The following is a 49,621-nucleotide window of genomic DNA, read 5'->3' on the forward strand; positions in this document are numbered from 1 at the left end:
TGGAAAAGCCCGGTCGCCTTCGAACGGAAAGTGGCTTAAACGAGCACCTGGGGCGGCACGAAAGCGTGACAGGTCCACTTGTCCTGAACGGCGGGGGAAGTTCAACGGGATAAAAGCCTTTATCCAATAGCCTTGTCAATCGTACACGTGCGGAAGCCATTGGTATGCTATTTCCTACAGATGCTTTCTCGTACAGCGGGTCACGTAGATGAGTACATCATCATGCGGAAACCTCAAAGAATATGACAGATTTTTTCGCGGCCCCATCTATACATAGCCAAGCGCCAACTTCCCCCATACCCCACCCGCCCGGTCAGGGACACGTCCCGGTTCACACCTCGCCCGCACCATAGGACACAGGAAGGGCCATAGGGTCAGCACCCGCACCACCTGTAGAGGGACAGAAGCGCCAAGACGTGACCCGCCGCCACTATTGGACGAAGGGACAGCCAAGGCAGCATTCGGGCCACCTATAGGACGATAGGAAGACCACCTGAGCGACATCCGGCGGTTGACAAGAACACAACCCAGACAGCATAAGTGTGACACGAAGTGCGACACACAAATCAACCTCGCATTCGATTGTTCAAGCCTTACAGTGGCTTAGAAAAATGGTAGCGGGTCCGGTACTCGCCTCCACCCCTTCCAAACCCTACGTTTCCCCGCCCGTCAGGCCGTCGCTCCTGCCGTCCCGCCCCCCGCCTGCCGCGCGGCGCGTTTTTCGCCGAGCATCAGCATCGCGGGCGTCACCACAAGCGTCAGCACCGTGGCGACCACCAGCCCGCCCGCGATGGCGCTGGACAGTTCCGTCCACCATTGGGTCGAGGGGGCACCGTAGACGATTTCGCGGGTGAAGAAGTTGATGTTGAGGCCGATCACCATCGGCATCAACCCGAGCGCGGTCGTGATCGAGGTCAGGACCACGGGCCTCAGACGTTGCGCACCCGTCCTCAGCGCGGCCTCCAGCGGCGACTGGCCGGATTTCTTGAGGTCGTTATAGGTGTCGATCAGAACGATATTGTTGTTCACCACGATCCCGGCCAGCGCGATCACGCCGATGCCGCCCATCACCACCCCGAAGGGTCGGCCCGTGATCAACAGGCCAAGCAGCACCCCCGCGATGGAGAAGACGATGGCGCTCATCACCACGAAGGCCTGGTAGAAGCTGTTGAACTGGGTCACCAGGATCACGAACATCAGGAAGATTGCCGACAGGAAGGCGGCGACCAGGAAATTCATCGCCTCGGCCTGGTCCTCGGCCTCGCCCGCGAAGGAGAACTCGACCCCCTCGGGCAGGTCGGCGGCCTCCAGCGCCTGCGTGAGCGCGATGACCTGGTCGTTGACCAGGAGGCCGGGGGCCACATTGGCCTCGATGGTGACGACGCGCCGCTCGTCGATGCGCCGGATGGTGCCGGTGCGCTCCACCGGCTCGAAGGTCACGAAATTCGAGATCGGGACCGAGCCCGCCGCCGTCGGCACCCGCATGTTGCCAAGCTCGGACAGGGACCGGTCCTCGTAGGGGAACCGCACCCGGATATCCAGCGTGCCATCGGTGTCGTCGGGGCGGTATTCGGCGACCGCGATGCCGCGTGTCAAAAGTTGCAGCGCCTGCCCCAGAAGGCTCACATCGGCGCCGTATCGTGCCGCCTCGGCCCGGTTCACGATCACCGCGACCTCGACGCCCGGCAGCGGGCGGGTATCGGTCACGTCGGTAAAGCCGCCGACGCGGTCCATGATGTCGCGGATCATCTCGACCGCCGCGCCCTGCGCCTCGCCCGTTCGCGCGGTGATCTCCAGGTTGACCGGCTTGCCCGCCGTCGGGCCACCGCTTTCGGTCTGCACCTGAACGTCGATGCCCGCAAGATCGGTCATCGCCTGGCGGATATCCTCGCCGATCTCGGCGGCCGGGCGGCGGGTGTCCCAGGGCGTCAGCTCAAGCTGGATGGTGCCGATGGTCTCCTCGTCGCCCTGCCCCGCGCTCATGGTCGAGCGGGCATAGACGCTGGCCACCTCGTCGAATTCCAAGAGGCGGCTTTCAACCCGGCGCACCAGGTCGTCGCGCTGGAAGATCGAGAAATTGTCGCGCGCGCGCACCTGCACCTGCATGAATTCCGGTTCGACCGAGGGGAAGAAGCTGAGGCCCACACCGAATTGACCATAAAGGCCGAAGCTGCCCAGAAGCATCGCAACCGTCAGCAGCACCGTCGCGGCGGGGCGCAGGATGGCCCAGTTGAGGACGCGGACATAGGCCCCCGTCACCCCGCCGATCCGGCGCGGATCGCCCGAGTCCGCCGCCGCCAGCGCCGCCTTCGAGGCCGCCGTCTGCGGCTGGCGCTTGCCGATGATGCCGCCCATGACGGGAATGAAGATCAGCGCCATGAAGAGCGAGGCAAAAAGCGTCAGGATCACCGTGATCGGCAGGAATTTCATGAATTCGCCGACCATGCCGGTCCAGAACAGGAGCGGGAAGAACACGCTGAGCGTCGTCGCGGTCGAGGCGATGACCGGCCAGGCCATGCGCTTGGCGGCATTGGCATAGGCTTTCTTCGGCTCCACCCCTTCCTGCAATTGCCGGTCGGCAAGTTCGGTCGTCACGATGGCCCCGTCGACCAGCATCCCCACCACCAGGATCAGCGAGAAGAGGACCACGATATTCATCGTGTAGCCCATCACCCACAGCGCGGTCACACCGGCCAGGAAGGCGCCCGGAATGGCCAGCCCCACCAGCACCGCCGAGCGAAAACCGAGGGCATAGACGATCACGATCATGACCAGCGCCACGGCGGTGATCACGTTGGCCTCCAGGTCGCTGAGCAGATCCTCGACCTGTTCGCTCTGGTCCTGAAGATAGGTGATCTCGACCGTTTCGGGCCAGTCGACGCGCAATCGCTCGATCCGGTCGCGAACCGCGGCGACGGTCTCGATGATATTGGCGCCCGAGCGTTTGGTGACCTCCAGCGCCAGCGCGGGCTGGCCGTCGATGCGGGCAAAGCCCGTGGGGTCGTCGAAGGCGCGCCGCACCGTTGCCACGTCACCGAAGGTCACGACCGTGTCATCGCGCACCAGCACCGGCATCGACATCACATCGGCCAGATCCTCGATCAGCCCCGGCACGGTCAGCACGATCCGGCCTGCCCCGGTCTCAATGGCGCCCGCCGCGATCAGGCGATTATTGCGGGTGATCTGGCCGATCAGCTCGTCAAAGGACAGGTCATAGGTCTGGAACACGGTCGAATCGATCAATACCTCGACGAATTCCTCGCGTTCGCCGCCGATCTCGACCTCCAGCACGCCGGACAGCGATTCGATCTCTTCCTGCAAGTCCTCGGCCAGGGTGTTCAGGGTGCGTTCCGGCACCGGGCCCGAGAGGATGGCGGTGATGATCGGGAAAAGGGCCGTGTTGATCTCGGTCACGGTGATGTCATAGGCATCTTCGGGCAGGTCGCCCGCAATCCGGTCCACCGCCTCGCGGATGTCGCTTAGCACCTCGTCATTGTCGAGGCCCGGCTGGAACTCCAGTTGCACGCTGGCCGAGCCCTCGGCGGCAAAGCTTGTCATGCTGTCCAGCCCGGTGATGCCTGCGAATTCCTGTTCCATCGGCTCGATCAGCAGGCGTTCGGCGTCGGTCGGGCTGATCCCGTCCAGCCCGGTATGGATATAGAACAGCGCCAGCGGCACTTCGGGGCTGGCCTCCTTCGGGATCGACACGTAGGCATAAGTCCCGACCGACAGCATCACGATCAGCGTCATGGCGACGACCCGCGCGCGGGAAAAGGCGGCGTCGATCAACCCGCTCACTGGTCGTCCTCCGCCAGTTGCGGGCGCACGGTCTCGCCGTCGCTGACGAAACCCTGTCCGATGGTGATCAGGCGCACGCTGTCGGGCAGGCCGGTGACCCAGATCCCCTCGATCTCGGCGCGGACCACCTCGATGGGGTGGAACCGGACGATATCCTCGTCATCGACGATCTTGACGCCCAACTGCCCGGCGGGGCTGAGCGAGACAATCGACGGCGACATGAAATGCGCCGTCACGTCCGTGGTCGGGATGGTGATCCGGGCCGAGATGCCGGCGGCAATGGCGCCGTCCTCGTTCGGCAGGGTCACCTCGGCCAGGAAGGTCCGCGTGGTCTCGGCGGCGGAGGTGCCGACAAAGCTGACCACGCCCTCGCGTTCCTCGCCGGTGATGAATTGCACGGTGGCGGGCTGGCCGCTTTGCAGGCGGGTCAGCGATTGCTGCGGCACCTGGAAGGACACCGTCAGCGGCGCGTTATCGACCAGCCGCGCGACCTGCGATCCGGCCTGCACGAATTCGCCCGTATCCAGGTCCAGCAGCTCGATCCGGCCCGCGAAAGGCGCGGTGATGATCAGATCCTCCAGCGCCTCCTGGGCGGCGGTCAGCTGCGCCTCGGCCTGCGCGAAGGCCGAGCGCGCCTGCTGCACCCTGTCCTGGGTGGCGACGCCGCGTTCCAGCAGGGTCTCGGCATTTTCCAGGTCGCGTTCGGTGCGGGTCACCTCCTGCTCTGCCCGTGCCAGTTCCGCCTCGGCGCTGGCCGAGCTGAGCCTTGCGATCTCGGCCCCCTCCTCCACGTAGCTGCCCATGGTCGCGGAGACGCTGGCAACCTCGCCCGTGGCCTCGGCCATGATCATGCGGTCGCGATCGGGCATCGCCTGCCCCTCGGCGGTGAAAAGCAGCGTCACCGGTTCCGCCTCGGACGGCTGAACCACGACCGAGACCGGCTGCGGTTCGCCCGTCTCGGGCGCGGCGTCCTCCTCCTCGCTCGGCAGGACGAACCCGCTGCCCATCCAGCCGACAACCGCCAGAAGGATGATCCCGGCGATCCAGGTCGAGCGCGACGCGCCCTTGTCGGCGGAAAACTCCAGGGTGTCGCCCCGGTCCGACCGTGTCGCGGAATCTGTCATGGCGTTGTCCCTTTTGTCTGCCGCCCAAGGCGCAGAATATTTCCGTGGCCAAAGGGCTGTGACTGTCCCTGAAACCCGGCAAGAGTCAAGAATGCCCCGGCGTCTTCGGGTGAGGTAGCGAGGAATCGGTGTGGATCAAGGCGGAAGGGGCGACCGTCCAATTTCAGTTTGGTTGAAATTCGGTTCATCTTTTTGAGTTTGACTGATGCGGCGGCCCGCAGGCATCCTGCTGCAACCTGCGCCGACCGAGAGGACTCCGCCCATGCCCGACACCAAATTCAACCTCATCGCGGGCAGTTGGACCGCCGGAGTGTCCGAGATCGAGAACCGCAATCCCTCGGACATCACCGACCTCATCGGCCTGTTCACCCAGGCCAGCGCCGATCAGCTTGAGGCGACGCTGGACCGGGCGCGCATCGCACAGGCAGACTGGGCGGGCTACGGGTTGGAGCGTAAGCAGGCCGTCCTGATGGCGATCGGGGCCGAATTGATGAGCCGCGCCGAGGAGCTTGGCACGCTCCTGTCCCGCGAAGAGGGCAAGCCGCTGGCCGAGGGCCGAGGCGAGGTCTATCGCGCCGGGCAGTTCTTCACCTATTACGCCGCTGAAACCCTGCGCCAATTGGGCGAGAACGCCGACAGCGTGCGTGCGGGTGTCGAGATCGACGTGCGGCGCGAGCCGGTCGGCACCGTCGCCGTCATTTCCCCGTGGAACTTCCCCACCGCCACCGCGTCATGGAAGATCGCGCCCGCGCTGGCCTATGGCAACGCCGTGGTGTGGAAGCCCGCCAACCTCACCCCCGCCTCTGCAGTGGCGCTGGCCGAGATCATCGACCGGCAGGACATCCCCAAGGGGCTCTTCTCGCTCGTCATGGGGTCGGGGGCGGATATCGGCCAGCGTCTGGTCGAAAGCCCCAGGATCGACGCGATTTCCTTCACCGGCTCGGTGCCCGTGGGCAAGGGGATCGCGGCGGCGGCCATCCAGAATCTGACCCGTGTGCAGATGGAGATGGGATCGAAGAACGCCCTTGCGGTGATGGACGATGCCGATCTTGACCTTGCGGTGACGCTGGCGCTCGGCGGGGCCTTCGGCGGCACCGGACAGAAATGCACGGCCTCTTCACGGCTTGTGGTGCATGACCGGGTCCATGACGCCTTTGCCGAGAAGCTGGTGGCAGGCGCGCAAGCGATGAAGGTCGGCCACGCGCTGGAGGACGGCACCCAGATCGGGCCGGTGGTGTCGGACCGGCAGCTTTCGGAGAACCTCGATTACGTGCGCCTCGGCAAAACCGAGGGCGCGGAACTGGCCTGCGGCGGCGCGCGGCTGGCGATGCCGCATGACGGCCATTACATGTCGCCCGGCGTGTTCCTGAACACGCGCAATGACATGACCATCAACCGCGAGGAGATGTTCGCGCCGCTGACATCCGTGATCAAGGTCGGCAGCTACGATGAGGCGCTGGCCACGGTCAACGACACGCGGTTCGGCCTGACCTCGGGCATCGTCACGCGCAGCCTCGCCCGCGCCACGCATTTCCGCCGCAACGCCCGCACCGGCGTCGTCACCGTCAATCTGCCCACGGCGGGCACCGATTACCATGTCCCCTTCGGCGGACGGGGCGACAGCAGCTACGGCCCCCGCGAACAGGGCCGCGCGGCGGCGGAGTTCTACACCACGGTCAAGACCGCCTATATCAGCGCCGGAAACCCGGCATGAGGATCGACGGGCTGCAATACAGCAACTGGTCGCCCAGGATCTTCCGCCAGCTGCGCGAGGGCGGCGTCGATGCGATCCATGTGACCATCAGCTATCACGAGAATTTCCGCGAGACGGTCCTCAATTTCGAGAAATGGAACCGCTGGTTCGAGCAGCATCCCGATCTGATCATGAAGGGCCTCTGGGCCAGTGACATCGACCGCGCCCGCAAGACGGGCCGCACGGCGGTGTTCTTCGGCTTCCAGAACCCCGCCCCGATCGAGGATGACATCGGGCTGGTCGAGATCGTCCACACCCTCGGCGCGCGCCTCATGCAGCTGAGCTACAACAACCAGTCGCTGCTGGCGACGGGCTGTTACGAGGCGGAAGACCCCGGCATCACCCGCATGGGGCGTCAGGTGATCCGCGAAATGAACCGCGTCGGGCTGGTCGTGGACATGAGCCATTCGGCGGACCGCTCGACCATCGAGGCCGCCGACATTTCCGAGCGCCCCGTCGTCATCAGCCATGCCAACCCGCACGCCTGGCAACCCGCCCTGCGCAACAAGCGCGACGCGGTGATCCGCGCGGTGACGGAGCGTGGTGGCATGTTGGGCTTTTCGCTCTATCCTCATCACCTCAAGGGGAAATCGGACTGCACGTTGGACAGCTTCTGCCAGATGGTCGCCGACACGGCGGCCCGCTACGGGGCCGAACATCTCGGCATCGGGTCGGACCTGTGCCAGGATCAGCCCGACAGCGTTGTCGAATGGATGCGCGTGGGCCGCTGGTCGAAGGAGATCGACTATGGCGAAGGCTCTGCCGCCGCACCGGGGTTTCCGCCCATGCCCGCCTGGTTCCGTGACAACCGCGATTTCGGGAATGTCGAGGAGGGATTGCGCGCCACCGGCCTCAGCGCCGAGGAGGTCGCGGGCATAATGGGTGGCAACTGGTACCGGTTTTTCGCCGAGAACTTCACCCCGAAAGGATGACGCCGATGCGCGACCCGGCCCGCACCCACATCCCCCGCCGCCCGCCGGCGCAGGTGATGCGGCTGAGCCGGCTCGGGGTTCTGCACCAATCGCGGCTCAGTTTCATGCGGATCCTGACGCGGCGCATGGCGGCTGAGGGCTGGACCTTCACCCGGCCCGCATTCGAGATCGACGAGGCCGGGGTCGGCCATGCCGTCTATACCGCGCATACGCCGGAGCGCCGCTATTCCCTCATCGCCTTCGCGCATGACCTGCCTGCCGATCAACGCTCGGACCGGGTCATCGCCGAGGCCTGGGATGCCACCTTCTGCCTCTACGATGGCGTGCCGACCGGCGCGGATATCGACCGGCTGCGCGCCAATGTGCCCTTGCAGGAGGCAGGCCGCATCTCGGAAACCGAGCTGTCGCTTTCCCGCGCCAACCGCTCCGTCCGGTTGTGGGCGCATGTCGTGGACCGGCTGGCCCGCGGGCAGCAGCCCGACCCGGCCCGGATCGACGCCGTCGGCTACCTGATGCGCACCACCGCCGTCTACGGCTCGGGCAAGTTCGGCGCGGCGGATCGTGAAATGATCGCGGGCCGCCCCGAAATGCAAGTGCCGTTCCAGGCCGAAATGCTCTCGGTCTACCTCACGCGGGTCTTCGTGCGCGACCTCGTGCAGCACATGGCGCACGCGACAGGCGGGGACCGGGCGGCGACGCTCGACCCCACCATCGGCCGACGCCTCGGGATCGGCAATTCGACCGGCCTCGGCATGGCCCCTTTCATCGTCAATCACCCTGTCCTCTTCAACAACTGGATCATGGCGAGGGAAGAGGCGATTGCCCGCGTCCGCTCGGTCGAAACCGCCACCCCGCAGGAGGCCGATACCTTCCGCGCGCTTCTCGACCGCAGCGCATTCTCCGTCACCCGCTGGCGCTCCGACCACCTGATCCAGACCGAGCGACTCGGTCTTCTGCGCGCCGATCTGGTCGCGCTGATGGCATATGTGGCGGAGTCCGATCTGGCCACGGATTGTCCCTGGAATCGCCTGTATCAATGGGCTGAAGCGAACCTGCATGAGGACGCGCAGGAGCTTGTCGCCTCGCTCATACTGGAGCCATACCCCGATCTGGTGGACGGTCTTGCCTCCTGCATGGCCGATGGCAACCCGGATGCGTCTCATATCGACGGCGCACAAAGCGTGGCCGAAGCGCGCGCCGCCCTTGCCGAGTGCTTCAGTTGGGCGTTCGACCTGGACTGGAGCGCGCCGTCGAATTGCGCCCGCGCCTGGTATGTGTCGGAAGAAAAGCTGGAGCCCCGCCTCGGTGAGCGGTTCGACGAACCGATTGCCGATTACGAACAACCCCTCGCGCCCGCCCGCGATGCGGCAGCAGCCTTTCATGCGTTGGACAACTACGCCGGTGACACCGCCATCGCCGAGTTCCTGCTGGCCCATCCCCAGCACCGCCAGAGCATCCGGCGCGCGCAGATCGCCCGTATCGCGCCCTATGCCGAGATCCGCGACAACATCATTTCCGCCGACCTCCTGCCCATCGACATGCTGCGCGCCAAACTCTCGTTCTTCGGGGCCACGCATTTCGACCCGCGATCCGACCGGTGGGTGCGGATTGCCATGTATACCGGCGCGCCCTACCCCGAGGATCTGACGCCCGCCAGCGCCGAGCACTGGATCTACCCCGAGGCCCCGCCATGAGCCTCTCCCTGAACGAGATCGAGGCCACGGCACGCAAGGCTGCGCGCGGGGCGGGCCTGTCCTGGGGCGAGGCAGAGGAGGCCGGGCGCGCCACGCGCTGGTTGTGCGCGCACGGGCTTGACGGCTGCGGTGACCTGGCGGTGCTGCTGCGCGGGCCGCGCCATGCGGGGCCGGACATCTCCCCCGGCCAATGGTCGGCATCGCGCCCGCTCTGCGCGCTGCGCACCGGCATCGCGCTGTCCGATTTCGCGCATCTCCTGCCCGGCGGCCCGATCCGCCTGACGCCCGTCGCCCATCCCCGCCTGCTCCTGCCCTTCGCCAGTGCCGCCGCGCGCGCCTTGCGCAAGACCATCACCCTGCACAACGCTGGTTTCATTGCCACGACAGACGGCACTCAGACTGCCCTCACCGGCCAGCCGCAGTCCAAGGCCACCGTCACGCTCACCCTCGGCGGCGCGGTCACGCGGCCCCTGCCCAGCGCCCGCCGCGCCACGCCCGTGCCCACAGATTGGGCCCGGCTTCTCTCCTTCGCCGCCCGCACCTACGCCCCCGCGACCGAGGCCTCGCGCCTTGCCGGGGCGGGGGCGGGCCTCTCCGATAATGACTGATCCGAGGCCCCCATGATCCAGACCAAGACCCTGACGCTCTCCGACATCGAGGACCTCGCCATGCGCGCGCTGGTCGCCGCTGGCACCTCCGAGGCCAATGCGCGGCCCCTGGCCGTCGCAACCGCCGCGACCGAGGCCGATGGCGTCGCCTCCCATGGCCTCGCCTATATCCCGATCTATTGCGAACATGTCGGGTGCGGCAAGGTCGATGGCCAAGCGCGGCCCGTGCTGACACATCCGCGCCCCGCCGCGCTCCATGTCGATGCGGCGACCGGCTTTGCCCATCCCGCGATTGATCTGGGGTTCGAGCAACTGATCCCGTTGGCGCGCGACCAGGGCATCGCGATCCTCAACATCCATGACAGCTATAATTGCGGCGTCCTGGGCTATCACACACACCGTCTGGCCGCCGCCGGTCTGGTAGGGTTGGGCTTCACCAACGCGCCCGCCTCGATCGCGCCCTCGGGCGGGGCCAGGCCCGTCATCGGCACCAACCCGTTCTCGCTGGCCACGCCGGGTGGCGGCGGTGAGGTCGATCTGCTCATCGACCAGAGCGCCAGCACCATCGCCAAGTCCGAGGTGATGAAACACGCGCGAGAGGATCGACCGATCCCGGTCGGGTGGGCGCTGGACCCGGACGGCAATCCCACGACCGACCCGAATGTCGGGCTGAAGGGCTCCATGGCCCCCTCGGGCGGCTACAAGGGCGTTGGTGTGGCGCTTTTGGTCGAGGTGATGGCAGCGGCGCTGTCGGGGGCAACGCTCGGCAAGGATGCGGCCCCGTTTTCGGGCACTCAGGGCGGGCCGCCCAAGACCGGGCAATGCTTCATCGCGATCCATCCCGGCGCCACCAGCGGCGGCCATTTCGGCACCCGCATGAGCGATCTCATCGCCGCGATCCGGGCGCAGGAGGGCGCACATCTGCAAGGCGACGGGCGGCGCGCGAAACGGGCCGAGGCCAAACGATCCGGCGTTGCGGTCAATACCGCCACGCTGGACAAGATCGCGGCGATCGTGAACTGACGCGCCGGTCAAGGTGGGGGCGCTGCCAAGGGGGCCTGACGCGGACCGGACCCCGCTACCCTTTCGCCGCCAACCCCGCCAGCCGCACGCAGACCTTCGTTGCCGCAGCCATATCCTGCACGCTGATCCATTCCAGCGGCCCGTGAATCTCCTGCATGCCGGTGAAGATGTTGGGGCATGGCACCCCCATCTCGGTCAGGCGCGACCCGTCGGTGCCGCCCCGGATCGGCTTGGACAACGGCTCGATCCCCTCCGCCTGCATCGCCGCACGGGCGAGGTCCACGGGGCTCATGTCCTCCTCCAGCCAATAGCGCATGTTGCGATACTGGTGGCGGATCTCGCAGGTGATCCGGGCGCGCGGCTCGCGCGCGGCGACGGTGGCGCAGACCTGTTTCAGCAGCGCGCCCTTGGCCTCCAGCCCCGCCATCTCGAAATCGCGCAGGATCAGCTTGATCGTCGCCTCCGCCGCGTTGCCCTCGATCTCGCCCACCAGGATGAACCCCTCGCGCGCCTCCGTCACCTCGGGCGTCGGGCAGGCATGGGTCAGCGTCTCGACGATCCGCGCCGACAGGATCAGCGCGTTGACCAGCTTGCCCTTGGCGTCACCCGGATGCGCCGAGACACCCGTTACCACAACCTTCGCGCCATCGGCCGAAAAGCTCTCGTAATCCAGCTCACCCAGTTTGGCCCCGTCGAACGTATAGGCGAAATCGGCGCCCAGATCGCCCGGCAGGGGCTCGGTCACGCCGCGCCCGATCTCCTCGTCGGGCGTGAAGGCGATGCGGATCCTGCCGTGCGGACTCTCGGGGGTCTTCAGCAGGTGTTCGGCGGCGGTCATGATGATCGCGACGCCCGCCTTGTCATCGGCCCCAAGCAGCGTGGTGCCGCTGGCGGTGATGATGTCATGCCCCTCCTTGCCCGCCAGATAGGGCGAGGTCCGGGGCGACAGCACCAGGTCGGGCGCGTCGGCAAAGCTGATATCGCCGCCGTTATAGCCGCGATGCACCACCGGTTTCACCCCGGTCGCGTTATAGGCGGGCGCGGTATCGACATGGGCCAGGAGGCCGATCACCGGGGCCTCGACGCCCGGGCTGGCCGGGATCGTGGCCAGCACGACGCCGTAATCGGTCAGCCGCACGTCCTCGGCCCCGATCTCCTCCAGTTCCGCCTTCAGCAGGTTGAGCATGTCATACTGGATCTCGGTGCTCGGGGAGGTGGGCGATGCCTCGTCGCTCTGGCTGTCGATGGCGGCATAGCGCACAAGCCGGGTTTCCAGCGCGGTATCGAAATCGGATCGCATCGGGGGCCTCCTTCTGGGGTTCTGCGCAGAAGAGGCCCGCAAAGCGGAGGCGGTGTCAAGATCGGGGGATGTCAGGCGAGGCCATCCACCAGCACGCCCTCCTCCAGCCGCAAGACCCGGTCCATCCGGGCGGCAAGTTCGAGGTTATGGGTGGCGATGAGCGCGCCCATGCCGGTGTCGCGCACCAGCGCGATCAGCCGGTCGAAAACCTGGTCCGAGGTGGCGGGGTCGAGGTTGCCCGTGGGCTCATCGGCCAGCAAAAGCCGGGGCGCATTGGCCAGCGCGCGGCAGAAGGCCACCCGTTGCTGTTCGCCGCCCGACAGGGCCGAGGGGCGATGGTCGGCGCGGTCCTTCAACCCCACCTGGGCCAGCAGCATCCCGGCGCGCTCCGTCGCCTCGGCCCGCGCGATGCCATTGGCCAGTTGCGGCAGCACGATGTTCTCGGCGGCGGTAAACTCCGGCAGCAGGTGGTGGAACTGGTAGACGAAGCCGATCTGCCCGCGCCGCGCCGCCGTGCGCTTGCGGTCACGCGCGCCGCTTAGCCCCGCGCCCATGATCTCGACCGTCCCCGCATCGGGCGTGTCCAGCAGCCCCGCGATATGCAGAAGCGTCGATTTCCCCGCGCCCGAGGGGGCCACCAGCGCCACGACCTCGCCCCGCTCGATCCGCGCCGAGGCCCCGCGCAGCACGCGCAACTCCCCCGGCTGGCCCAGTTTGTAGCCCTTCTCGATCCCGTCGAGGCGCAGCACAATGTCACTCATAGCGCAGCGCCTCCACCGGGTTCATCCGCGCCGCGCGCCGGGCCGGGATGAAAGTGATGGTGAAGGAAAGGCCAAGCGACAGCGCCACCGCCGACAGGACATCCCCCCATTCCAGCCTTGCGGGAAGGGTCGAGAGGAACCGCACGGACGGATCCCAGACGCCGCCGCCCGCCATCCAGTTGACGAAGCCGAAGATCGGGTCGATCCAGATCGCGAAGGCTACGCCAAGCGCGACACCGGCCAGCGTTCCCGCCACGCCGACCGCCGCGCCGCAGATGAAGAACACCCGCAGGATCGAGCCTTCGGACAGACCCACGGTGCGCAGGATGCCGATATCGCGGCTCTTGTTCTTCACCAGCATGATCAGGCCCGAGACGATGTTCATCGTGGCGATCAGCACGAGGATCGAGAGGATGATGAACATCACGTTATCCTCCATCTGCAAGGCGCGCAGGAACGATCCGGAACTGTCGCGCCAGGTCCAGATGATCGCATCGGCCCGCGCCGCGCGGGTCAGCGGCAGGACCATCGCGTCGACCTCCTCGGGGGTCTCGACGATGATCTCGACCTCGTCGGCAACGCCGTCGCGGTTGAAATAGGTCTGCGCCTCCCCGAACGGCAGATAGGCGCGGACCCGGTCGATATCGTAGCGCCCGACCTGGAAGATATAGACCACCTCATAGGCGGAGATACGCGGGCTGGTGCCGAAGGCCGTGCGCGCGCCATCGGGCGAGATCAGCCGAATCCGGTCGCCCACCCCGACATTGAGGCTGCGCGCCACGCCCGAGCCAAGTGCGATACCCTCGTTGAAGCGGCTCAGATCGCCCTGCGCGACCTCCGGATCGGCCACCAGCGGCACTTGCGCCAGATCGGCGGCACTGATGCCGATCACCTCCACCCCCGCATTGGCCCCTTCGCCCGCCGCCATCACCTGGTTCCTGATGATCGGAAAGGCATGGGTGACGCCGGGTACTTCGCGCAACCGCTCGGCCACGGCCTCGTAATCCGGCAGGACACGCTGGACCCGCCCCGACTGGTTCTCGCGCGCCATCGGGATCACGCTGGCATGGGCGTTGGCGCCCAGGATGGTGCCGACGAACTCGTGCCGGAAGCCCGAGCGCACGGCCAGCGTCGCGATCAGCGCCATCACCGCCAGCATGATCCCCAGGAAGCTGATCCAGGTCATCACGCTGACCCCACCCTCGGCCCGTTTGGCGCGCAGGTAGCGCCAGGCGATGAGGAACTCGAACCCGGCAAAGGGCCTGGTGGTGGAGGGTCTGGGGGCGGATGGCATGGCTGCTCCTGGATCGCGCGCGCCGCTTGGGGGCGCTTGGCGCGAACCCTACCCCAAGGTGGCGGCGGCGGAAAGAAGCAATGGGCTTTGCGCGGGGGGCCGTGCTAGCGTCGCCGCGACTGACAGATGAAAAGGTGCCCGATGTCCCCGAAATCCACCATGCTGCTTGGCGCGCTGACCGCCGATGCCGCCAGCCTTGGGTTGCACTGGCTCTATGATCCCGCCCGTATTGCCGAAATTGCCGAGGCGCGCGGCACTGCCGCCTTCGCGCCCGTGGAGCCTGCGTTCTTCGACGGGGCCAAGGGCTATTTCGCCCATGCCGGACGGCGCGCGGGGATGCTCAGCCAATATGGCGAGGTGCTGTGGCTGGCGATGCGCGTGACGCGGAGTGAGGGCGGGTTCGACGGGGGTGCCTACCGGCGGGCCTACGCCGCCCATTTCGGCGCGGGCGGGCCCTATCAGGGCTATATCGACCGTCCGACCCGTGCCGCGCTGGCCAATATCGCGGATGAGAAGGCCGAGACCGGGGTCGACGACGATCAACTGCCCGCCACGGCCACCCTGCCCGCCATCATGGCGGCCTATCATGGGCAGGACCACCTTGCGGAGAAGGCCCGAGGGGCGCGCGAAGTGACCAATATCAACCCGGTCGCCGACGCCTATGCCGCCGCTTTCACCGACCTCCTGGGCCGTGTGCTGTCCGGCGAAGACCTGCCGGCCGCGATAGGGGCCGCCGTGGCGGAGGCCGATAGCGGCATCCGCGACGCTCTGACCGACGCGCTGAAAACCGACGAGGCCAGTTCCACCGACTATGCCGAAAGGATGGGCCGCGCCTGTCACCTGCCGATGGCCGGGCCGGTGATCATGCACATCCTGCGCCACGCCACCAGTTATGCCGATGCGGTCGAGCGCAATATCCGCGCGGGCGGCGACAGTGCCGGACGGGCGATCCTGATCGGGGCGGTGATGGGCGCGGTGCATGGGCTGGAGGGGCCACATGGCATCCCCTTGGACTGGGTGCTGCGGCTAACAGATGGTGTCGCGATCTGGGAGGATTGCCGCGCGTTGGCAGGGTAAGTGTGCCGCGATTTCGAAATCGCGTGCGAGGCTTTTCGAAAAGCCTCCGCCCCCTCAGACCATCTGGCGCCGCCGCAAGAGCCGCGCCAGGAGGCCCGCCAGCGCCGCCAGAAGGCCATACCCCGCCAGGAACCCGATCGCGGCAAAGCCCACGCCGAGGAACGAGACGGGCAGCGCCGGCTGGAAATCCTGCATCGCGCGGCGGCCGATCTCGGTATCCAGACGCGCGGGCATCAAGAGCAGCCGCTCCAGCGGCCCGGCGGCGCGCAACAGGGTCAGGTCGGCGCTCAATGCTTCAAACCGGGTCAGGGTGCGGGTCATGTCGGCATTGCGCGCGTTGAGGAACGCGGTGCCGGTCAACTCGTCCAGCGCCTGGTAGCGGGTCAGCCCGGCGGCTTCAGCCGAGCGGTCGAAATCCTCGACCACCACGGCCAGTTCATCGACCGCGCCCGCGAGGCGTTGCACATATTGGGTGGAGGCCTCGGGGAATTGCGCCAGCGCCGCCGCGCCGGTGATCCCCGCTACAAGAGCCAGAATTTTCATGGTCCGCTCTGCCCTGTCTTCTTATTGTTAGCGCCAGACTAGCACAAAAGGACAGGCAGGGGGAGGGGTTAGATCCGGCCCCCAAGCCGGGCCGGTTCTCTCGGTATATCCCGCGCATCGGGTCCTGCCCGCCCCTTCACAAAACCGTGATGACAGGCCCCGCGCCGTGACATCGTGTCCAGAGGACGACAAGGTTGCGCCGCGGCCCCGTGCCGCGATCCCGCGTCATCCGTTCATTTCATGCGGAGCATCATGACGCGCAGACAGCCTTAAAGGAGACGAAAGATTGACCATCAAGACCATTGCGAAAACCGCCATTGCCGCCACCGTCCTTGCCGCGACCGGCACCTCGGCCAGTGCCTTCGGCTTCGACATCTGCGAGGACGTGACCATGCGCCTGCACAACAATTCGGGCCAGGCGGTCCAGGTCTATGATCTGGACTACTACGATTACGGCCAGAGCCTCTGGCGCTCGGAACCGGTGCCGGATCACATTATCCAGGACGGCTATTACTTCACCTTCACCCAGAACCTCGAAGACGTTGAGAACGCGCAGACGCTCCTGCGGTTCCGCTACCGCGTCACCCAGGGGGGCCGGTGGAGCGGCGGCTATACCGTGCAGGGAAACACCTTCACCTGCCGGAACAATTCGACGGTCAATGTCTACCTGAACTGACAGTCTGACAAGAAAACGCCGCGCCTCGGGGATGTCCGGGACGCGGCGCTTTTCCTCTTGAAGCGAGATCAGCCCCGATGCGCGGCGTAGATCTCGACGATCCTCGCCACCGCTGCCTCGGGCGGCATTTCCTCGCTTTCGCCCGTGCGGCGCGAGGTCAGCTCCACCACCCCGTTCTTGAGGCCACGCGGCCCGACGGTGATGCGCCAGGGCAGGCCGATCAGGTCCATGGTGGCGAACTTGCCGCCCGCGCGTTCATTGCGGTCATCATAGAGCGGATCGAGCCCCGCCGCCGTCAGCGCCTTGTAGAGCGCCTCGCAGGCCGCGTCGGCTTCCTCGTCGCCCTGCTTGAGGTTGACGATGCCGCAATGGAAGGGTGTCACCCCCTCGGGCCAGATGATGCCCTTGTCGTCATGGCTGGCCTCGATGATCGCGCCCAGAAGGCGGGAGACGCCGATGCCGTGGCTGCCCATATGGACCGGAACCTTCTCGCCATCCTTCGTCTGCACAGTCGCGCCCAGGGCGTCGGAATACTTGGTGCCGAAATAGAAGATCTGGCCCACCTCGATGCCGCGCGCGACGCGGCGGCGCTCCTCGGGGACGTCGGCGAATTTCGCCTCGTCATGGGTCTCGTCGGTGCGGGCATAGCGGCTGGTGAACTCTTCCAGCACGGCCTGGCACTGCTCGACGCTGTCGTAATCGACCTCGCGGTCGCCGAATTTCAGGTCGGTGATCTGGGAATCGTAGAACACCTCCGACTCGCCGGTTTCCGCCAGCACCAGAAACTCATGCGTGTCGTCGCCGCCGATGGGCCCGCTATCGGCACGCATCGGGATGGCCTGCAGCCCCATCCGTTCATAGGTGCGCAGGTAGCTGACCAGGTGGCGGTTATAGGCGTGCAGCGCGTCTTCCCTGGTCAGGTCGAAATTGTAGCCGTCCTTCATCAGGAATTCGCGCCCCCGCATGACGCCGAAACGCGGGCGGATCTCGTCGCGAAACTTCCACTGGATCTGATACATCGTCAGCGGCAAGTCCTTGTAGCTGGACACATTGGCGCGGAAGATGTCGGTGATCAGCTCCTCCGCCGTGGGCGTGAACAGCATGTCGCGCCCGCTGCGGTCCTTGATGCGCAGCATCTCCTCGCCATAGGCGTCGTAGCGCCCGCTCTCGCGCCACAGGTCGGCGGACTGGATCGTCGGCATCAGCATGGCGAGGTGTCCAGCGAGGGCCTGTTCCTCATGCACGATCTGTTCGATCCGGCGCAGCACCTTGTAGCCCAATGGCAGCCAGGAATAGATCCCCGCTGCGGCCTGCTTGATCATGCCCGCGCGCAGCATCAGGCGGTGGCTGACGATCTGCGCCTCGGCAGGGGTTTCTTTCAGGACGGGAAGGAAATAGCGGGTGAGGCGCATCTTGCGGGGGTTCCTTGGCAAAGTCTCGTCCCCGCTGCTTATGCGATCACCGGGGGGAAAGGCAATGCGGCGGTCTCTCTGCGTCGACGCAGAGATGCCGCGCGGGGTCGACCCCGCGCCCTCCGCTCCCTCAGCGCTGCTTGTGCTTGACCACCGGATCGGCCCCGATCGCCTGTGCCAGCGCCTCGAACCGGGCCTGCGCGACCTCGCTGAACAGGTCCCGCCCCATCTTGGAGCGCAGGGTCAGTTGCAAGATGCCCTTCTTGGGATAGAGCTTGAGCGCCCCATGATCTTGCGGCCGCTCCAGCGTGAACATTGCGCCAAAGCGCATCGCGCGGCCAAGGATCTCGGCCTCGCGCTGGTCCTTCTCGGGCAAGAGCGTCATCAGCGGTTCGAAATTGGTGCCCTTGCGCGAGGATTTGTAGCGGTGCAGCAGGGCCAGCCCCAGATAGACCCGCTCGCCATGTTTCAGCGCCCCCAGATTGGCCCGCGTGGCATTGTCGAAACAGACCTCGGCGCGGTAATCGGGATGCGCGCGCCAGCTGACATCGTGCAAGAGGCAGGCCGCCCGCATCACCCGCTTGCGGGCGGGCCGGACCGAGCCGAAAAGCGGCTCGATGAACTTGAACAGCGCCCGGCCAAACCCCGGCATCCGCGCGTTGAGGCTTTCCATCATGTAGGCCGCCTCGATCAGCGGGTCGCGGTTGCGCTGCTCGTCCGACATCTGTTCATAGAGCATCCCTTCGCGGATCCCGTAGGAGGACACCGCCACCTCATCGGGCTTGACGCGGTTCACCAGCTCCTTGAGCACAAGCGCCGCCAGCGGCACCAGCCGCATTCGTTCGGCGCTGGTCCCGGTGCGGCCGCGCAATTCGTCGAGGTCGGCGGCGTCGATATACTTGATCGTGTCGCGGATATCCTTGCGGGACATGCGGTATTCATGCAGCACCTTCAGGGGATAGCCCCGCCGTTCCATGTCGATCCGCGCAATCGCCCGCCACGAGCCGCCGACCAGGAACAGGCGCTCGGGCCTCTCTGGAAACTCCTTCTGCAACGCCGCGATCGTGTCCTTGATATGCGCCTTGACCGCCTTCTTGCCGCCCTTGATCCCCTGCAGTTTCAGCGGCCCCAGGTCCGAGCTGCGGCAGGTGCCGATATCGCCATTGCCCTTCAACTCGGCCAGCTCCATCGAGGAGCCACCGATATCGCAGATCATGCCCTCGGCCCCCGGCCAGCCGAGCAGAACGCCCTGCGCCGACAGGCGGGCCTCCTCCTCGCCATCGACGACATGGATGGTCAGCCCGGTCTCGGCCTCGGCCTCGGCGCGGAACTCGGGCCCGTCCTCGGCCTCGCGCACCGCCGCCGTGGCAACCGCGATCAGGGCCGAGACCTTCATGCCCGAGGCCAGCGCCGCGAACCGTTTCAGCGCCGCCATCGCCCGCGGGCGCCCCTCGGCGGACAAGCGCCCCGTCTCGGCGAAACCCGCGCCAAGGCCGCAGAGCACCTTTTCGTTGTAGAAATAGGCAGGCGAGCGCGCCGCGCCGTCGAACACCACCAGCCGGACCGAGTTCGAGCCGATGTCGATCACGCCCACCCGCGCCAGCGCCCGCGCGGTCGGATCCTGGAACAGCGGGCGGGAAAACAGGCCCTGGCCCGGGGGCAGTGTGTCACGGGTCTGGGTCGGCATCGCGTCGCTTCGGTCCATCTCGTCCTGTCCTCAAATGCCGTCAGTTTACGCGAAGGTCAATCATGTGAATGGGTCAATTCCGGCACATCCTTGGCCCCCGCCGATCCGCGCCCCGACAAAGACGGGTTCTGCATGAAGAAACGGTGACAGGAAAAGGGCCGGTCGATCGCATCCAGATCGGGCCGCAAAAAGGTGCCATCGGGCTGCAACACCCACGATTGCGCCACATCGGCGAGGTTCGCCGCCATGATCTGGCTGACGATCTGCGCCTTGACCGTGGGGTTGGTGCATTCGACCAGCGTTTCCACCCGCCGGTTGAGGTTGCGCCCCATCCAGTCGGCCGAGCTGATATAGACCCGCGCCTTTTTCGACGGCAACCCTGCGCCGTTGCCGAAACAGACGATGCGGCTGTGTTCCAGGAAGCGGCCCACGACGGATTTGATGCGGATATTCTCGGACAGCCCTTTCACCCCCGGCCTCAAGCCGCAGATGCCCCGGATCACCAGGTCGATCTTCACGCCCGCCTGGCTGGCCTCGTAGAGCGCGTCGATGACATCGGGTTCGATCAGGCTGTTCATCTTGGCCCAGACCGCCGCCTTGCGCCCCTCGCGGGCATGCGCGGCCTCGGCGCGCAGGCTGTCGATGATGGTGGATTTCAGCGACAGCGGCGAGATCGAGAGGTTCTCCAGCCCCTCGGGTTCCGCGTAGCCGCCGATATAGTTGAACACCTTGGTGGCATCGCGCCCAAGCGCATCGTCGCAGGTGAAAAGGCTGAGATCGGTATAGAAGCGTGCCGTGATCGGATGGTAATTGCCGGTGCCGAAATGGGTATAGGTGACCAGCCGGTCGCCCTCGCGCCGGACCACGGCGCTGATCTTGGCGTGGGTCTTGTAGTTGATGAAGCCATAGACGACATGCGCGCCCGAGCGTTCCAGCTTGCGCGACTGCCGGATATTGGCGGCCTCGTCGAAGCGCGCCTTCAACTCCACCAGCGCGGTGACGGATTTGCCGTTCTCGGCGGCCTCGCAAAGCGCATCGACGATGGGGCTCTCGTTCGAGGTGCGGTAGAGCGTCTGCCGGATGGCCACCACGTTGGGGTCGCGCGCGGCCTGCGCCAGGAACCGCACCACCATGTCGAAAGTCTCGTAGGGGTGATGCAGCAGCATGTCCTTTTGCCGGATCGCGCTGAACATGTTGCCGTCATGGTCCTGCACCCGTTCCGGCACGCGCGGGGTGAAGTTGGGCCACATCAGGTCCGGGCGGCCCTCCAGCACCAGTTCCTTGAGGCGCGCCAAGCCAATCATGCCGGTGACCTCCACCACCTCGTCGCCGATCACATGCAGATGCTCGGTGATCTGGCGCTGCAATGCCTCGGGCGCGCCAGACGAGATCTGCAACCGCACGACATGGCCCCGGCGGCGGCGCTTCAGCGCGGTCTCGAACTCGCGCACCAGGTCTTCGGCCTCTTCCTCGACCTCCAGGTCGCTGTCGCGCAGCACGCGGAAGATGCACGACCCGGTCAGCTTGTAGCCGGGAAAGAGCGCGCCCAGGTTGAGCAGCAAAAGCTCCTCCAGCAGCAGCACGCGGGTCTGCCCCTCGGGCGCGGGCAGCGGGATGAAGCGATCGACCTGCGCCGGGATCGGCAGCAGCGCCTGCAACGGGCGGCCATCCTTCGCGCTCTTCATCTGTAGCGCCAGCACGATGCCCTCGTTCGGGATGAAGGGAAAGGGATGCGCCGGGTCGATGGCCAGCGGCGACAGCACGGGAAAGACATTGGCCAGGAAGACCGCATCCAGCGCCGCTTTGTCCTCCTTGGTCAGCGCATCGCGCGCGACGACGGTGATTCCCGCCTCCTCCAGCGCGGCGCTGACCGTGACCCAGGCCGCCTGCTGCGCCCGCATCAGGCTGCGCGCATCGGCATTGATCAGGCGCAGCTGCTCGACCGGGGTGCGGCCATCGTCGGAGGGCGTGGTGTTGCCCTCCTGCGCCAATTCGCGCAGGCCCGCGACGCGCACGGTGTAGAACTCATCGAGGTTCGCCGCCGAGATCGAGATGAAGCGCAACCGTTCCAGCAGCGGCACGCGGGTGTTCTCGGCCTCTTCCAGCACGCGCCAGTTGAAGGCCAGCCAGCTGAGTTCGCGGTTGAAGAAGCGCGCCGGACCTTCGGTCTGCGCCTCGGGCAGGTCCACGGGCTCGGCCAGGGGGGCGGAGAGGAAATCAGCACCGACCATTCATCTGCTCCCTTGCATGTGCGTCCGGGCGCAGCCTGACACTCATTCCCCGTCTTCCGCAAGTATCGCCCGGATCATCGCCTCGCCGGGTTTCTTCTTGTCGCGCAGCGATTGCGCGTCGATCCGCGCGATCAGCCTCTGCGCTGCGGCAAAGGACCGCTCCATGCGAAGCAGCGCATAGGGGATCAGGCGCGGGGCCAGGCGCAATTGCCGGTCGGTGGCGAGCTTGACCATCAGCGCCGCCAGAAGCGCGTCATCGGGCGCGTCGAGTTGCAGGACACCCGCCTGCTGCACCCGGCTTTTCAGATCGGCCAGGCGCAGGGGCCAGCGCGCGGGCGCGGTCCGGGCGGTCAACAACAGCGCGCCCCCCTGCCCCGCAAGCACGTTGTGAATATGGAACAGCGCGGTCTCCGCCGCCTCCGTCAGGCCCCGGTCCACATCCTCGACCGCCAGCGCGGGGCCCAGCGTGGCGGGGTCCAGCCCCTCAAGCTCGGCCGCGCCGACGACCTGCGCGCCTGCCGCCTCGGCCCAGACATGCGCCAGGTGGGTCTTGCCCGCGCCTTGCGGGCCCGTCAGCACCATCTTGCCACGCGGCCAGTCGCGCCAGGCGTCGATGCCCGCCACGGCGGTCGCGTTGGCGGGCGAGACGAAGTAATCGTCACGGCCAAGCGCGGGTCGGGCGGCCAGGTCGAAAGTCAGTTGTTCCGCCATGGCTCAGCCGTCTTCTTCCCGCGCCCGGCCCGTCTGCCCGCGATAGAGCAACCCGTCGCGATAGCGCTCGCCCAGGTAGCGCATGACGACGCCGATGACGGCAGCGACCGGCACCGCGATCAGCATGCCCGCGAAGCCGAAAAGCGCCCCGAAGGCCGACAGCGCCAGCAGCAGCCAGACCGGATGCAGCCCGACAGAATCGCCGACCAGCTTGGGGGTCAGGATATTGCCCTCGACCGCCTGGCCGATCATGAAGATGCCCGCCACGGCGGCGATCCAGTACCACTCGCCCCAGAACTGGAACAACGCCAGCCCCACGGCCAGCACGCCGCCGAAGAGCGCCCCGATATAGGGAATGAACGAGATCAGTCCCGCGAAGAGGCCCACCACCAGCCCGAATTGCAGCCCCACCAGCATCAACGCGACGGCATAGAACGTGCCCAGGATCAGGCAGACCGTGCCCTGCCCCCGGATGAAGCTGGCCAGCGTGGCGTCGATATCGCGGGCCAGGTCGCGCAGCACCGGCGCATGGTCGCGCGGCAAAAGCTCGTCGATGCGCGCGATCATCCGGTCCCAGTCCAGGAGCAGGTAGAAGGCCACCACCGGCGAGACCACCAGCACGATGATCCCGCTCAGCGCACTGCCCGCCGAGGCCAGCACCGAGGAGGCCAGCGACCCCGCCTGGCTGCGGGCGGATTCCATCAGGTCGGCAAAGGCCTGCCGCATGGCGCTGTTCTCGTTCACGATCGAGGGGAAATATTCGATGACCTGTTCGCGCGCGGTCTCGTACAGGCGCGGGGCGGCGTCGATCAGGTCGATCACCTGGGTGACCAGAAGCGGCACGACCAGCAGCAATGTCAGCAGCCCGACCAGCACCGCCAGCGCGAAGATCACCACCGTAGCCCAGGTCCGCGTGAGGCCCCAGGTTTCAAGCCGGTCTGCCAGCGGGTCCAGGATATAGGCGATCGCCGCGCCCACGATGAAGGGCAGCAGCACGTTGCCCAGGGCCCAGAAGAGCGCCAGGAAAACGGCGGTGAACACGGCCCAGAAAATCAGCTGCTGTTTCGCGGGAAGGGCCATGGCAATACCTCTCGGGGGAAGGTCCGACCACCTTCGCGTTGCCGCCAAGCTGCCCCCCTATCGGAGGGTTTTCAAGGTGCAAGCGGCGGATTTCTGGCCGGAACAGGCCGGAAATCCCGACGATTTCCGTTGAAATCGGCCCCGACAGCCCCATTTGCAAACAATCATATCTCTTTTTCTCAGGGAAGCCGATGCTGCTGCGCGCCATTGACCGATTTTTCTCTCATGACGCCTCGGGCGGGATCTTGTTGGGCCTGTCGGCCATCGCCGCCCTCCTGGTGGCCAATTCGGCCCTGCAACCGACCTATGACTGGCTGCTGAGCCTGCCTTTCGCGGTGACGCTGGATGGCGGCGGGCTGGAGAAGCCGCTGATCCTGTGGATCAATGACGGCCTCATGGCGATCTTCTTCTTCCTGATCGGGCTGGAGCTGAAGCGTGAGATCCTGGAAGGCAAGCTGAAGAACCCGCGCGACGTGATCCTGCCGGGCATGGCGGCCGTGGGGGGCATGGCGATGCCGGCGCTGATCTTCGTCGCGCTGAACTGGGGCAATCCCGAGACCATCGGGGGATGGGCCATTCCGGCGGCGACTGATATCGCCTTCGCGCTTGGCGTGCTGGCGCTGGTCGGCAGCCGCGTGCCCTCGGCGCTCAAGGTGTTCCTGCTGACGCTGGCCATTCTCGACGACCTCGGGGCGATCGTCATCATCGCGCTGTTTTACACCGCCGAATTGAAGGTCAATTACCTCTTGATGGGGCTGGTGCCGCTGGCGGGCCTGTTCTGGTTCAACATCAAGGGCGCCCACCGGGTCGCGCCGTCGCTGATCCTGGGCCTGATCCTCTGGGTGCTGGTGCTGAAATCGGGCGTCCACGCGACGCTTGCGGGCGTTGTCACCGCCTTCTTCATTCCGCTGACCGACAAATGGGGCAAGTCGCCGCTGCATTCGCTTGAGCACGGGCTGGCCCCTTACGTGCTGTTCCTGATTGTGCCGATCTTCGCCTTCGCCAATGCTGGCGTATCGCTGGAGGGGCTGTCCCTTGCCGACCTGATGGCGCCCCTGCCGCTCGGCATCGCGCTCGGGCTGGTCCTGGGCAAGCAGATCGGCGTCTTCGGCCTGACCTGGCTGACCGTCAAGTCCGGCCTCGCGCAGCTGCCGCATGGCGTGACCTGGGTGCATATCTACGGGCTCGCCTGTCTTGCCGGGATCGGCTTTACCATGTCGCTTTTCATCGGCTCGCTCAGCTTCGGCGACGCGGCGCTGATGGATGCGGTGCGGTTGGGCGTGCTGTCCGGCTCGCTGGTCTCGGGGCTGATCGGGTTCACCGTGCTGCGGTTGAGCTCCAACCCCGCAGCCGAGGACGACGCGCAGCCGGCGCAATCGTGACGCGAAAACGGCGGGCCATCACTTGCGCAGGGCCCGCCGCATGATCTTGCCGGTTGCCGTCATCGGCAGGCTGTCGGCCAGCACCACCTTGCGCGGCACCAGATGGGCCGAGACGCGGGTGCGCACCAGGTCCTTGAGCGCCGCCTCGATCCCCGCGCCATCCGCACCGTCGCGCAGCACGACATGGGCGACCACGATCTCGGTGCGGATCGGGTCGGGTTCGCCCACCACGGCGGCCATCACCACATCCGGGTGACGCAAGAGCGCCGCCTCGATCTCGGACGGGCCGATCCGGTAGCCCGCCGAGGTGATCACGTCATCGTCGCGGGCATGGAACACCAGGTGCCCATCGCTGCGCCGCGTCGCCAGATCGCCGGTGCGCAACCAGCCATCGCGGACCTTTTCCGCCGTCGCCTCGGGCTTGTTCCAGTAGCGCAGGAACGCCACCGGGTCGGGCATCCTGAGGCAGACCTCGCCCACCTCACCCGTTCCGGCCTCATTTCCCTCCGCATCCAGCACCGTCACGTCATGCCCCGGCACCGGCAGCCCCATCGCGCCGGGGTGCCGCTGCATCCCGATGACGCTGGAGGCGACCAGCAGGTTGGCCTCGGTCTGGCCGTAAAGCTCGCCCAGGTCGGCGCGCAGGGTCTCGCGCCCCCAGTCCAGCAAATCGCCGCCCAGGGGCTCGCCGCCCGAGCTGACCGCGCGCAGGCGCAACCCCTGGGGCAGCCGCGCCCCCCGCATCAGCCGCAGGCCCGTGGGCGGGATGAAGGCATTGCTGACGCCCTCCTCGACCATCAGGGCAAAGGCGGCGTCGGGGTCGAATTTCGCAAACCGGTGACTGACCAGCGGCACGCCGTAATAGAGGCAGGGCATCGCCATATCCATCAGCCCGCCGATCCAGGCCCAATCGGCGGGTGTCCAGCCGATATCGCCGGGGCGGGGAAACAGGCTCTGCGTCAGTTCCGTGCAGGGCAGATGCCCGATAAGGAAGCGATGCGCGTGCAGCACCCCCTTGGGATCGCCGGTGGTCCCCGAGGTGTAGATCATCATCGCCGGATCATCGGCCCCGGTGGCGACCGGCTGAAACCCCCGCGCCGGTGTCCCGATCAGGTCGGGCAACGACAGCACGGGGGGCTTGGCCGCTCCGGTCGAAATCACCACCTCCAGCCCCGGCAGGTCGGGGCAGAGCGCCAGCACCCGGTCGAGATTGGCCGGATCCGTCACCAAGGCCCGCGCGCTGCTATCGGCAAGCCGGTAGCGCAAAGCATCCTCGCCGAACAGCGTGAAGAGAGGCAGGGACACGGCCCCCAGCTTCATCGCCGCGAAATGGGTGATCAGCGCATGAGGGTGCTGCGCCAGCAGGATCGCGACCCGGTCGCCCGCCCCCACGCCCTTCGCCGCCAGCGCGACGGCCAGCCCGTCGGACGCGCGTTTCATCTGGCCATAGGTCCAGACCTGCCGCGCGCCATCCCCGCCGCGATGGATCACCGCCACGCGGTCGGGGTCGGCACGCGCCCAATCATCGCAGCACAGCGCCGCGATGTTCATGTCGGAAGGAATATCCCAGGAAAACCCGTCCCGCAGCGCCTGCCAATCGCGGGCCTCGCGAAAGAGGCGACGCTCCATGTCCCTATTGACCTGCCGTGACCGTCAGCGTCACCAGGTCGGTCAGGCTGACGCCAAGCGCCTGCATCGCGGCCAGCGAGATGCGGCTGCCCGATCCGGCCGCGCCGCCCGAGGGGCGCAGCGTGACATCGGCCGAGGCCCCGCCTTCGGTGGTGATCCGCCCCGGTGTTTCCGAGGTCACAAGCGGCGTCTCCAGCCACAGGCCGGGCTCCGCCGGATTGCCGAGCGACGCGACGGTTTGACCAAGCGTGCCGGGTTCGACCGGGGCCTCCTGTGCGCCCGCGTCCTCGGCCTCTTCGGCCTCCTCCGCCGCAGCGCTTTCATCCGGCAGCGCGGCCATGTCCTCGACCTGATCGCTCCCGCGCCCGCCGCCCGGAAAGCCGCCACCCAGGGAACCGGGAATGAGATTGGAACAGCCCGCCAGCAGCGCCACCGTTCCGACCATCACCAACATGCGTGCAATATCTGTCATGGGCGAAAGCCTAGGCGCAATTCGCGCATGCTTCAATGCTTGCGAGAGGGCCACGCGGGGCATAGATAGGCCCCATGTCCCAAACCGCCCCCCTCATCGACCCGTTCGCCCGCGCCATCACCTATCTGCGCGTCTCGGTCACAGATCGCTGCGATTTCCGCTGCGTCTACTGCATGTCCGAGAACATGACCTTCCTGCCGAAGAAGGAGCTTCTGACGCTGGAGGAACTGGACCGCATGTGCTCCACCTTCATCCGGTTGGGCGTGCGCAAGCTGCGCATCACGGGCGGCGAGCCGCTGGTGCGCAAGGGGATCATGACCTTTTTCCAGGGCATGAAGCGGCATCTGGACAGCGGCGATCTGGACGAATTGACCCTGACCACCAATGGCAGCCAGCTGGCGCGTTTCGCCGATGACCTGGTCGCGGCGGGGGTGCGCCGGGTCAATGTCTCGCTCGACACGCTGGACGAGCAGAAGTTTGCCGACATCACAAGGTGGGGCCGCCTGAAACAGGTGCTGGCGGGCATCGACGCGGCGCGCGAGGCCGGGTTGCGCATCAAGATCAACGCGGTGGCGCTGAAGGGCTTCAACGAGGATGAGCTGTTCACCTTGCAGGAATGGTGCGCCGCGCGTGACATGGACCTGACCTTCATCGAGGTCATGCCGATGGGCGACCTGGGCAACGAAGACCGGCTGGACCAGTATTGGGATCTCAAGGATCTGCGCGCGCGTCTGGGCGAACGATTCACCCTGACCGACCTAGCCGAAAGCAGCGGCGGCCCCGCGCGCTACGTGCGGCTGGAGGAAACCGGGCAGAAGATCGGCTTCATCACCCCGCTCACACATAATTTCTGCGAAAGCTGCAACCGGGTGCGTCTGACCTGCACGGGTGAGCTTTACATGTGCCTGGGCCAGGAAGACATGGCCGACCTGCGCGCGCCGCTGAGGGCGTCTGCCAAGGACGACCTGCTTGAGGACGCGATCCGCAAGGCGATTTCGCTGAAACCCAAGGGCCATGATTTCGACTATTCCCGGCAGGCCGTGGATGGCCAGATGAGCCGCCACATGAGCCATACGGGCGGGTAGACCGGGGGCGGTTTCGCCGCCTTTGGCGACGATCCGTTGGGGGGCGCTGCCCCCCAAACACCCCCCGAAGTATTTGCACCAAGATGAAGATGGGTCATGTCGACCCTATCCTCATCTTCTTCGCGGAAATACCTGCTGTCGGCGGACGATGCGCCTGGGGGCCGCGAAACCTTGCTCAGGCCGCAGGCATCCGCCGTTCCACGATCTCGGCCCACCACGAACAGCCCGCCGGGATCGCCTCGTCGTTGAAGTTGTATTCCGGGTGGTGGACCATCGCCGTGTCGCCATTGCCCACCAGGATATAGGCGCCGGGGCGTTCCTCCAGCATGAAGGCGAAATCCTCGCCGCCCATGACAAGGGGCGCATCGGCACAGTCGCCGGAAACGGCGCTGGCCACCTCGGCGGCAAACGCCGTCTGTTCCTCGGAATTGACCATGACGGGATAGCCGCGGCGATAGTCGATCTCGGCGCGGCCGCCATAGGCGCGCGCGGTCAGGTCGACGATCTCCCTCATGCGCGCCTCGGTCAGGTCCTGCACCTCGCCATCCAGCGTGCGCACGGTGCCTTTCAGATGCACCGTTTCCGGGATCACGTTATGCGCCTTCGACCCGGTCTCGAAGCTGGTGACCGAGACCACGACCTGTTTCACCGGATCGACATTGCGGCTGGCGATGGTTTGCAGGGCGATGACGATCTGGCTGGCGATGACGGTCGTGTCCAGCGTCTCATGCGGTTTGGCGGCATGGCCGCCCTTGCCGGTGACATGAATGTCGAACTGGTCGGCGGCGGCAAAGAACGAGCCCGGACGGATCGCGAAGCTGCCCACCGGGCGGCCCGGCCAGTTGTGCATGCCGTAGACCTCCTGGATGCCGAAGCGCTCCATCATGCCATCGTCGCACATCTCCTTGCCGCCGCCGCCGCCTTCCTCGGCGGGCTGGAAGATCACCACGACGGTGCCGTCGAAATTGCGCGTCTCGGACAGGTATTTCGCCGCGCCAAGCAACATCGCGGTATGCCCGTCATGGCCGCAGGCATGCATCGCGCCGCGTGTCTTCGAGGCATAGGGCAGCCCCGTCGCCTCGAGGATGGGCAGCGCATCCATGTCGGCGCGCAGCCCGATCACCTTGCCCGAGCCGTCCGACTTGCCCTTGATCACGCCGACAACGCCGGTGCGCCCGATGCCGGTCACGATCTCGTCGCAGCCGAACGCCTTGAGCTTTTCGGCCACCAGCGCCGAGGTGCGGTGCGTGTCATAGAGGATCTCGGGGTTCTCGTGAATATCGCGGCGCCATTCGGTGATCTCGGGCAGCAATTCGGCAAAACGGTTCTTGACGGGCATCGGCCTGACCTTTCCGGGATTGAGGGGTGTTTGCGGCAGAAGGTGACCGATCCGCGCGGCGGCGGCAAGGGGGTCATGTGCGGAACCGCGCCAGCCGGAACGGGGTCAGGTCATGGCCCGGATCATTGCCCGCAATCAGGTCCGCCATCACCCGCCCGTAGCCCGGTCCGATCCCGAAGCCATGCCCGCTTGTCCCGGTGGCGATGCTGAGGCCGGGCAGCGCCGCGTGGCGTTCCATCACCGGCAATTCGTCGGGCAGCACGTCGATCATGCCCGCCCATTCGGTCCGCACCGATACCTGCGCCAATGCGGGCCAGGCCGCCTGGAACCGCCGCCGCGCCTCGGTCAGCAAGCGCCGGTTCGGGGCCGGGTCCAGCACCCGCATCCGCTCGAACGGGGTCTCGTCATCTTTCTCCCATCTGCGCGCCGTGCCCCAGGCATCGGGGTAGCCCTTGGGGGCCATCGCCCGGTAGCGCCGGCCGAACGGGTCACTACGAAGTTGCGGCCAGAAGGCACGGAAATGCCGGAACGCATCGGGGCCGATCCAGAAATCATGCGCGTCCGACAGGGCCAGCGTGTAGCCGCCATCGACCCGCCTGCGAAAGGCCAGGTCGTCAAAGAGCGCGCCGCCCTCATGCACCGCCTCCATCGGGCCGGTCGCCATGACCGAGGCGCGCACCGAGAGTTGCGGAATGTCGATCCCGTGGCGGCGCAGGAAGAGCGACGACCACGCCCCGCCCGCGACCAGAACCTCGGGCGCGCGGATCAACCCCTGCTCGGTCCAGAGCCCCGCGACACGGCCCCCCTGCACATCCAGCACCCGCGCCGCGCAATCCTCGACGATCACCGCGCCCTTGCGCACCGCCGCGCGGGCCAGGGCGGGCACCGCCTGCCACGGCTCGGCCCGCATATCGCTGGCCGTGTGCAGCCCGCCCACCACCGGCAGGGTGCAGCCCGGCAGCTTGGCGCGGACCTCCTCCGCCGTCAGCATGACCGAATCGACGCCCGATCCCTCGACCGAGGCCAGCCAGGCCCGATGCCGCTCCAAAGCGGCCTGATCCTTGGCGAGATACGTCAGCCCCGATTGCACCAGCCCAAGGCCCTCATTGGTCTCGGCCTGCAATTGATGCCACAGTCGGCTCGCCTCCATCATGATCGGTAGCTCGGCAGGGTCGCGGCCCATCTGGCGGACCCATCCCCAGTTGCGGCTGCTTTGTTCGCCCGCGACGCGGCCCTTTTCGACGACCACCGCGCGCAGGCCCTTCGCGGCAAGGTGATAGGCCGTCATCACGCCGATCACGCCCGCGCCGATGATCACCGCATCGGCAGCCTCGGGCAACGGGCCGGGGTGTTCGACGGGCCGGTGCAGGCCGATCGGAAATTGCGTCATTCGCAGAGCGTCTTGAGCAGCCGGTCCATGAACGCCTCTCCGGCCTCGAACTGCGCGACCGAGATGAATTCGTCGGGCTGGTGCGCCTGCGCGATATCGCCGGGTCCGCAGACGACCGCCGAATACCCCTCGGTCTGGAACTGGCCCGCCTCGGTGCCGTAGCTGACGACATGGGTGGCGTTGTCGCCGGTCAGGCGGCGCACCAGCGCCTCGGCCTCGCCGTTCTCCTCGGGGCGCAGGCCGGGCACGTTCCAGCTGGAGGACAGCTCGATATAGCTCGACGGCCGCACCGCCTGCATCTGCGCCTCCAGCTTGCGCACCTCATCGACGTAGCGCTGGCCCCATTCATCCGCATCCTCACCCGGCACGCAGCGGAAGGACATCAGGAAATGGCAATCCTTGGCGGTGATGTTATGCGCCGTGCCGCCCTCGATCACACCGACATGCAGGGTCGTGTAGGGCGGATCGAAGAGGGCATCGGCCCCGGTCGCGCCCCGCGCGCGGTTCTCGGCATTCATCCTGTTGCCCCAGTCAATCAGCTTGGCCGCTTCCATGATCGCCGACACGCCCCGGTCAATCAGCGAGGAATGCACCTCGAAGCCGCGCACATGGGTGACGAAGCCGATGCCGCCCTTGTGGCCCGTGACCGCCTGCATCATCGAAGGCTCTCCGATGATGGCAAGCGCGGCTTTCGGCACCACGCCCTGCATCGCCCGGATCATCGGTGGCGCACCGATACAGCCGATCTCCTCGTCGCGGCTGAGGCAGATTTGCAGCGGTCGGGTCAGGGGCGCCTCGGCCGCGCGCGCCGCGAGACCAAGGGCTAGCGCGTCGAACCCTTTCATGTCGCAGGTGCCGCGCCCGAAGAGCTTTCCGTCCCTTTCCACCACGGTGAAGGGATCGGTGGACCAGGCCTGCCCCTCGACCGGCACAACGTCGGTATGGCCCGACAGAATGACGCCGCCCTCCACTTCCGGCCCGATATGGGCAAAGAGTGAGGCCTTGCGCCCATCCTCGGTATAATCGCGATGGCAGGTGACGCCCAGATCGTTCAGATAGCCCTCGACCCAATCCACGAGGTCGAGATTGCTTTCGCTGCTAACGGTCGGAAAAGACACCAGCTTTTCCAGAATTTGACGCGAAGTCATGGCGGTGGTCATTGGCGGGGCGCTCCTGGTTGCTTGCCGCCAGCCTGATCCCGCCGCCGGGGGAGGTCAAGGCCACGCCCCGCAACCCTTTCATTCTGCCGGAAAATCCCGTCGCGGGCATGGTGGAGCTTCAAACCGCTTGCGGGAAAAGCGAATCCTGTTACCGTTACCGGCAAATCAGCACCCGCCCGTCAGAGGCGGGGCATGTCCAACCGGTGAGGCGTCTTGAGATGCTAGATGGGGCAAAGCCCTCCGTCCTTGATGTCAAGGACCTCAAAACCGTTTTCAAAACCCGACGTGGGGAGGTTCACGCGGTCAACAATGTCAGTTTTCACCTGGAAGCGGGTGAATTGCTTGGCGTTGTCGGCGAAAGCGGTTCCGGAAAATCCGTGACCATGATGTCGCTTATCGGCCTTCTGCCATCGCCGCCCGCCGAGGTGCGCAATGGCCAGGTCAATTTCGGCGGAATGGACCTGCTGCGCGCCGATGAGGACCAGTTGCGCGCCATCAGGGGCGCGCGGATCGGCTTTGTCTTCCAGGACCCGATGACCTCGCTCAACCCGGTCTTCAATGTCGGCTTTCAGCTGATGGAACCCCTGCGCAAGCATATGGGGCTGAGCAAATCCAAGGCCCGCAAGCGCGCGGTGGAACTGCTGGAACTGGTCGGCATTCCCGACGCACAGCGCCGCCTCAAGGATTTTCCGCACCAGTTTTCCGGCGGCATGCGCCAGCGCGTGATGATCGCCATCGCGCTGGCCTGCGACCCCGAGGTGCTGATCGCGGATGAGCCGACCACGGCGCTGGACGTCACCATCCAGGCGCAGATCCTGGAACTGGTCGCCGAGCTGCGCAAGAAACTGGGCATGGCGATCGTCTGGATCACGCATGACCTTGGCGTCATTGCGGGCATCGCCGACCGCGTGCTGGTGATGTATGGCGGCCAGGTCGTCGAACAGGGCCCGGTGCGGGAGCTTTTCGCCAACCCCAAGCATCCCTATACCCGCGCGCTTCTGGAAACCGTGCCGCATGTGCGCGGCGCGCGGGCCGAGCGGCTGAAGGTGATCCAGGGCCAGCCGCCGATGCTGTCGGGCCAACCCACCGCCTGCCCCTTCCGTGACCGCTGCCCCGAGGCGATGCCGCGCTGCGCGCAGGAAAACCCCTGGCGGATCAGCGTCGGCCACAGCCACGATGTCGCCTGTTTCTGGGATCCCGATACCGGGGAGGCGCGCGATGTTTGACGCCAGCCAGCAGCGCAAGCTCGTCTCGGTGCGCGGGCTCAAGATGTATTTCCCGATCTACACCGGCCTGTTGCGCCGCCATACCGGCGACGTGAAGGCGGTGGATGGTGTCAGCTTTGACATCTACGAGGGCGAAACCCTTGGTCTTGTGGGCGAATCCGGTTGCGGCAAGTCGACCTGCGGGCGCGCCGTGCTGCGGCTTTACGAACCGACCGAAGGCTCGATCATCATCGACGGCAAGGAACTGGCCTGGGACAATATCGAGGCGCGCCGGATCAGTGACCAGGCCGACAGGATCGGTCGATGGGCGACCTGGGCGGCCTTCTTGCTGGGTGCGGCGCTGGTGATCTGGCTCGGCGCGACCGAGATGCTGACCGGGGCCTGGCCGATCGTGATCGCCGTGCTGGCCGTACTGGTCGCGACCTATCTGGTTTCGCGCCTGTCGCGTTCCGTGATCTACCGGCTGCGCGGCGCCTCGGAAGGTGTCTCGGTCGATGAGTTTGCCCCAGATGACCGCGCCCTGCGCCGCATCCGGCCCACCATGCAGATGGTGTTCCAGGATCCGCAGGCCAGCCTCAATCCGCGCATGACCGTGGCCGACATCATCGGTGAGCCGCTCAGCGAGCATTCCAACAAGACCGGCAAGGAACGGCTGAACCGCATCTACGAGCTGATGGACGAGGTCGGCCTCAACCGCGATTTCGCCAACCGCTACCCGCATGAGTTTTCCGGCGGCCAGCGGCAGCGTATCGGCATCGCCCGCGCCCTGGCGCTGAACCCCAAATTCATCGTCTGTGACGAGCCCATCGCGGCGCTCGACGTGTCGATCCAGGCGCAGGTGGTGAACCTGCTGGAAGACCTCCAGACCGAGCTTGGCCTGACCTACCTTTTCATCAGTCACGACCTGTCCATGGTGCGCCATATCGCCGACCGCGTGGCGGTCATGTATCTGGGCAAGATCGTCGAACTGGCCCCGCGCGACGGCCTCTACGAGGATCCGCACCACCCCTATACCAAGGCACTGCTCTCGGCCGTGCCCGAACCCGACCCGGTTTCCCATGACGAGGCCAACCGGGTGATCCTGCAAGGCGATGTGCCAAGCCCCTCCAACCCGCCCAAGGGCTGCAATTTCTGCACCCGCTGTCCCAGCGTGATGGATATATGCCACCAGATCGACCCCGAGTTTCGCGAAGTTTCGGCGGGCCGCTTCGTCGCCTGCCACCTGTTCAACGATACCCAGACCGCCGGCTGAACCGGCGGCGTCCGAGGCAATAAGAGCAAACCAACAAGGAGAGACACATGAAACTAAGACATCTCATGCTCGGGGCCGCAGCGGCGTTTGCGCTGTCCCCCGCGGCAGCGCTGGCTGAAAGGGGCTCGGACGGCCAGCTCAACATCATCTACTGGCAGGCACCCTCGACGCTGAACCCGTATCTGTCGGGCGGCACCAAGGAGGTCGAGGCGGCCTCGCTGGTGCTGGAGCCGCTGGCCGGCTTCGACAACAACGGCGAACTGGTTCCGCGTCTGGTGGACGAGATCCCCACCGTGGAAAACGGCGGCGTCTCCGAAGACCTGACCTCCATCACCTGGGTCCTGTCCGAGGGCATCACCTGGTCCGATGGCAGCCCGGTCACGGCCAATGACGCCGTGTTCACCTGGCAATACTGCACCGATCCCGAAGGCGGCTGCGCGCAGGCGTCCTATTTCGACGGGGTGGAAAGCGTGGAAGCGGTCGATGACCGGACCATCCGCATCAACTTCACCGCGCCCAAGCCGTTCCCCTATACCGCGCTGGTGGGGGCTGAAAGCCCGCTGATCCAGGCCGCACAATTCGCGGATTGCCTGGGCGCGGCGGCCCCCGAATGCACCGAGGCCAACTTTGGCCCGATCGGCACCGGCCCCTTCGTCGTCACCGAGTTCCGTCCCAATGACGTGATCACCTACGCGGCGAACGAGAACTACCGCGTGCCGGATCAGCCGGCCTTTGCCACCGTGGTCTTCAAAGGCGGCGGCGACGCGGCCTCCGCGGCCCGTGCGGTTCTGGAAACCGGTGAATTCGACTATGCCTGGAACCTCCAGATCGACCCGACCATCCTGGCCGAAATGGAAGCCAACGGCATCGGCGAGGTCGTGACCGCCTTCGGCACGAGCGTCGAGCGTCTGCACCTGAACCAGACCAATCCCGACCCCGCGCTTGGCGACATGCGCTCCACCCTGGAAGGCGGCGAACATCCGTTCCTGACCGACCCGGCCGTGGGTCAGGCCATGTCCATGGCCATCGACCGCGCGCTTTTGGTGGAAATCGGCTATGGGGCCGGTGGTCAGGCCACCTGCAACGTGCTGCCGGCGCCCGAGCTCTATGCCTCGACCGCCAATGACGACTGCCTGACGCAGGATCTCGAAGGTGCCGCGCAGGTGCTGGAAGATGCCGGTTGGGTCGATGAAGACGGCGACGGCGTGCGCGAGCGCGACGGTATCCGCCTGAGCGTTCTCTACCAGACCTCGACCAACGCCGTCCGTCAGGACACCCAGGCGCTGGTCAAGCAGTGGTGGGAAGAAATCGGCATCGAGGTCGAGCTGCGCAACATCGACGCGTCGGTCTTCTTCGGCGGCGACCCCTCCAGCCCGGACACGTTCCAGAAGTTCTATGCAGATATCGAGATGTATACGAACAACTTCGCGGGCGTCGATCCCGAGGCCTACATGGCCAACTGGCGCTGCAACGAGATCCCTGGCCCCGACACCCAGTGGCAGGGCTCGAACATCCAGCGTTTCTGCGACCCGGCCTATGACGCCCTGGTCGACGAGATGGCCCAGACCGCAGCCCTGGAAGAGCGCGGCCGCCTGGCGCAGGAGATGAACGACATGCTGGTGCAAAGCTACTCGATCATCCCGCTGATCCACCGTGGCGGCGTCTCGGCCCATGCCGTGACCCTGGAAGGTGTCCGGATGTCCGACTGGGATTCCGAGCTGTGGAACATCGCCGAATGGTCGCGGGCCGAGTAACCCCGGTCTGACCTGATATCACCGGCCCCTCCGGCCCGCGCATTCGCGGGTCGCCGGGGGGGCCACCCCTTCCCCGCCCATGGCACGCTGCCAGACTTCTGAACCGAGGCGCCCATGCTGACCTTCACGCTCCGTCGCTTGCTCCTGGCAATCCCGACGCTTCTGTTCATCAGTCTGATCATTTTCCTGATCCTCGACCTGGCCCCGTCCGACCCGACGGCCAGCCTGCCCCTGACGATCCCGCCCGAAGTGCGCGCCGAGATCCGCGCCTCGCTCGGCCTCGATGAGCCGATGGTGGTGCGCTTTGCGCTCTGGTTGCAGCAATTCTTCATCAACGAGCCGCTGAACCTGCTGGAGCAATGGACCGGCCTGAGCTTCGGCGATGGCGACCGCACCCGCGTGATCTCGTGGCAGACCCGCAGCCCGGTCGTCGATATCATCGCGCAGCGCATGCCGCAGACCCTGTGGGTGGTCGGCACCTCCTATGTCGTCGGGATCCTGATCGCGGTGCCCATCGGGGTGATCTCGGCCTACCGGCAATACAGCTGGTTCGACCAGATCGGCACTTTCGTCTCGATGCTCGGCTTCTCTGTCCCGACCTTCTTCACCGGCGTCCTCTTCATCGTCATCTTCTCGGTCCAGCTTGGCTGGTTCCCCTCGGTCTACGACACCACCCATGTAGTGACGGATTGGGCGAGCTTCGTGGTGCAGCTCAAGCAGATCATCATGCCGGTGATGGTCCTGGGCCTCTACAATGCCAGCCAGATCAGCCGCTTCATGCGCGCCTCGATGCTGGACAACCTGAACCAGGATTACGTGCGCACCGCCCGCGCCAAGGGCATGACCGAGCGGGTCGTGGTCCTGATCCACGTGCTGCGCAACTCGATGATCCCGGTCGTCACCGTCATCGCGCTTGGCGTGCCGCAGGTCTTCGGCGGCGCGATCATCACCGAGCAGGTGTTCAAGGTGAACGGCCTCGGCCAGTTGCTGATCGTCGCCATCCAGAGCGGCGACATCCCCACCGTGCAGACGCTGACCTTCATCTTCGCGGTGCTCATCGTGCTCTTCAACCTGATTGCCGACGTCCTCTATGGCGTCCTTGACCCGAGGATCCGCTATGACTGATCTGGCCAATGTGAACGAGCAACAGGGCTACCGTGCGCCGCGCAACCAGTGGTGGGATGTCTGGGACCAGTTCAAGACCCACAAGGGGGCGCTGTTCGGGCTCGGCTTCTTCGTCTTCATGCTGCTCTTCGTCTATGTCGGCCCCTATCTGTGGCCGATCGACGCCACCTATATCGACATCCGCGCCCGCAACCAGGGCGCCTCCTGGGCGCATCCGATGGGCGCCGACCAACTGGGCCGCGACACGCTGGCGCGGATGATGGCGGGCGGGCGCACCTCGATCGCCGTGGGCCTGACCGCAATGGCGCTGAGCCTGTTGCTCGGCACGTTCGTGGGCGTCATCGCGGGCTATTTCAAGAAGCTCGACGGGCCGCTGATGCGGCTGACCGACCTCTTCCTGGCGCTGCCGCTGCTGCCGCTTCTGCTGGTCATCATCATGCTGTTCCGCGACACGCTGCGCAGCACGTTCGGGCCGGAAAACGGCATCTTCATCCTCATCGTCTTCGTCATCGGCATCACCAGCTGGATGCAGGCCGCCCGGATCGTGCGTGGCGACGTGCTGGCGCTGAAGGAGCGCGAGTTCGTGCTGGCGGCGAAATCCATCGGCACGCCCTCGCACCGGATGATCACCCGTCACGTGCTGCCCAACGTGATGTCGCCGATCATGGTCTCGGCCACGCTCGGCATCGCCAACGCGATCATCACCGAAAGCGCGCTGTCCTTCCTGGGGCTCGGCTTTCCGTCCGACTACCCGACCTGGGGGCGGCTGTTGTTCGATGGCACCGAATGGCTGCAAAGGAACCCCGAGCGGGTGATCTGGCCGGGTCTGGCGATCTCGCTGACGGTGCTGTCGGTCAACTATATCGGCGACGGTCTGCGCGATGCGCTGGATCCGAGGATCCGCGGGCGGTAAGCGAAGGATTTCGCCGCGCTTCGCGCGCCGATCCGCGGGGGGCTGCCGCCCCCCGGACCCCCCGCAGGTATTGTCGGCAAAATGAAAGGGAAGGCGGCGCATGACCTGTCGTCCCGGTCGCCTGCGGGCCGGGGCCACGCAATGGGCGCGCGTTGCCCGCGCGAAAGCGATGTGCTACCATTCGACAAGCGCGTAAAGAATGCGTGCGGAGCAGGAAACGCGCGGAAAAATCGCAGATGCTGGATGCCACCGATCGCCGTCTTCTGAGGGCGATACAGGACAATGCCCAATTGACGGCGCAGGATCTGGGCGAGATGCTCAACCTCAGCCCCAGCCAGGCCGGACGCCGCCGCCAGAGGTTGGAGGCGGCGGGGATCGTGACCGGTGCGCGCGCGGTGGTCGCCCCGCAGGGCCTGGGGCTGCATGTGCAGGCCTTCGTGCAGGTGCAGATGAAGACCCACAGCGCCGAGATCGACACCAGTTTCGTCACCTTGCTGCGCGAGACGCCCGAGGTCACGGCCGCCTTTACCCTGACCGGCGAAGCGGATTACCTGCTGCGGGTCTGGTGCGAGGATTTGCAGGCGCTGCACCGGCTGATCCATGGCCGCCTGCTGCCCCATCCCAATGTGGCGCGCGTGCAGTCGCAGATCGTCATGGACCAACCCAAGACCGACGCGCCGCTGCCGGTCTGACCAGAAAACGGAGACGTCACGCCCCTTATGGACAACATCCTCTTCCAGTCCACGATCTTCCTTGCCGCCATGGTCATCGCGGTGCCGCTGTCGGTCCGCCTGGGGCTCGGCTCGGTCCTGGGCTACCTGATCGCCGGGATCGTGATCAGTCCGATCCTGAACCGGGCGGGCGTCGATCCTGTCGAATTGCAGCATTTCGCCGAATTCGGCGTCGTCATGATGCTGTTCCTGATCGGGCTGGAGCTGGACCCCAAGGGGCTGTGGGACATGCGCGACAAGCTGCTGCGCCTCGGCACCGCGCAGGTTCTGGTCTCGACGGTGGCCATCGGGGCGCTGGCCTACTGGCTCGGCCTCAGCTGGCAACCGGCACTGGCGGTCGGGCTGATCTTCGCGCTGTCCTCGACCGCCATCGTCTTGCAGACGCTGACCGAAAAGGGGCTCTTGCGCACGACCGGCGGGCGCTCCTCGTTCTCGGTCCTGCTGACGCAGGATATCGCGGTCATCCCGATGCTGGCAATCCTGCCGCTGCTGGCGATCCCCTCCCCCGCGGTGTTCAGCCCGGACGGGGCCATCCAACGTCCCTCGGTCACCGCCGCCGCCGCCGAGGCGCAGGAGGCGGGCATGTCGCTGGTCGATGGTCTGCCCGCCTGGGGCGTGACCCTCATCACAATCGCCGCCGTCGCCGCCGTCATCATCGGCGGAAAATACCTGACCCGGCCGCTGTTCCAGTTCATCCACATGGCCCGGATGCGCGAGATGTACACGGCCGTGGCGCTGGTCATCGTGGTCGGCATCGCGCTGCTCATGGTCCTCGTCGGCCTCTCGCCCGCGCTTGGCGCCTTTGTCGCGGGCGTGGTGCTGGCCAATTCCGAGTTCAAACACGAGCTCGAGGCCAATATCGAGCCCTTCAAGGGCTTGCTGCTCGGCCTGTTCTTCATCACCGTGGGCGCCAGCATCAGGTTCGGCGTGCTGTTCTCCAACTTCGCCATCATCATCGGGCTGACGCTCGCGGTGATGATCATCAAGGGGCTGATCCTCTTCGTGATCGGGTGGGTCTACGGGCTCAAGGGACGCGATCAGTGGCTCTTTACCCTCGGCCTGGCACAGGCGGGGGAGTTCGGCTTCGTCCTCATTTCCTTCGCGGTCACGCAGCATGTGCTGTCGCAATCGCTGGTCGAGATCCTGCTGCTGGTCGTCGCCCTGTCGATGCTGCTGACGCCGCTGGTTTTCATCATCTACGACGTGCTGTCCTCCTATATCTCCGAGTCCGGCGAGACCGAGCGCGAGGCCGACGAGATCGACGCGCCGGAGGAGATCATCATCGCAGGCACGGGCCGTTTCGGACAGGTCGTCAACCGCATGGTGCAGGCGGCGGGCAAGCGCACGGTTGTTCTGGACAACGATCTTGCCACGATCCAGCTGATGCGCCGCTTTGGCTATCACGGCTTCTTCGGCGATCCGACCCGGCCCGAGTTGCTGCACGCCGCGGGGCTGGATCATGCCACGGTGCTGGTGGTGGCGATGGATGACAAGGAAGACGCCGTGCAACTGGTCGCCTATGCCCGCCAGCGCCGCCCCGATCTGCATATCGTCGCGCGCGCCTATGACCGGGTGCATGTCTACCAACTCTACCAGGCCGGGGCCAATGACATCGTGCGCGAGATGTTCGACAGCTCGCTGCGCGCCGGGCGCTACGTGCTGGAGAATGTCGGCCTCACGGAATACGAGGCGCATGAGATGGAGATGGCCTTCTACCGCCATGACCGGCAGGTGCTGCGCGAACTGGCCGAGCTGTGGAAACCCGGCACCCCGCTGGCCGAGAACAACGCCTATGTCGAACGCGCGCGCGAGTTGAACAACACGCTGGAAACGGCGCTGGCGACGCAGCTTGACGCCGCCGAAGCGCCGCTACGGGACGACGAGGAGGAGGATGAGGAAGATCATGCCTCGCCCGCCGCCACGCCCGCCTCCTCGAAGGTCGCCATGCCCGAATGACAGGCGACGGCGCCCTTCAGGATCTGGACCGCCAGCGCCGCGCCCGAGCCTTCGCCAAGCCGCATGCCCAGTGACAAAAGCGGCGCCTTGCCGAGCCGCGTCAGGAGCGCCCGATGCGCGCCCTCGGCCGAAAGGTGCCCGGCAACGGCATGATCCAGCGCCCCCGGCACCGCCTTTTCCAGGCAGGCGGCGGCGGCGGTGCAGATGAACCCGTCCAGGATCACCGGGATGCGTTCGACCCGCGCCCGCGCGATCGCGCCCGCCATCGCCGCCAGTTCGCGCCCGCCAAGGCAGCGCAGCGCCTCCAGCCCGTCACCCGACGCGCCGGGGTTGGCGGCCAGCCCCTCGGCCACCACACGCGTCTTCAGCGCCAGCCCCGCATCGTCCACACCGGTGCCGCGCCCGGTCCAGTCGGCGGGCTCGCCGCCAAAAAGCGCATGGGCAATGGCCGCCGCGGACGTGGTGTTGCCGATCCCCATCTCGCCCGTGACCAACAGGTCGGCATCCTCCGAAACCGCGTTCCAGCCCGTGGCCAGCGCGGCGAGAGACTCCCCCTCCTGCATCGCGGGGCCTTGGGTGAAATCGCCCGTGGGCCGGTCAAGCTCCAGCGCATGGACATCCATCCTTGCCCCCGCCGCCTTCGACAGCTGGTTGATCGCCGCCCCCCCGGCCCGGAAATTCGCCACCATCTGCACCGTCACCTCCGCCGGAAAGGCGCTGACGCCGCGTTCGGTGACGCCGTGATTGCCGGCGAATACCAGCACTTGCGGCGCGTTGATCGCAGGCCGCGCATCGCCGCGCCACCCGGCATACCAGATCGCCAGATCCTCCAGCCGCCCAAGCGCGCCGGGGGGCTTCGTCAACTGCCCGTTGCGGGCCTCGGCCCCTTCGGTCGCGGCGTGGTCGGGGCCGGGGGCTGCGGCAAGACGGTCGCGGAACTCGGCGAGGGAGGCGAAGGTGGCGGTCATGGTCGGTGCGTCTCTTTCATTGCAAGGCCGGGGCCGGGCCGGTATGGCCGATTGCCAGAGGGAATGCGACGGAAAAGAGGGATGCGGCATGGCCGGGACCGACATAACGCACCGAGTTTTCGGCGATCTGCGCCTGGCGCTCGGGCTGCTGACGCGGCTGCCGCTGCCCGGTGAGGTCGACCTCACGCGCGGGGCCGCCGCCTCCTGGGCCTGGCCGGTGGCGGGATTGGCCGTGGCGCTGGCGGGGGGCATCGGCATCTGGCTGACCTCGGCCCTGCCCGCGGGTCTTTCCGCCGCCGCGGGCCTCGCCGTGATGATCCTGGTGACGGGCGCCATGCATGAGGACGGGCTGGCCGACACGGCGGACGGGCTCTGGGGCGGATGGGACCGCGCGCGGCGGCTGGAGATCATGAAGGACAGCCGCATCGGCACCTATGGCGTGATCGCGCTGATCCTGTCGCTGCTGGCGCGCTGGTCTTTGCTGGTGGCGCTGATCGGGGCCGGGGCGTTCTGGCCCGTGCTTGTCGCGGCCGCACTTCTGTCGCGGGTGCCGATGGTGTTCGTGATGGCGATGCTGGACCCGGCCCGCCCCGGCGGATTGTCGCGCGCGGTGGGGCAGCCGCCCCTTGGGGCCGCATGGGGCGCGCTGGCGCTGGCGCTGATCCCGGCGCTGCTGCTTTGCGGGGGCGCGGCGGTATGGGCGGTGATCGGGATCGCGCTGCTCACGCTTGGCATCGCCGCCATCGCGCAGGCAAAGATCGGCGGGCAGACCGGCGACATCCTGGGCGCGTCGCAGCAACTGGCCGAGATTGCCGCGCTCGCGGTCCTCACTGCCGCCGTCACATAAGAAAACCCCGCCGCAGTTCCCTGCGACGGGGCCGTTTCAGTCTTCATCCGGCTCTCAGGCGGCGGCGCGGGCGGTCAGCACATCATCGACACGCTTCTGCGCGCCCGCCTCGTCCATGCCGTTCACGGCGGCCAGTTCCCGGGTCAGACGCTCAAGCGCCGCCTCATAGAGCTGACGCTCGGAATAGCTCTGCTCACGCTGGTCATCGGCGCGGTGCAGGTCGCGCACGACCTCGGCAATGGCGATAAGATCGCCGGAATTGATCTTCTGCTCATATTCCTGCGCCCGGCGCGACCACATCGCGCGCTTCACGCGGGCCTTGCCCTTGAGGGTCTCAAGCGCTTTCTTGACCACATCGGGGCTGGAGAGCGAGCGCATCCCCACCTCGGTGGCCTTGGCTGTCGGCACGCGCAGGGTCATCTTGTCCTTCTCGAAGGAGATCACGAATAGCTCGAGCGTCAGCCCGGCTATCTCCTGTTCCTCGATGGACACGATCTGGCCCACGCCATGCGCCGGATAGACGACATATTCGTTCGGGCTGAAATCCTGTTTACGCGATTTGCTCATCTGGTTCTTCCTCTCAAGCCCGGGTATCAGGCGACAAAAACACCGCGAGGAAAGCGGAGCCTTCCAACACGAGGTGCATTACGGATGGTGTGATGCGCGTCTGGCAGCACGCGCGGAATTCTCTCACAGACTGGTTTCAGCCCTTAACATAGCACAAAAAAGGGCCGAATCAAAGCGCGGCGTGGGGCGCACGCGCGAAATCGCTGGTTTTACAGCGTCTTGCCGCAGGGGCAACATCGCATTTGGCAGGCGCAGAACCGGCCTGCCGGTCTCCCGAATCGCTTCAGCCGCCCTCACCGGGGTTTTCGGACAGAAGCGGCAGCTTGTCCGGCTTGCCGTCGAACTCCTCCGCCGTTGGCAACGGTTCCTTCTTGGAGACGATGACAGGCCACAATTCCGAGTATTTGCGGTTCAGCTCTACCCATTTTTCCATATCCGGTTCCGTGTCGGGCCGGATCGCGTCGGCGGGGCATTCGGGCTCACACACGCCGCAGTCAATGCACTCGTCGGGGTGGATGACCAGGAAATTCTCCCCCTCGTAGAAGCAATCCACCGGGCAGACCTCGACACAGTCGGTATATTTGCAATTGATGCAGTTTTCGAGAACGGCGTAGGTCATGGCGCATCCATTTCAGGTGTCGTCATGGGGTGTAATCCCCAGCACCCGATCATTCAAGCGGGCTGCGACGTAAAGAACCAAGCGCCCGGCGATCCTTGCCCGTTGGGCGGCCCTTTCCTTCATAGCCCGGATTTCGCGGAACATCGTCCTTGGCGGGCGTCAGATCGTCATAGAGCGCCTGCGCCTCGGGCGCCGGTCCGCGCCGCTCACCAAGCGCCACAACCCGCACCACCCTGATGTCGCGCCCCTGCAGGAAGGTCAGCACATCGCCCGGGGTGACGGTGGCGGCGGGCTTGTGGGTCTTGACCGCGTTCACCCGCACATGCCCGCCCGCGATCATGCGCGCGGCCAGACTGCGGGTCTTGTAGAACCGCGCCTGCCACAGCCATTTGTCGAGCCGCAGCCGGGAGGGGGCCGCGCCGCTCAGCTGTCGGTCTTCAACCCCGCCAGCGCCTGCGCGAACGGGTTGTCGGGGTCGATCTTCTTCTCGTGCCGCTTGGGCTGTGCGCTGAAGCTCTTGGGCTTGTCGCCGCGCGCGCCTTTCGGGCCACCCTTGGGCTTACCCTTGCCGCGCGGTTTGCCGCCGGGTTTGGCGTCGCGGCGCTGGCCCTGCGGGTTCGGACGGCGGCGGGGCGCCCAGGCGAAGGTGTAGAACACCTCCGTCTCGGGGGGCTCTTCCGTGGCCTGCGCCTCGGGGATTTCGGTGGGCGGCTCGGCGGGCGGCAATTCGGTCGGCGGTTCCGCCGGGCCGGTGTCGGGGTCTTCGACGGGGGTTTCCTGCGGCGGCTCGCTCGGGCCCTCATCGGGCTGCTCGTCCGGCACTTCCGTGGGCGGATCGGGGGTATCGCTGGCCTCGGGCGCGGCTTTCGCCTCTTCCACGGGCGCTTTCACCTTCACGCGCTCGCCCTTCTCGGCCTTGTAGCCCAGACCTTCCATCAGGTCCGCGAACTGTTCCAGCGTCATGCCGGTGATCGAGAGCATATCGGCCGTCGCCTCGAAGCCGCCCCGCGTGTCCTGCTGGCGCAGCATGTCGGCGAGGCGTTCCAGCATGTCGATGCGGATCGCGCGCGCGCCTGCCAGACGGTAGCCCGCATTGGGGTAAAACGCGGGGTCCGCCCCCTCGACGGCGGGGATCGTCACCAGGCCCGGCGGCGGGCTTTCGGCGAATTCCGCATGGTCATTGGCCAGACCCCAGAGCACCAGGCGCAGCCGTGTCGGCGCGGGCTTCAGCAGGGCCTGCTGGAAGATCGTGAACTGGCCGAACCGCACGCCATGCTTGCGCAACAGCCCGCGCGCGTCCTGGTCCAGCGCCTTGACCTCATCGGCGACGGGGCCGCGCGGCAAGACGCCGAGCGCCTCGACCATGCGGAAGGCGAACCCGCGCGCAAGGCCGGTGATCGCCTCATCCCGGCTCATCGCCAGAAGCGGCTCGAACAGCGTGGCGATCTTGCGGTCGATGAAATGCTGCAAGCGGCGCTGCACCTTCTGCACCACCTCCGGTCCCGCCTCCTCGTCGACAAAGGCTTCGGCGATGGGTTTCAGAGGCTCCGGCCCCTTGACCAGCTTGCCGATGGCCATGTCGCCCCACATCAGCCCGCCCTGCTCGGTGAAATCGAACTCGGTATCGGGCGCGTTGTAGAAGCGGTCGGCACGCAGATGGAACTCGGGCGCGAGGGACGCGACCGCCGCCTGACGCAATGTCTTGGCCTCCTCGGCCCCGGCGCTGGCATCCTGCCGGAACCGGAACCCTTCCAGACGGCCGACATATTCGCCCTCGACCGTCACTTCACCCTTGTCATTCACGTCGGCCACGAGGCCCTCCTTCTGCTTCAACCGGCGCAAGAGCACGGATGTGCGCCGGTCAACAAATCTCTGGGTCAGCGCCCCGTGCAGGGCGTCCGACAGGCGGTCTTCTACGGCACGCGTCGCCTCGCGCCAATGGGTTTCGTCATCGACCCAGTTCTTCCGCTGCGCAACATAGGTCCATGTGCGAATATAGGCCAACCGTTTCGATAATGTGTCAATGTCGCCATCCGTACGGTCCAAACGCTTGACCTGCCGCGCCAGCCAGTCGTCGGGCACGCGGTGCAGATCCTGCAGATACTCGAATATACGCGCGAGAAGCTGCGCATGTTCCGCATGGCTGATGCCGCGGAAATCGGGGATGCAGCAGATATCCCAGAGCAGCTTGACCCCATGCGCATCGGTCAGGCGCGGGGCCATTTCCGGCATCGCCGCGATGGTCTTCAGCGCCATCAGGTCGTCGGCCTCGCGCGCGCGGGTCAGCCAATCGTCGCCTGTCGGGGCCTCCAGACTGGCGATAAGCCGCTGAGCCGAGCCAAACTCCAGCCGCGCGTTGCGCCAATGCAGTTTCTGGACGGGGCGAAAACTGTGCTCGGTGATCGCCGTCACCGTCGCCTCGTCCAGCGGCGGGGCCTCGCCTGTCACGCCGAAACTGCCCGGCTCGGTATAGCGTCCGGCCCGGCCCGCGATCTGGGCCAGTTCATTGGGCGCCAGCGCCCGCATCCGCCGCCCGTCGAATTTGCGCAGGCCGGAAAAGGCGACATGCCGGATATCGAGGTTCAGCCCCATGCCGATGGCATCCGTCGCCACCAGGAAATCGACATCGCCGTTCTGGTAAAGCTCCACCTGCGCGTTGCGGGTGCGGGGGGACAGCGCGCCCATGACCACCGCCGCCCCGCCCCGCTGACGGCGCAGAAGCTCGGCGATGGCATAGACGTTCTCGACTGAGAAGCCGACAATGGCGGATCGCGGCACCATGCGGCTGATCTTCTTCGACCCGGTATAGGTCAGATCGGAAAACCGCTCGCGCCGGGTGAACTGGACGCCGGGAACCTGCGCCGCGATGGCCCCGCGCATGGTGTCGGAGCCCAGGAACAGCGTTTCGTGCAGCCCGCGCGCGCGCAGCAGGCGGTCGGTGAAGACATGGCCGCGCTCAGGGTCCGCACAAAGCTGGATCTCGTCGATGGCCAGGAAATCGCAGCCCATGCCGGGCGGCATCGCCTCGACGGTGCAGACCCAGTATTGGGCGCTGTCGGGCACGATGCGCTCCTCGCCGGTGACCAGCGCCACGACGCGCGGGCCGCGCAGGGCGACGATCCTGTCATAGACCTCGCGCGCCAGCAGGCGCAGCGGCAGCCCGATGATACCGGTGCGATGGGACAGCATCCGTTCGATCGCGTAATGCGTCTTGCCCGTATTGGTCGGCCCCAAGACAGCCGTGATGCGCCCGTCGCGCTGCATGTCGCTCGTCCTTCGTGGATTTGGTGGCGCGTCAGAGCGCCGTGCCCTCGGTCGCGCGGTTCAGCCGCTCGATGGCGGCGGCGATCTCGGGCTGACGCGGGTGGATGCGGGCGGCGGCGCGGTAGGCGGCCAGCGCGCGCTCGGGCTCGTCCATCTCCTCCAGCATGATGCCAAGCCCGCTAAGCGCGCCGAAATGGCGCGGCTCAAGCGTCAGCACACGGGCCAGATCCTGCATCGCGGGGCCATAGAGACCGGCCATGAAATAGGCCGAGGCACGCGCGTTCCAGCCCTCGGAAAACTCCGGCGCGTGATCCGTCAGCGCGGTCAGGTGGTCGATGGCGGCCCCGTAATCCTCGGCCTCCAGCGCCTGCATCCCGCGCCTGAGCAGCAGGTCGGCGGAGGGCGAGCCGGAATTGGACAGCCGACGCTCGATCTCTTCCTCGATGCGCTGCCAATCCGTGGTGCCGGGATCGCGCAGGCTGTCGAACAGGCGATCCAGGTCATTGCCCTGCGCCTGCGCCGGGGAAAGCCCCAGCCAGATCGCAATGGCTGCCGCCACGATAGCGTTGTATATTGAGGTCATAGTCATCATGTTCTTACCTGAATTTAACATTCGGCACCGATCATTCCAGCGTTTTCCGGTGCCCGTGACCAAAAGGAACGAAAATATGAGCGATATCATCACCGAGGCCGTTGCCGCCCTGCGCGAAAAGATCGACGGCGAATTCGACGGCTCGGCAAAATTCGAGATCGAGGGCGAAGGCTCGGTCGTGGTCGACGGCGCGGGCGTGCGCGAAGGCAGCGACGGCGATGAAACCGAGGTGACGCTGACCGCCGATGCCGACACGTTCCGTGAGATCCTCTCGGGCGAGCTGAACCCGACCTCCGCCTTCATGGGCGGGCGCCTCAAGCTCGACGGAGATATGGGCACCGCCATGCGCCTGGCCGGCCACCTGTCCTGAGCGATGCTGGAACCGGCCCCCTATCTTGCGGATATCGCGGAGGGCCCTTCGGGGGCGCAGGCCTATTGGCTGCGCGCCGCCGACGGCACCCGCATCCGCCTGGGCGTCTGGCCGCAGGGGGACAAGGGCACCGTCCTGATGTTTCCGGGCCGGACCGAATATATCGAGAAATACGGCCGCGTCGCGGCGGAATTCGCGGCGCGCGGATATGGCATGATCGCCGTGGACTGGCGCGGCCAGGGCCTGGCCGACCGCCCCGCGCATCGCCGCGACATGGGCCATGTCATGAGCTTCGACGAATACCGCGAGGATGTGGCGGCCCTGCGCGAGGCGCTGCGCGTGCTGAACCTGCGGGGCCCGCATTTCCTGCTTGGCCACTCGATGGGCGGGGCGATCGGCTTGCGCGCGCTCTATGACGGGCTGCCCGTTGCCGCGACGGTGTTTTCCGCGCCGATGTGGGGCATCCGCATGACCGGGTTCCTCAAGGCCATCTCTGGCATCGTCATGGGGCTGTCCAAGCCGCTCGGCCTGGACAAGACCTTCGCGCCCACCACCGGCCCCGCCGCGCCGATGGCGTTCGAGGACAACCCGCTTACCCATGACCGGGACCAGTTCGCCTATATGGAGGGCCAGACCGCCCGACATCCCGAACTGGCACTCGGCGGCCCCTCCATCACCTGGGTGCATGCCGCGGTCGAGGAATGCGCCACCTTGGTCGCGCTGGACCCGCTGGATATGCCCGCCCTGACCATGATCGGGTCGGAGGAGAGCATCGTGGAACCCTCGGCGGTTCACGCAAGGATGGAGAACTGGCCGGGCGGGCGGCTCGAGGTGATCGAGGGCGCGCGCCATGAATTGCTGATGGAGGTCGACGCGTTGCGCAACGCCTGCATCGAGGCCATCGCCACCTGGTTCGACAGCCACAGCGCGCGGGACGCCGCGACCGGATAAAGGGCCCGTCGCGGCGGACGCGGCCCGTCAACGGGCCGCACATGCGCTCGGTCGACCGAGCGCCCCCGCGCCAGGCCGCCCCGTCATCTGCAACGATTGACATGAGATGAATTGGTGCGGTCGAGAAGACTCGAACTTCCACGGGAGTTACCCCACAGCGACCTCAACAAATGCCGAAAGAACTTCGTCCTTTCAGCACTAACCAGTTAAAAGCTAACGCTTTTCTCAGGCGCAATGCGTCTACCAAAGAGCAGTGTCCCAACAGTTGGTGTAACTCCCGCCGGTAGCGCGGGCTGAGCGGAGCCTTCGCATAGCGAAGCGAGGC

At 66.4% G+C, this 49,621-nt stretch carries 41 protein-coding genes; 19 read left to right on the forward strand and 22 right to left on the reverse strand.

Annotated features, from left to right (window positions below; translation table 11 throughout):
* Positions 1-669: 669 nt before the first annotated feature.
* Complete coding sequence (locus HNS34_RS18075; protein WP_172321499.1) at positions 670-3,798, reverse strand: efflux RND transporter permease subunit; 3,129 nt, start codon at positions 3,796-3,798, stop codon at positions 670-672.
* Positions 3,795-4,922, reverse strand: a complete 1,128-nt coding sequence (locus HNS34_RS18080; RefSeq protein WP_172321500.1) for an efflux RND transporter periplasmic adaptor subunit — start codon at positions 4,920-4,922, stop codon at positions 3,795-3,797. The genes HNS34_RS18075 and HNS34_RS18080 overlap by 4 nt, the downstream gene beginning before the upstream one ends.
* A 262-nt stretch (positions 4,923-5,184) precedes the next feature.
* On the opposite strand from HNS34_RS18080, the gene HNS34_RS18085 reads away from it, so the two are divergent.
* The 5 genes from HNS34_RS18085 to HNS34_RS18105 are packed head-to-tail and all read left to right on the forward strand — an operon-like array spanning position 5,185 to position 10,932.
* The gene (locus tag HNS34_RS18085; RefSeq protein WP_172321501.1) at positions 5,185-6,636 is read left to right on the forward strand and encodes an aldehyde dehydrogenase family protein; all 1,452 of its coding nucleotides are present in this window, start codon (positions 5,185-5,187) and stop codon (positions 6,634-6,636) included.
* The gene (locus HNS34_RS18090) at positions 6,633-7,607 is read left to right on the forward strand and encodes a membrane dipeptidase (RefSeq protein ID WP_172321502.1); all 975 of its coding nucleotides are present in this window, start codon (positions 6,633-6,635) and stop codon (positions 7,605-7,607) included. The genes HNS34_RS18085 and HNS34_RS18090 overlap by 4 nt, the downstream gene beginning before the upstream one ends.
* Before the next feature lie 5 nt (positions 7,608-7,612).
* Positions 7,613-9,301 carry a hypothetical protein gene (locus tag HNS34_RS18095; RefSeq protein ID WP_172321503.1) on the forward strand — a complete coding sequence of 563 codons (1,689 nt, stop codon included), beginning with the start codon at positions 7,613-7,615 and terminating at the stop codon, positions 9,299-9,301.
* Positions 9,298-9,909 carry a DUF3726 domain-containing protein gene (locus HNS34_RS18100; protein WP_172321504.1) on the forward strand — a complete coding sequence of 204 codons (612 nt, stop codon included), beginning with the start codon at positions 9,298-9,300 and terminating at the stop codon, positions 9,907-9,909. The genes HNS34_RS18095 and HNS34_RS18100 overlap by 4 nt, the downstream gene beginning before the upstream one ends.
* Before the next feature lie 12 nt (positions 9,910-9,921).
* Positions 9,922-10,932, forward strand: a complete 1,011-nt coding sequence (locus tag HNS34_RS18105; protein WP_172321505.1) for an Ldh family oxidoreductase — start codon at positions 9,922-9,924, stop codon at positions 10,930-10,932.
* A gap of 55 nt (positions 10,933-10,987) precedes the next feature.
* Here the strand turns inward: HNS34_RS18105 and pepT are convergent, their stop codons facing one another.
* The 3 genes from pepT to HNS34_RS18120 all read right to left on the reverse strand — a co-directional run bounded on the left by pepT (position 10,988) and on the right by HNS34_RS18120 (position 14,287).
* Complete coding sequence (pepT, locus tag HNS34_RS18110) at positions 10,988-12,232, reverse strand: peptidase T (protein ID WP_172321506.1); 1,245 nt, start codon at positions 12,230-12,232, stop codon at positions 10,988-10,990.
* A gap of 71 nt (positions 12,233-12,303) precedes the next feature.
* Positions 12,304-12,993: an ABC transporter ATP-binding protein gene (locus HNS34_RS18115; protein ID WP_172321507.1), complete on the reverse strand. Its 690-nt coding sequence runs from the start codon at positions 12,991-12,993 to the stop codon at positions 12,304-12,306.
* Positions 12,986-14,287, reverse strand: a complete 1,302-nt coding sequence (locus tag HNS34_RS18120; protein ID WP_172321508.1) for a lipoprotein-releasing ABC transporter permease subunit — start codon at positions 14,285-14,287, stop codon at positions 12,986-12,988. Before HNS34_RS18120 ends, HNS34_RS18115 begins: the two co-directional genes overlap by 8 nt.
* Before the next feature lie 141 nt (positions 14,288-14,428).
* Here HNS34_RS18120 and HNS34_RS18125 point away from each other — a divergent pair, with 141 nt between their 5' ends.
* The gene (locus HNS34_RS18125) at positions 14,429-15,364 is read left to right on the forward strand and encodes an ADP-ribosylglycohydrolase family protein (protein WP_172321509.1); all 936 of its coding nucleotides are present in this window, start codon (positions 14,429-14,431) and stop codon (positions 15,362-15,364) included.
* A 54-nt stretch (positions 15,365-15,418) separates the two neighbouring features.
* On the opposite strand, the gene HNS34_RS18130 is transcribed toward HNS34_RS18125, so the two are convergent.
* On the reverse strand, positions 15,419-15,907 hold the full coding sequence (locus HNS34_RS18130) for a DUF2937 family protein (RefSeq protein WP_172321510.1): 489 nt from the start codon (positions 15,905-15,907) through the stop codon (positions 15,419-15,421).
* Between the two features lie 286 nt (positions 15,908-16,193).
* Between HNS34_RS18130 and HNS34_RS18135 the strand changes: the two genes are divergently transcribed.
* Positions 16,194-16,583 (forward strand): hypothetical protein, encoded by a 390-nt coding sequence (locus HNS34_RS18135; protein ID WP_172321511.1) that lies wholly within the window; start codon positions 16,194-16,196, stop codon positions 16,581-16,583.
* A gap of 68 nt (positions 16,584-16,651) precedes the next feature.
* On the opposite strand, the gene proS is transcribed toward HNS34_RS18135, so the two are convergent.
* The 5 genes from proS to HNS34_RS18160 all read right to left on the reverse strand — a co-directional run bounded on the left by proS (position 16,652) and on the right by HNS34_RS18160 (position 23,704).
* On the reverse strand, positions 16,652-17,995 hold the full coding sequence (gene proS, locus HNS34_RS18140; protein ID WP_172321512.1) for a proline--tRNA ligase: 1,344 nt from the start codon (positions 17,993-17,995) through the stop codon (positions 16,652-16,654).
* 130 nt (positions 17,996-18,125) lie between these two features.
* Positions 18,126-19,700, reverse strand: a complete 1,575-nt coding sequence (locus HNS34_RS18145; protein ID WP_407925880.1) for a Ppx/GppA family phosphatase — start codon at positions 19,698-19,700, stop codon at positions 18,126-18,128.
* A gap of 38 nt (positions 19,701-19,738) precedes the next feature.
* The gene (locus tag HNS34_RS18150) at positions 19,739-21,913 is read right to left on the reverse strand and encodes an RNA degradosome polyphosphate kinase (protein ID WP_172321513.1); all 2,175 of its coding nucleotides are present in this window, start codon (positions 21,911-21,913) and stop codon (positions 19,739-19,741) included.
* A 42-nt stretch (positions 21,914-21,955) separates the two neighbouring features.
* Positions 21,956-22,624, reverse strand: coding sequence for a P-loop NTPase family protein (locus HNS34_RS18155; protein ID WP_172321514.1), 669 nt, complete (start codon positions 22,622-22,624; stop codon positions 21,956-21,958).
* A 3-nt stretch (positions 22,625-22,627) separates the two neighbouring features.
* The gene (locus HNS34_RS18160) at positions 22,628-23,704 is read right to left on the reverse strand and encodes an AI-2E family transporter (protein WP_172321515.1); all 1,077 of its coding nucleotides are present in this window, start codon (positions 23,702-23,704) and stop codon (positions 22,628-22,630) included.
* Between the two features lie 191 nt (positions 23,705-23,895).
* Here HNS34_RS18160 and nhaA point away from each other — a divergent pair, with 191 nt between their 5' ends.
* Positions 23,896-25,086 (forward strand): Na+/H+ antiporter NhaA, encoded by a 1,191-nt coding sequence (gene nhaA, locus HNS34_RS18165; protein ID WP_172321516.1) that lies wholly within the window; start codon positions 23,896-23,898, stop codon positions 25,084-25,086.
* An 18-nt stretch (positions 25,087-25,104) separates the two neighbouring features.
* Here nhaA and HNS34_RS18170 read toward each other — a convergent pair whose 3' ends face one another.
* Complete coding sequence (locus tag HNS34_RS18170; protein WP_172321517.1) at positions 25,105-26,715, reverse strand: AMP-binding protein; 1,611 nt, start codon at positions 26,713-26,715, stop codon at positions 25,105-25,107.
* Between the two features lie 4 nt (positions 26,716-26,719).
* Positions 26,720-27,187, reverse strand: a complete 468-nt coding sequence (locus HNS34_RS18175) for a D-galactarate dehydratase (protein ID WP_172321518.1) — start codon at positions 27,185-27,187, stop codon at positions 26,720-26,722.
* A 74-nt stretch (positions 27,188-27,261) separates the two neighbouring features.
* Between HNS34_RS18175 and moaA the strand changes: the two genes are divergently transcribed.
* Positions 27,262-28,272, forward strand: coding sequence for a GTP 3',8-cyclase MoaA (gene moaA / locus HNS34_RS18180; protein WP_172321519.1), 1,011 nt, complete (start codon positions 27,262-27,264; stop codon positions 28,270-28,272).
* 175 nt (positions 28,273-28,447) lie between these two features.
* Here the strand turns inward: moaA and HNS34_RS18185 are convergent, their stop codons facing one another.
* The 3 genes from HNS34_RS18185 to argE all read right to left on the reverse strand — a co-directional run bounded on the left by HNS34_RS18185 (position 28,448) and on the right by argE (position 32,161).
* The gene (locus HNS34_RS18185) at positions 28,448-29,611 is read right to left on the reverse strand and encodes a M20 aminoacylase family protein (protein WP_172321520.1); all 1,164 of its coding nucleotides are present in this window, start codon (positions 29,609-29,611) and stop codon (positions 28,448-28,450) included.
* 73 nt (positions 29,612-29,684) lie between these two features.
* Positions 29,685-31,001, reverse strand: a complete 1,317-nt coding sequence (locus HNS34_RS18190; RefSeq protein ID WP_172321521.1) for an NAD(P)/FAD-dependent oxidoreductase — start codon at positions 30,999-31,001, stop codon at positions 29,685-29,687.
* Positions 30,998-32,161 (reverse strand): acetylornithine deacetylase, encoded by a 1,164-nt coding sequence (gene argE, locus HNS34_RS18195; RefSeq protein WP_172321522.1) that lies wholly within the window; start codon positions 32,159-32,161, stop codon positions 30,998-31,000. Before argE ends, HNS34_RS18190 begins: the two co-directional genes overlap by 4 nt.
* A gap of 218 nt (positions 32,162-32,379) precedes the next feature.
* Between argE and HNS34_RS18200 the strand changes: the two genes are divergently transcribed.
* From HNS34_RS18200 to HNS34_RS18230, 7 genes are all read left to right on the forward strand, one after another.
* On the forward strand, positions 32,380-33,387 hold the full coding sequence (locus HNS34_RS18200) for an ABC transporter ATP-binding protein (protein ID WP_172321523.1): 1,008 nt from the start codon (positions 32,380-32,382) through the stop codon (positions 33,385-33,387).
* Positions 33,380-34,639 carry an oligopeptide/dipeptide ABC transporter ATP-binding protein gene (locus tag HNS34_RS18205; RefSeq protein WP_328700574.1) on the forward strand — a complete coding sequence of 420 codons (1,260 nt, stop codon included), beginning with the start codon at positions 33,380-33,382 and terminating at the stop codon, positions 34,637-34,639. The genes HNS34_RS18200 and HNS34_RS18205 overlap by 8 nt, the downstream gene beginning before the upstream one ends.
* A gap of 47 nt (positions 34,640-34,686) precedes the next feature.
* Positions 34,687-36,393, forward strand: coding sequence for a peptide ABC transporter substrate-binding protein (locus HNS34_RS18210; protein ID WP_172321524.1), 1,707 nt, complete (start codon positions 34,687-34,689; stop codon positions 36,391-36,393).
* A gap of 114 nt (positions 36,394-36,507) precedes the next feature.
* Positions 36,508-37,518 (forward strand): ABC transporter permease, encoded by a 1,011-nt coding sequence (locus HNS34_RS18215; RefSeq protein WP_172321525.1) that lies wholly within the window; start codon positions 36,508-36,510, stop codon positions 37,516-37,518.
* Complete coding sequence (locus tag HNS34_RS18220; RefSeq protein ID WP_172321526.1) at positions 37,511-38,431, forward strand: ABC transporter permease; 921 nt, start codon at positions 37,511-37,513, stop codon at positions 38,429-38,431. Before HNS34_RS18215 ends, HNS34_RS18220 begins: the two co-directional genes overlap by 8 nt.
* 236 nt (positions 38,432-38,667) lie before the next feature.
* The gene (locus tag HNS34_RS18225; protein ID WP_172321527.1) at positions 38,668-39,123 is read left to right on the forward strand and encodes an Lrp/AsnC family transcriptional regulator; all 456 of its coding nucleotides are present in this window, start codon (positions 38,668-38,670) and stop codon (positions 39,121-39,123) included.
* A 27-nt stretch (positions 39,124-39,150) separates the two neighbouring features.
* Positions 39,151-41,118 carry a cation:proton antiporter domain-containing protein gene (locus HNS34_RS18230; RefSeq protein ID WP_172321528.1) on the forward strand — a complete coding sequence of 656 codons (1,968 nt, stop codon included), beginning with the start codon at positions 39,151-39,153 and terminating at the stop codon, positions 41,116-41,118.
* Here HNS34_RS18230 and cobT read toward each other — a convergent pair.
* Entirely contained in the window at positions 41,064-42,086 is a 1,023-nt protein-coding gene (cobT, locus tag HNS34_RS18235; protein WP_172321529.1) for a nicotinate-nucleotide--dimethylbenzimidazole phosphoribosyltransferase, read from the reverse strand. The genes HNS34_RS18230 and cobT overlap by 55 nt on opposite strands.
* An 88-nt stretch (positions 42,087-42,174) precedes the next feature.
* On the opposite strand from cobT, the gene cobS reads away from it, so the two are divergent.
* Entirely contained in the window at positions 42,175-42,933 is a 759-nt protein-coding gene (cobS, locus tag HNS34_RS18240) for an adenosylcobinamide-GDP ribazoletransferase (protein ID WP_172321530.1), read from the forward strand.
* A 54-nt stretch (positions 42,934-42,987) separates the two neighbouring features.
* On the opposite strand, the gene HNS34_RS18245 is transcribed toward cobS, so the two are convergent.
* The 5 genes from HNS34_RS18245 to HNS34_RS18265 all read right to left on the reverse strand — a co-directional run bounded on the left by HNS34_RS18245 (position 42,988) and on the right by HNS34_RS18265 (position 47,975).
* Positions 42,988-43,500 (reverse strand): CarD family transcriptional regulator, encoded by a 513-nt coding sequence (locus HNS34_RS18245; RefSeq protein WP_172321531.1) that lies wholly within the window; start codon positions 43,498-43,500, stop codon positions 42,988-42,990.
* Between the two features lie 283 nt (positions 43,501-43,783).
* Positions 43,784-44,119, reverse strand: a complete 336-nt coding sequence (gene fdxA / locus HNS34_RS18250) for a ferredoxin FdxA (protein WP_172321532.1) — start codon at positions 44,117-44,119, stop codon at positions 43,784-43,786.
* A 49-nt stretch (positions 44,120-44,168) separates the two neighbouring features.
* Positions 44,169-44,546, reverse strand: a complete 378-nt coding sequence (locus HNS34_RS18255) for an RNA-binding S4 domain-containing protein (RefSeq protein WP_172321538.1) — start codon at positions 44,544-44,546, stop codon at positions 44,169-44,171.
* Positions 44,543-47,383 carry a helicase-related protein gene (locus tag HNS34_RS18260; protein WP_172321533.1) on the reverse strand — a complete coding sequence of 947 codons (2,841 nt, stop codon included), beginning with the start codon at positions 47,381-47,383 and terminating at the stop codon, positions 44,543-44,545. The genes HNS34_RS18255 and HNS34_RS18260 overlap by 4 nt, the downstream gene beginning before the upstream one ends.
* A 31-nt stretch (positions 47,384-47,414) precedes the next feature.
* Positions 47,415-47,975, reverse strand: coding sequence for a tetratricopeptide repeat protein (locus HNS34_RS18265; protein ID WP_214647530.1), 561 nt, complete (start codon positions 47,973-47,975; stop codon positions 47,415-47,417).
* Positions 47,976-48,051: 76 nt separating this feature from the next.
* Between HNS34_RS18265 and HNS34_RS18270 the strand changes: the two genes are divergently transcribed.
* Positions 48,052-48,345 carry an SCP2 sterol-binding domain-containing protein gene (locus HNS34_RS18270; protein ID WP_172321534.1) on the forward strand — a complete coding sequence of 98 codons (294 nt, stop codon included), beginning with the start codon at positions 48,052-48,054 and terminating at the stop codon, positions 48,343-48,345.
* A gap of 3 nt (positions 48,346-48,348) precedes the next feature.
* On the forward strand, positions 48,349-49,296 hold the full coding sequence (locus HNS34_RS18275) for an alpha/beta fold hydrolase (RefSeq protein WP_172321535.1): 948 nt from the start codon (positions 48,349-48,351) through the stop codon (positions 49,294-49,296).
* Positions 49,297-49,621 lie beyond the last annotated feature (325 nt).

The organism is Alterinioella nitratireducens, from assembly GCF_013155465.1.
Taxonomy (GTDB): Bacteria; Pseudomonadota; Alphaproteobacteria; order Rhodobacterales; family Rhodobacteraceae; genus Alterinioella; species Alterinioella nitratireducens.

What these genes read in the sequence shown, in the direction of transcription:
- HNS34_RS18120 (WP_172321508.1), bottom strand. Translation starts at nt 14,287, where the DNA reads ATGCCATCCGCCCCCAGACCCTCCACCACCAGGCCCTTTGCCGGGTTC.
- HNS34_RS18220 (WP_172321526.1), top strand. Translation starts at nt 37,511, where the DNA reads ATGACTGATCTGGCCAATGTGAACGAGCAACAGGGCTACCGTGCGCCG.
- HNS34_RS18185 (WP_172321520.1), bottom strand. Translation starts at nt 29,611, where the DNA reads ATGCCCGTCAAGAACCGTTTTGCCGAATTGCTGCCCGAGATCACCGAA.
- argE (WP_172321522.1), bottom strand. Translation starts at nt 32,161, where the DNA reads ATGACCACCGCCATGACTTCGCGTCAAATTCTGGAAAAGCTGGTGTCT.
- fdxA (WP_172321532.1), bottom strand. Translation starts at nt 44,119, where the DNA reads ATGACCTACGCCGTTCTCGAAAACTGCATCAATTGCAAATATACCGAC.
- HNS34_RS18145 (WP_407925880.1), bottom strand. Translation starts at nt 19,700, where the DNA reads ATGGACCGAAGCGACGCGATGCCGACCCAGACCCGTGACACACTGCCC.
- HNS34_RS18210 (WP_172321524.1), top strand. Translation starts at nt 34,687, where the DNA reads ATGAAACTAAGACATCTCATGCTCGGGGCCGCAGCGGCGTTTGCGCTG.
- HNS34_RS18125 (WP_172321509.1), top strand. Translation starts at nt 14,429, where the DNA reads ATGTCCCCGAAATCCACCATGCTGCTTGGCGCGCTGACCGCCGATGCC.
- HNS34_RS18275 (WP_172321535.1), top strand. Translation starts at nt 48,349, where the DNA reads ATGCTGGAACCGGCCCCCTATCTTGCGGATATCGCGGAGGGCCCTTCG.
- HNS34_RS18130 (WP_172321510.1), bottom strand. Translation starts at nt 15,907, where the DNA reads ATGAAAATTCTGGCTCTTGTAGCGGGGATCACCGGCGCGGCGGCGCTG.
- HNS34_RS18155 (WP_172321514.1), bottom strand. Translation starts at nt 22,624, where the DNA reads ATGGCGGAACAACTGACTTTCGACCTGGCCGCCCGACCCGCGCTTGGC.
- HNS34_RS18245 (WP_172321531.1), bottom strand. Translation starts at nt 43,500, where the DNA reads ATGAGCAAATCGCGTAAACAGGATTTCAGCCCGAACGAATATGTCGTC.
- HNS34_RS18160 (WP_172321515.1), bottom strand. Translation starts at nt 23,704, where the DNA reads ATGGCCCTTCCCGCGAAACAGCAGCTGATTTTCTGGGCCGTGTTCACC.
- HNS34_RS18270 (WP_172321534.1), top strand. Translation starts at nt 48,052, where the DNA reads ATGAGCGATATCATCACCGAGGCCGTTGCCGCCCTGCGCGAAAAGATC.
- HNS34_RS18080 (WP_172321500.1), bottom strand. Translation starts at nt 4,922, where the DNA reads ATGACAGATTCCGCGACACGGTCGGACCGGGGCGACACCCTGGAGTTT.
- HNS34_RS18090 (WP_172321502.1), top strand. Translation starts at nt 6,633, where the DNA reads ATGAGGATCGACGGGCTGCAATACAGCAACTGGTCGCCCAGGATCTTC.
- cobS (WP_172321530.1), top strand. Translation starts at nt 42,175, where the DNA reads ATGGCCGGGACCGACATAACGCACCGAGTTTTCGGCGATCTGCGCCTG.
- proS (WP_172321512.1), bottom strand. Translation starts at nt 17,995, where the DNA reads ATGCGCCTCACCCGCTATTTCCTTCCCGTCCTGAAAGAAACCCCTGCC.
- HNS34_RS18150 (WP_172321513.1), bottom strand. Translation starts at nt 21,913, where the DNA reads ATGGTCGGTGCTGATTTCCTCTCCGCCCCCCTGGCCGAGCCCGTGGAC.
- HNS34_RS18265 (WP_214647530.1), bottom strand. Translation starts at nt 47,975, where the DNA reads ATGATGACTATGACCTCAATATACAACGCTATCGTGGCGGCAGCCATT.
- HNS34_RS18260 (WP_172321533.1), bottom strand. Translation starts at nt 47,383, where the DNA reads ATGCAGCGCGACGGGCGCATCACGGCTGTCTTGGGGCCGACCAATACG.
- HNS34_RS18085 (WP_172321501.1), top strand. Translation starts at nt 5,185, where the DNA reads ATGCCCGACACCAAATTCAACCTCATCGCGGGCAGTTGGACCGCCGGA.
- HNS34_RS18190 (WP_172321521.1), bottom strand. Translation starts at nt 31,001, where the DNA reads ATGACGCAATTTCCGATCGGCCTGCACCGGCCCGTCGAACACCCCGGC.
- moaA (WP_172321519.1), top strand. Translation starts at nt 27,262, where the DNA reads ATGTCCCAAACCGCCCCCCTCATCGACCCGTTCGCCCGCGCCATCACC.
- HNS34_RS18115 (WP_172321507.1), bottom strand. Translation starts at nt 12,993, where the DNA reads ATGAGTGACATTGTGCTGCGCCTCGACGGGATCGAGAAGGGCTACAAA.
- cobT (WP_172321529.1), bottom strand. Translation starts at nt 42,086, where the DNA reads ATGACCGCCACCTTCGCCTCCCTCGCCGAGTTCCGCGACCGTCTTGCC.
- HNS34_RS18105 (WP_172321505.1), top strand. Translation starts at nt 9,922, where the DNA reads ATGATCCAGACCAAGACCCTGACGCTCTCCGACATCGAGGACCTCGCC.
- HNS34_RS18095 (WP_172321503.1), top strand. Translation starts at nt 7,613, where the DNA reads ATGCGCGACCCGGCCCGCACCCACATCCCCCGCCGCCCGCCGGCGCAG.
- HNS34_RS18230 (WP_172321528.1), top strand. Translation starts at nt 39,151, where the DNA reads ATGGACAACATCCTCTTCCAGTCCACGATCTTCCTTGCCGCCATGGTC.
- pepT (WP_172321506.1), bottom strand. Translation starts at nt 12,232, where the DNA reads ATGCGATCCGATTTCGATACCGCGCTGGAAACCCGGCTTGTGCGCTAT.
- HNS34_RS18225 (WP_172321527.1), top strand. Translation starts at nt 38,668, where the DNA reads ATGCTGGATGCCACCGATCGCCGTCTTCTGAGGGCGATACAGGACAAT.
- HNS34_RS18215 (WP_172321525.1), top strand. Translation starts at nt 36,508, where the DNA reads ATGCTGACCTTCACGCTCCGTCGCTTGCTCCTGGCAATCCCGACGCTT.
- nhaA (WP_172321516.1), top strand. Translation starts at nt 23,896, where the DNA reads ATGCTGCTGCGCGCCATTGACCGATTTTTCTCTCATGACGCCTCGGGC.
- HNS34_RS18175 (WP_172321518.1), bottom strand. Translation starts at nt 27,187, where the DNA reads ATGACAGATATTGCACGCATGTTGGTGATGGTCGGAACGGTGGCGCTG.
- HNS34_RS18100 (WP_172321504.1), top strand. Translation starts at nt 9,298, where the DNA reads ATGAGCCTCTCCCTGAACGAGATCGAGGCCACGGCACGCAAGGCTGCG.
- HNS34_RS18170 (WP_172321517.1), bottom strand. Translation starts at nt 26,715, where the DNA reads ATGGAGCGTCGCCTCTTTCGCGAGGCCCGCGATTGGCAGGCGCTGCGG.
- HNS34_RS18205 (WP_328700574.1), top strand. Translation starts at nt 33,380, where the DNA reads ATGTTTGACGCCAGCCAGCAGCGCAAGCTCGTCTCGGTGCGCGGGCTC.
- HNS34_RS18200 (WP_172321523.1), top strand. Translation starts at nt 32,380, where the DNA reads ATGCTAGATGGGGCAAAGCCCTCCGTCCTTGATGTCAAGGACCTCAAA.